We start from the raw sequence: 56,822 nt of genomic DNA, 5'->3' as shown, positions 1-56,822 counted from the left end.
GACCAAAATTCGATCATCAAGTCATCGCACGCCATGGGGGTGGCATGACAATCGTGCAGATCTGGCCAGCGAGCGGGATGTGCCATGGCGTCGATTCGGTGATGGCGGCGTGGGGTGGCGCGCTGTTGGCCCGCAATTATTCCAGAAAATGCAGGAGATTGTGGAATGTCTGCACGCGCTCGCGGCTCTGCCCTTGTTTCCCAATTTAGAATAATTATAGAAAAGGAAGTAGGGCGAAGGAAACGTCAATCGCGGGACTCAAAAGCGCAATAATCAAAGACAAGCGCGCGATTTGTCCCACCATATTTTATTGGCAAGCCACATCGGACAGGTATTGGATTTGTCCCGGCAAGCAACAACAGACGGAGCCACAATGTCCCTGATCAATACTGAAATTAAGCCCTTCAAGGCCGAAGCATTCAAACAAGGCAAGTTCGAGTCAGTCAGCGAAGCCGATGTGAAAGGCAAATGGGCGATCTTCTTCTTCTATCCGGCAGACTTCACGTTCGTCTGTCCGACCGAACTGGAAGACCTGCAGTCCGAATACGCTGCGCTGCAGAGCATGGGCGTTGAAGTCTTTGCCGTGTCGACCGATACGCACTTCAGCCACAAGGCGTGGCACGAGACGTCGCCGGCCATCGGCAAGATCGAATACTACATGCTCGGCGATCCGACGGGCGCAATCACCCGCAACTTTGACAATATGCGCGAGGACATGGGCCTGGCTGACCGGGGCACGTTCGTTGTCGATCCGGACGGTGTGATCCAGGTGATCGAAGTGACTTGCGAAGGCGTCGGCCGCAATGCGGCTGAACTGGTCCGCAAGGTGAAAGCGGCACAATATGTCCGCGCAAACCCAGGCCAGGTCTGCCCGGCAAAATGGGAAGAGGGTGAAGAGACCCTCGCTCCGTCGCTGGAACTGGTCGGCAAGATCTGATTCTCGGCAATATAGGTGCCCGGCTGGCTGCGACGATCGCAGTCGGCCGGTGCACATCTTCCCTTACCCCGCAGGAATACGCGCTGTCTGACGGTGCGAACGCGATCTTCGCAGGAGACGACTCATGTTGGATGCCAACCTGAAAACCCAGCTCAAGGCCTATATGGAAAAAATCCGCCGCCCGGTCGAACTCGTGGCGGCCCTGGATGATTCCAAAGGCGGCCGGGAACTCGAAGAGCTGCTGGGCGAAATTTCCGAACTCTCCGACAAGGTCAGCTGGTCGCGCGGAAACGATGCGCGCACACCCTCCTTTGCGATCACAACTCCCGAGGCCGATATCAGCCTGCGCTTTGCTGGCCTGCCGCTCGGGCATGAATTCACGTCTCTCGTCCTCGCGCTTCTCCAGGTCGGCGGACATCCGCCGAAAGTGGCGCCTGAGGTGATCGAGCAAATCAAATCGCTCGACGGGACGTTCGAGTTCGAAACTTATTTCTCCCTGTCCTGCCAGAACTGTCCGGACGTTGTTCAGGCCCTGAACATGATGGCGGTGCTGAACCCGAACATACGGCACACCGCGATTGATGGTGCCTTGTTCCAGAGCGAAGTCGATGAACGCCAGGTGATGGCCGTGCCGACGGTTTACCTCAATGGAGAGGTCTTCGGATCCGGACGCATGGAAGTCGAACAGATCCTCGCGAAGCTGGATACCGGCGCGCAGGAAAAAATGGCGGCGAAGATTTCGGAGAAAGAGCCTTTTGACGTGCTGGTCATCGGTGGCGGCCCGGCGGGGGTTGCAGGCGCGATCTATGCGGCGCGCAAAGGTATCCGCACCGGTATCGCTGCCGAAAGGCTGGGCGGACAGGTGCTGGACACGATGGGTATCGAAAACCTGATCTCTGTACCGTACACAGAAGGTCCCAAGCTTGCGACCGCAATGGAAACGCACATCAAGGAATACGACATTGATGTGATGAACCTCCAGACCGCCGCGAAACTGGTCCCGGCCAAAGAAGAAGGCGGCCTTCACGAAGTCGTCCTGGAGAATGGTGCGGGTCTGAAGACCCGTAGCCTGATCCTCGCCCCCGGTGCCCGCTGGCGTCAGATGGGCGTGCCGGGCGAAGAGGAATACCGGAACAAGGGCGTGGCTTACTGTCCGCATTGCGATGGGCCGCTGTTCAAGGGCAAGCGCGTTGCCGTGATCGGCGGGGGGAATTCGGGTGTCGAAGCGGCGATCGATCTCGCTGGCCTTGTCGCTCATGTCACGCTGATTGAGTTTGATACCCAGCTTCGTGCCGATGCGGTGCTTCAGAACAAGCTTCGCAGCTTGTCCAATGTCGACATCATCACGTCTGCCATGACCACTGAAGTGCTTGGCGATGGTGCCAAAGTAAAGGGCCTGACCTACAAGAACCGGAACACGGATGACGTGCACGAAGTTGCGCTGGAAGGCATCTTCGTTCAGATCGGACTCGTGCCGAACACCGAATGGCTGCGTGGCAGCATTGAACTGACCGAGCGTGGTGAGATCGTGACCGATATGCGGGGCCAGACTTCGCTTCCGGGTGTGTTTGCGGCCGGTGATGCCACGACGACCCCCTACAAGCAGATCGTGATTTCGATGGGCGAAGGGGCCAAGGCGGCCCTCTCCGCATTCGATTACCTTATCCGTCTGGCGCCGGCCGAAACGCCGGTCCTGGAAGAGGCCTGAGACTGATCAGAGGCCGAGGTCGCTGAGGCCCGGATGATCGTCCGGGCGTCGGCCCTGGGACCAATGAAACAGGCGGTCTGTTTCGCGGATCTGAAGGTTGTTGATGCTGGCATAGCGGTTCTGCATCAGGCCCTGGGCATCGAATACCCAGTTCTCGTTGCCGTAGGCACGGTGCCATTGGCCGTTTGCGTCGTGGAACTCATAGGCGTAGCGGACGGCGATGCGGTTGTCTGTGAATGCGAACAATTCCTTGATCAACCGGTAGGCCTGCTCTTTTTGCCACTTTTCCGTCAGGAACCGGACGATTTCGGCGCGGCCGGTAATGAATGTGTCGCGGTTCCGCCACGCACTGTCTTCGGTGTAGGCGAGAGAAACCTTTTCGGGGTTGCGGCTGTTCCAGCCGTCTTCGGCCAGGCGGACCTTTCCGATGGCAGTTTCATTCGTAAAGGGCGGGAGGGGCGGTCTCATTTCGATTGTCTCTCGTTGATCAGGAAAGAAGGCGTGGGCGGCCGAATTCGTTTCCGGCCGCCCGGCTACAGGAGACCTAGAGGTCGCCCACAGCCTTGTGCTCGATGCGTGGCCAGGTGCGTTCAGCTTTGGCCAGGATGCGCTTGGAGTCCTTCTTGTACTTTTTGAAGATCTCTTCGTTCACGAACAGATACAGCTTGCCGTCGACGATGTCGGCATACCGCGGATCTCCGTCAAACTTCTTGCCAAGTGCGACGGCGTAAGCGCAGAAGCCGCCATACTGAGGCGCGTATTTTGCCGGGTCGGCTTTGAATGTCTTGGCCGAGTCAGCGGACGCAAAGTAGTAGGCAACGCCGTCTTCAACGACCGTGTACTCTGCATTGCCTTCAGAGACAGCATTCAGCGTTGTCAGCGCGACAGCATCGACGCCATGCAGGCCAAGCGGCGCGCCGGCGGTCGTGATGCCGGTCGAAACATTGTGTTCGTCTTCAGCGGCGGCCGGCAGGGCCGTTGCGATGGCAACAGCCATTACCATGGCGGAGAGTGTGATTGTACGGGACATTTCGATTTCCTTTATGGGAGGTTGGAGCCACAGGCTCGGTTGGGAGGGCTCCTGCCGGACGGGGGCGGTGGCCGGCAGGAGTTGAACGTCTGGGACGTCTTGGGCTTTGAGTTCCAGACGGACATGGAAGATCAGGGTGCAGACAACGGGAGCCGGTCTGAAATCTGCCTCGAGGGGCGGGAGGAGTTCTTGTTCGGGCATGTCATCGGTCCTGAGTTCGATTGGGAGGCGGGCATGCTTCTCGGGCGGCCCGGAAGGGCCCGGCTGGCGGGGGAGAGAGGGGGAAGCCGCCAGCCGGGCTGCAGGTCATCCACGCTGGGTGAGGCGTGGATGGGGAGGGACCTATTTGCCGTGAGCGGCCTTGATCGCTTTCACCGTGTTATCGGTGTTGTCGACCGCACTGGCGATCATCCGGAAATTGGTAAGCGACGCGTCGTAGCCGTTGTAGAGCGGGGTGATGGCGCCTGCAGTGGCATCGGTGACAACCATCACTTCGAAGCCCTGTTCGATCAGCTCACGCATGTGGGATTCGGTGCAGAGGTTTGACGACATGCCACCCAGGATCACCTTCGAGATGCCGGCCTTGCGAAGCTGGAGGACGAGGTCGTTGGTTTCGGGGCCGTAGACCTTGTGCGGGCTGGTAACGACCGTCTTGCCGTTGTTGATGTAGGGCTTGTACCGCTCCAGCCAGTCGGCGCCGGACCCTTCGAACCCTTCCAGGGTCAGGGAATGCGGGCGGTCGAACATGCCGATGCTGTGCATCAGAGTTTCGAGCGTGCCTTCGAATTCCCATTTGTGGTCGTGCTCGAAATAGAAGTGCGGCGACACGAACACGGGCATGCCGGTTTGGTCGGCAACTTTGAAGAGGGCTTCCAGGTTTTCCACGGTGCCGTTCTCGGTGATGCTCTGGCCGACAACGCCCCAGGTGACGCCGTCCGGTGAAAGGAAGTCGTTTTGCGGGTCGGTGATGACAATTGCGGTTGTTGCCGGATCGATTTTGAAGCCCGGCATCGGCAGGCCATCATTTACAGGCGGCATTGTCGCGGTAGCGGCACGGGCCGTCTCGGCGGTGGCGTTCTGCTGGGCGACAAGCAGTCCGGCGAGACCGGCCGACGCCAGGGCAAGTTTCAGGGGGAAGCGCGAAATAGACATGTGGGTCTCCTTGAGAATCATTTGAGTGTCCGCCGCTGTTCCAGTGGGGTGAGGGTGGCACCGGGGCGGTGCTGCCTTGATCCTTCGGACTTGAGCTGTGTTCTGACTACGCGTCGGCGCGTTGGCGGTATTGACGGCGGACGACACAGTTTTGACCGGTCGCGTCAAAGCGTCCGGATACGAGCCGGAGCAGTCACGCCAGACGATGCGCGTGGCGGTATCGGATCCCTGAAGGAGGCAGTCGTCGCAGTGGCTATTGCCCCGCAGGCGAGTCTGCCCGCACGGGCAGGGGATGGATCTTCAGTGGGAAGATCCAGTCACGTCGCTGCGTTCAATTGAGAATGGGGGGCTGGATCAGTTCAGCTTGGAGGCCAGGTAGGCATGGCCATCGACCATTCGCCTGATTTCGTCCGCTCTCGGCTCCAGGCTCCAGTCGCCTTTATCGACTGATCCGCCCAGGAGAATCCCCGTCTTCCTGGGGAACGAATAAAGCAGGCCATAGTCATCGGTAGATCCGGCATAGCCATAGTCAATGTCGTTCTGAGGCAGCAAGAAGCTCAGCTGGCCGCGTGCCGGAATGATGCTTTCGTCTCCGAACACCTTGCCGGATCCGAGCCCCATGCAATTGACGATGCTGGATTCACCCAGCGTCTCAAGGTCGCCTTCGGTCTCGAATGTCATTTCCTTCATGCGGCCGCCAGCTGCGAGAAAGTCATTCACCAGCGCACGCAGGTATATGTCGGGATCGATCATCAGCGTGTAGTAGCCGTCATAGTAAGGGAAGCCGAACGGCCCGCCGGCCTGGTTGCGCTTGAGGCCGGGATAAAGCGTGTCGCCCCCCACATAAGGACGAAGTGTGCTCATGGGGCGGTCGCTCAGCGAATACTGGCGGATCCAGTAAACGCCGTATTTCGGGTCGTTTGCGAAACGGATGAACCGGTTGAAAGCGATGCGAGAGGCCAGGTCGAGCATGGCCAGGGTTTCCTGAGATACCTGATCATTTTCGAACAGGGTTACCGGGTGCCACATCGCGCCAGCGACATTGGATGTCGTGTAGGGCGGGAAATCCTTGGCGTAGATCGTCACCTGCATTCCGGCACGCTGGAGAAGAATTGCGGTTGAGAGGCCGATTGCACCCGATCCCAGCACGGCCACCTTGTCCGCATGGGTCTCCTTGGTGAGGGTTGCTGCCAGTTCGGCGACACCCCATGACAGCGATACCCCGCCGCCGCCGTGTCCATAATTGTGCACAACATGCTTGGACCCGACTTTGACGGCTTCGAGCCGGGGGCCGGGTTTGCGAAACGGGCGAAGCCCGACAATCGTGCGGGTAACGCGGCTCATGGAGGATTTGATGGGCCGCATCGGCGCGCCAATCGATTGCACCAGCGCGTCACCGGTCGTTGGAGCAGGTGCAAATCCCGTGGCTGTCGTCGTGCAGCCAGTGAGGGCGGCGACGCCCAGGCCAGTGCCGGTTGCCAGAAAATCTCTACGTTTCATGGTTTCCTCGATGCGAATGCGTTCCCGGACGCGACTGTTGAAGGCCCGAATGGACCGGTCAAGGCGAGAGCGGCACGGCCTCGGCTCCCCGAACGGTCTGCCTGCCGATACGGCGTTTTTGGCGGCGTGGCGTCGAATGCGCCCGGAATTTGGACGGCCTGCGCCTCTGGGTAGACGGGTTTGCGGACGCTTCCTGCCGGGTATTTGGTCAATCGCGGAACAGGAATGATCAGATGCAGGCAAACTGATGCGGCATCTACGATTCGACTGTTTGGACTCGGCACGGTTGTCCGCAAAATTCAAACAGCTTCAACGGTTTGAACGTTTTGTGGAGAGTTCCGAACGACATGGCTGCTGAGAATACCCGCTGTACGGTGTTGCTGTCAGAGGAAAAGCAATCCGAAAGCGCGTCCGAAACGACGAGCTGGGATCGCCAGATTCTGATTCTCGCCAGCGATCGTGTTCGGGCGGGGCGCATTGCGGGTGCGTTGGGCGACCAGCCTCATCAAACGGAAATCACCGGACATGCAGACTGGCAAGCGCGGCGTCTCAAGCTGATTGGCGCGAGCGCAATCATTCTTGCGTCACCAGAGGTGGATCTGGATCTGCTGACGGAATTGCTCGCCATGCGCCGCTTCAGGTCGGTGCCGATTCTTGTGTTCGTTGACCAAGGGTCCCGGGAGGAGATGAGCCGCGCGCTGAAACTTGGCGTCAGTGCCTTCATCGTGGACGGTCTGGAGCCGGATCGCATTCCGGCGATCCTGAACGTGGCAGAAGAACGCCATTCATTGACGCTGGCGCTAAGAGACGAATTGCAAAAATCGCGGGAAGACCTCGCTGCACGCAAGACGATTGAGCGGGCAAAAGGCTTGCTGATGACCAAGAGCGGCCTTTCGGAGCAGGACGTCTATGATTCCATGCGCCGCATGGCGATGACTCAGGGAAAGCCGATGCGGGAAATTGCTGAAAACGTTCTCGCGATCTTCGCAATTTTTCCATAAAGCCCCACAACTCATGTCACCTGGATGGCACCTGCTGAGTGCTGAGACTTTGTGCGTTGTTTGGTGTGCAGTGCACAAAAGCGTGACGGGTTAACGATTCCGCATCATCGGCGACATGTTTCGAATTGGCTCCAGCGACGACCCGGGACAGCTTGTTACAGACGTCAGCAGGGACTGAATGCCAAAGGCGGCATTTTGAGCAACCTGTTGATGGATGTGGCTCAACGGCGGGCCGATTCAACACCTCAGAAATATCAGTGCCTTGGGCGTTCGGTCCAATGGGGGAAGCTGGTGTGTGCTCGACAACAGGGGGCAGACGGAACTTTTTGAAGAGTGATGGTTCCGCTGCGGAAAGGGAATACAAAGTGCGATTTAGTTCTTTCTTGAAATGTGCTGTGTCATCAGCGGTCGTAGGTATGGTGGTCACCGGGGGGGTGGCTTACGCAGAACCAGATGATGAGCCAGCAGCCGACGAAACTTCCGTACAGGAAAAAGTCATCATCACCGGTATGCGGGGCAAATCCCGTTCTGTGATGGATTCGCCTGTCCCGGTAGACGTTCTGAGCTCGGATGAAATCTCCGACGTGCCGTTTACGGATGCCAACGACATCATCAAGACGCTGGTTCCGTCTTACTCACTGGCGCGTCAGCCGATTTCCGATGGTGGTACGTTCATTCGTCCGGCAACGCTGCGCGGCATGCCGACTGACAAGACGCTGGTTCTTGTGAATTCCAAGCGCCGCCACCGCGCCGCTCTGGTTCAGATCGGCGGATCCGGTACCCAGGGTCCGGATATTGCAACCATTCCGGCGATCGCACTGAAAAGTGTTGAAGTCCTGCGCGATGGTGCTGCGGCGCAGTACGGTTCGGACGCCATTGCCGGCGTCATCAACTTCATCCTGAAGGACTCTCCGGAAGGCGGTGCGTTCAGCGCCGACTTCGGCCAGTACTATGAAGGCGACGGTTTCAATACGACCCTGGCTGGCAATTTCGGCCTCGGTCTCGGCGACAATGGGTTCGTCAACGTGTCTGCTGAGTACTCGAAGGCTGATGCGACGCAGCGAGGTGAGCAGTATTGTGAAAGCTGGGTTTGTGTTGACGTGAACAGCCCTGACTTCAATCCAGGCAATACGTCCATCGACGGTTATGATCTGGATTCCTTCATCGCCGGTCTCGATAGCGCTGACTATTCCGGATCTGGTGTGGTTCAGCCCTGGGGGCAGCCGAACGCCAAAGCTTTCCGGAGTTTCGTGAACGCCGGCTACACGATTGGCGATGTTGAGTTGTACGGTTTCGGCAACTATTCGAACTCCGAAGCGGACGGCGGCTTCTTCTATCGCTATCCAGGCAACGGCACGATCGAAAACATTCGCCTTGAGGACGGTTCGCTCTGGTCCTCGCTCAATCTGTTCCCGGGCGGCTTTACCCCGCGCTTCTTCGGCAACGTGATCGACTACTCTGGTGTTGTCGGTGCGCGTGGCGAATGGGACAACGGCATCAGCTATGACTTCAGCGGACGTCTCGGTCACAACGAGATCAAGTACACGCTGAAGAACACGGTCAACCCGTCGCTGGGCGACATGTCGCCAATCAGCTTCCACCCGGGTGATCTGATCAACGAAGAAATGCAGCTTCAGGCAGACTTCTCGAAAGAGTTCGAGACCGGTCTGGCCAGCCCGCTGCTCTTCGCTTTCGGTGCCAGCTATATGGATGAATCCTATGAGCTGGTTGGTGGTAACTTCGAGTCCTACACCGATGGGCCGTACGCGCTTCCGGACCCATATGGCTTTTGTGCCGCTGGTGTGCCGACAGCAGCCGGTGCAGCGGTTATCGCCAATGGCTCCACATTGGACTGCGCCGACGATGACGACCCGGTGTATCAGGCGCTTGGCGTCGGTTCGAACGGTTTCCCGGGCTACTCACCGGAATTCTCCGGCGAATACACCCGTGATTCATACGCCATCTACGGTGATCTGAGTGCTGACGTAACGGATGCCCTGTTCCTGCAAGGCGCCCTGCGCTTCGAAGACTACTCGGACTTCGACTCCGAGCTGGTCTGGAAAGTGGCTGGCCGTTATGAGTTCGCGCCGAACTTTGCGGTCCGTGGTTCTGTCGGTACGGGCTTCCGGGCCCCGACACCGGGTCAGCAAGGCACGACCAATGTGTCGACCCGCCTCCCGAACGGCTTCCCGGTTGCAACCGGTCTGTTCCCGGCAGGTGGTCCGGTTGCGGGCGCGCTTGGCGCAGAACCGCTCAAGCCTGAGAAATCCACCAACTATACGTTGGGCTTCACGTCGTCCTATGATGCCTTCTCGCTGACGGTCGACTTCTACCAGATCGACCTGGAAGATCGCGTCTATGCCATCTCGACCCTGGACGTTTCGACGGATGCTTCTGGTGACGCAGATGCCTATCAAAACTACCTGAACCTGTTGAATGCAGGTGTTGTCGGTGCTGAATCGATTGGTGGTGTGTTCTACTTCACCAACGCCTTCGATACGAGCACGAAGGGTGTGGATGTTGTCGGTACCTACTCCAAGGACTGGGCGAATGGTTCCTCGACCAAGTTCACGGCTTCTGTGAACTATAACGAGACCGAGTTCGACAGCGATGTCGGTTCTCTGCTCAACGACGAAGACCAGTATGACTTCATCAACTACGATCCAAAAGTACGTGGTGTCTTCTCGGTCAGCCACCAAACAGGTCCGTTCGGCTTCCTGGCCCGTGCCAACTACTACGGTGAGTCCACAAACTCTGACGGCTCGAATGCGCCGCTGCGTTATCAGGACTATGGTGCGAAGGTTCAGGTTGACCTTGAGGGATCCTTCCAGGCTTCGGAAGCCGTGAAGATCTCCATCGGTGCCCGTAACGCCTTTGACCAATATCCGGATAAAGCGGAACTCGGCGACAGCTGCTGTGGCCGTATCTACCGCTCCGGTGACGTCATCGACTGGCAGGGTGGCTACTACTACGTCAAACTGATGGCCAATTTCTGATCGAATATAGAGCTCGCCTGCCCCTTTTGGGGGCAGGCGATGATCTGTGAGGAGGGATATGGCTATCCCTCCTTGCTCCATTGGGAAAAGGCGGTTCAACAAGCCTTGAACAGGAAACTCAGAGAAGTATGTCAGGCAACGAAGTGGACTACCTGTACGTCGCCGAGATGATCGGAAGCTTGACGATGATGGCAGGTTTGGCTGCAGGGTATGTCAACTTGATTGCCGTCGTGGCCATTGTGGCAATGCCGCTTCTGATTGCTTCACTGGGCGCCAAAGCTGCTCACAGTCTCACCGCCATCCCCCCGGAAGCGCGTCCTGGGCTCCTGTCTCTTCGCAACATCCGCAATTGTCCTGTACACTGCTTCGACAGGATGACGCTGCTGTTCGCATTCCCGCGAAGCTCAAAAGATTCAGTTTCTTCTCAACTCTAAGGCAACAGGTAAATCAGAATATGGCTTACGATATTTCCAGACGTTTTCTTCTGGCTGGCGCGACCGGTATCGGTGTCGCGGGCGCAACGGCCTGCGCATCGGGCGCATCCGCGATCGCTGAAACCACGGAGGCAGCTTTCCCGCCTGAGAAGGTTGCTGTTGAGAACCCTTACCTCCTCGGTCCGCCGGAAGGTGTCGCGCTTCTTTCCCGGAACGAGAATCCCTATGGTCCGGCGCCGTCCGCTCTCAAGATGATCGAATATGCGGGCTCCAAGGGCGCATATTATGCGTCTCAGGTTGCTGTGAAACAATTGCTCGAAATGATCGCCGAGAAGAACGGTGTGGCGCCTGAGCAAATTGCCCTGACGACAGGCTCGGGCGAGGCCTTGTCTGCTATCGCAATGATCTACGGTCCGAATGGCCCGATTGTTGCGCCGCGGCTTTTCTGGGATACGACCGCGCTTTATGCCGCGCGTCTCGGCATGGCTACGATTGACCGTGTGCCGCTGACCGAAGGCATGGAAATCGATCTGCCAGCCATCGAGGCGAAAGTCACCGAAGGCACCGGCCTTGTTCAGCTGTGTAATCCGAACAACCCGACCGGTCTCGTCTCCGACCCGGCCACGTTGAAGGCGGCCGTGAAGCGTATGGCTGCCAAGACAACGGTTCTCGTTGACGAAGCTTACATGGAACTTGCCGACGATCCGGCAGGGAACACCTGTATTCCTCTGATCAATGAAGGGCACAATGTCATCGTGTCCCGTACCTTCTCCAAGATCTATGGTATGGCCGGCATCCGCATGGGCTACACGATCTCTTCGCCGGAAACGGCCCAGAAGATCCAGGCAACCGCAATGTCCTGGTCGCCGTGCACCTCGTATGCTGCGGCCATCGGCTGCTACAATGATGAGAAGTTCCTCAACTTCTCCAAAGGCAAGGTTGTTGAAGCCCGCCAGATGATCACCACGACGCTGGACACGCTCGGCCTCGAATACCTGCCGTCGCAGACGAACTTCGTCTACTTCAAGTCGGGCAAGCCCGCCAATGACGTCCAGAAGGCTTTTGCGGAAAAGAAAATCTCTATCCGCGGACAATACATGGACTATGTCGATTGGTCCCGCGTCTCGACTGGCAAGATCGAAGACGTGGAACGCTTCTGCAAGGCACTGCCGGAAATCGTCGGCGCATGATCTCAGGCGCCCCGGATTCGGGGCGCCTCCACAATTTTCCGGAATGCCCGGGGAATAAAGAAGGGCGAGGCAGTCAGACTGCCTCGCCCTTTTTTCCGTTCTGTTTGGCGCCTTAACTGCGTCCCCAGCTTTCAAGCCCGGCGACTGCCTGATCATAGATTTTCTCTGACGCAAGGATGACATTGCGGCGCCACTCTGTGGCCTGAGGGTAGAAGCGTTCGATGAGGTCGGCCCGTACCGTATCCACAAGTGCCGGATCTGCACCGCCTGCGCGATGCATCAGCCAATTGTCCATCATCAGGGCCTGCAACATTTTTTCGACATCATAGGTGCCCCACTCGATCGTCAGGTTGACGACTTCGGCCGGATTGAATTTGCCAATCTCGTCGCGCATGCCTTCCAGCAGAAGTCCATTATAGAAAATGGAGACACCCTCGACGACATCATCGCAATGAATAGCGTGACCCGGCCACCAGTCGGATAGCAGGATGTGCGTGTCCGATCCCTTGCCTTCATCCAGAATGAAATGAGGCTGGCCATATTCTCCGATGCCGGTATGCCAGTCGATATGAAGGATCCGCTCGGCTCGGCTCAGATGTTTGCGCGCGATGGCAAACAGGGTCTTGCCTGACCAGCTGAGCGCCTGACCGCCAAAGCTGAGCCCCTCAGGAAAATCGAACTGGCCGGATGTGATACCGGTCAGTGCCGCGTTCATTCCCTTGTTAGCCGTCAGGGTGTGAAAGCCCTTCGCAAACTTGTCGAGCCCCGTTTCGTCGGGTGTGGCAGCGAGCAGGAGCTGGTGGATATCCAAATAGTCCGGGTTGGATGGTTGCGGCTGTGACCGGTCGGGGAAGTTCCGGTTGAGGTCGATACCGTCTTCGTTGATCCGGTGCGACCAGGCCCAGCCATAGGGGTTGATCGCGTGAATGAGCAGAACACTGATATCGTCCGGCAACTGGCCGGGGCCCTCCCTGTCGAGCCATCTCAGCATTGTGGCGGCCCCAGCGGCGGCTTCCAGTCCATGCGTTCCGCAGCTGAACACCAGAACCCTCGCGGCATCCTGCGGCCCATACCATGCCGCATCCATTGAGAGATCTTCGCCGGAGGGGGCTTTCAGGGAAGGGTGCACATGACGCTGAACTTCCAGGTCATGCCGCAGGCAGGCGTCCAGGAATTTCCTGCGGCCTTCTTCGTAGGAGTCAGAAAAATACCGGGAAAGGTCCGCGTCGACAGGGGGCATGCTGCGGATCCTTCCCGGTATGGAGGCAATACGGATGAACTAGAAGTTCACGACCAGTTCGGCACCATAGGTCCGCCCGATATTCGGGTGATTGACCAATGTGCCGAAGAAGTCGCGGAAATCGTCCACCAGACCGTCTTCATCGGTGAGGTTGCGGCCCCACAGATAAACTTCGTACCGGCCATCATTGCTCATCAGGCCGATGCGTCCATTCAGTTGTGTCATGGAGTCGATATATCCAAACGGCACCACCTGCGTGGAAGGCAGTGTTGCTGTCTTGATATTGTCGGCGGTGGTGAAGTAGCCATCCGAATACGTCATGTCGAGCCGCGTCAGGAGCGTCGAGTCGACCGAGGGAATGTCGCGCGTGTACACAGCGCCCAGTGAAGCGCTCCATTCCGGGGCGTTGTTCAGATCATTGCCGGAAACGTCTGCGCCGGCTGTGCCGCCGCCCGGAAACGAGTCGAAGGTCGCATCCAGATAACCGGCAGAGCCCTGCAGGGACAGGTTGTCTGTGGCCTGAAGGTTGAACTCACCTTCGAGACCTTGCGTGATCACCTTCGCCGCATTGGTGATGCGGATCGATGTGCGGCCTTGTCCGAGATCGACGAACTGGTTCACCTGATAGTCGGTATATTCGGAGTAGAAGGCAGCAAGGTTCAGCGTAAAGCGGCCATTCATGAAGGTGTTCTTCAGGCCGAGTTCGTAGGCATCCACTGTTTCCTTGCCGAATTCCAGACCGGAGTTCGCGGCCAGTTCATTCTCGTTGATGTAGTCGAGGTTGAAGCCCCCGCTCTTATAACCGGAGGAGTATTTGGCGTAGAGGTTGCTCTGATCGGTCACAGCGTAGCTGAGGCTGATGGCTGGTGACAGGAAACTGTCGCTACGGTCATTGATCAGCGGCGTCGGGGCCGTCGTGGTGTCACCGGGCGCTACATTGGTCGAGCCGATGGCGAAGACACCGGAGTTCCGGCCATCAAGCAGCCAGTTCACGCTCTTGTCTTCCGTGCTGTAGCGCACGCCGAAGCCGAGGGTCCAGCGTTCGTTGAAGTCGTAGGAGCCGTTGACGTACGCCGCAAAGCTTTCCGTTTCGACACTTCCGCTGTTCGTGACCTTCGAGCCGACCGGGCCGAAGCCGACCATCGAAGAGATGAAAGCAAGTTGTGCCGGCGTCAGGGTCGCCGGATCAAGATTGAGGAGAGGTGCCACTTGGGGCGCCACGACGGGCTGAATGAAGCCCTCAATAAAATCGTTTCCAAGGGTCACGTCGCGGACCGTGTCTGCGTCCTGCTTGTAGTAGTACAGGCCACCCATATAGGTGAAGGCGCTGTCAGACGGGGAGATCAGCTGGAACTCCTGGGTCGTCTGTTTGAACTCGTCGCCATAGTCGACATAGATGATGGAGATCGGCGCATAGTCGGTAGCGTTGGAGTAAGACGCGTCCGTATCGCGGTAGCCCGTGATCGATTTCACGGTGAACCCGTTCTGGAATTCATAGGTCATGTCCATCATCGCGCCGGACACATCGCGCTCTTCAGTCGGGTCGAAATCGAAGGCGACCTTGCGCGGTTCCGGAGCAAACGGTGTGACCATCACGCCATAAGGGTCGGTCAACGGCTCACCGACCAGAATTTTGTTGTCGGCAGAAAGACCGTCATAGGCGAGATTGATCTCGAACTGGTCGGACGGCGTAATGCGCAGCTGCGCGCGATAGGCCAGCACATCCTTGGTGTCGAGTTCGTTCCCCGTCGTGATGTTGTCGATATAGCCGTCGCGGTCAGTCTTGGAGATCGAAACCTTGGCAGCAACTTTCTCGGAGATTGGCACATTCAGCATGCCCTGGAATTCGCGGAGATTGTAGTTGCCGACATTCGCGCTGAGCTTGCCGAAGAAGCGGTCTTCCGGCTTTTTGGTGACAAGGCTGACGGCGCCGGCCACGGTGTTCTTGCCGAACAGCATGCCCTGCGGGCCACGAAGCACCTCGACGCGTTCCAGATCCAGCAGTTCCTGGTTCACAGCCGGTGACTGGCCCATATAGACGCCATCTACATAGACGCCGACGCGGCTGTCGAAACCGATATTGCGGGAGGCAGAGCCCACACCGCGGATCGTGATGACAGAGCGGAAGTCGTTGTGACCCGAGATCGACACGTTGGGGATGTAGCCGGAGATTTCCGACAGCTCGCGAACGCTTGTCTGCTCGATGCTGTCGTCTCCGAAGACGGACATCGCGATCGGCACTTCAGACAGTTTCTCGGTACGGCGTGTCGCGGTGACGACGATGCCCTCATAGACTTTGACTTCGTCTTCCTGACCGGCACTCGCCGTTTCAACCGTATCTGCGGTTTCGTCTCCGGTCTGTGTTTGTGCGGAGGCAGCGGCCCACGGCGCGGCCGCCAGAATCAGGCAGCTTGCGCCCATCAATAGCTTAGACGTCTTCATGTTGATCTTCCCTTTGAATTCGGATGTCAGCCTTGGGGTGACCCTGGCGCCTGCTTGCGCAGGCGCACGTCCCAAGCCTTGCCCGCGCAAGTTAATTGAATTAACATTATTGTGTCAACGCGTCATGATGGTGACGATGTGGGGAGGCGGTAGTGAATGGCAGATGTCCTGAAAACCTCTTCCGGACGGGTACGTAAAAAGACCGGATATCACCATGGCGACCTGCGGAATGCGATCATTGAAGCGGTTGCGAAGCTGATTGCGAAAAGCCACTCGCTGGACTTCCAGCTCAAGGAGGTCGGCAAGATGGTCGGCACTTCCGTCCCGGCGATCTACCGGCACTTCGAGAGCAAGCAGGACCTGCTGGTCGAGACCGCGATCGCCGGCTACGTGTTGCAGGAAAACTATCGTTCCTATGCGCTCGATCAGGCGGGCGACATGGTGCTCTCGCGCCTGTTGGCCGTGGGATACGCTTACGTCCATTTCGCGCGGTCGCATCCCGGCTACTTCCTGCTGATGAAGAGCATGGAAACCGAGGAAATCCTGTCGTCGGAGACCTACCAGGCGCAAAGGTACAAAACGATTCGGCTGATGGACGAGCTGGTGACCGAATGTTCCAGCGAGGGTTACTTCACCGATGTCGAAAAGGATCTGGTGCTCGCTGCCTTGCAGGCGGCCGCATTCGGAATCGCAAACCTCTATACTGCTGACCAGCTTCGCTATGTCGCCCCGGGCCTGATCGGGCAGGAGGACGTGGTCGCGCGGCTTTTCAAGATCAGCCTGCGCGCCGTTCTCAGTGAGGCGGGCAATCGCGCCGTTGAGACAGTGGCCGGCGATCCATTCCAAGACATTCCAAACAAACCTGAGTGAGAGACAGCATGACCACACCCACCCAGCCGGCCATCGGGATCAATGACGTTCTGGCGACTTCCTTTGTGAATCCAAAAGCCCCCCCGGCAGCCACGCTGGACAATACGGCGCTGCTGCTGATCGACATCCAGCACCTGGCGGAGCCGTCCTACCATGTGAAGAACGCCGTCGCGGCCGGTCTGCCGGAAGATGCTGTGCAGGCAGCGCTGAGTGACTACGAAGTCCGGTTTAATGCTGCCGTAGTCCAGGCTGCACGTGTCCTGGACGCGGCAAGGTCTGCCGGGATCCCCCCGATTCACGTGAAAATTCAGGCCTTGTCCTGTCAGGGCCGTGACACCAGCCAGCTGCATAGCCGTCTCGGCTGGAACTTCCCGCCCGGAAGCCCGGCGACAGAATTCCTGGAACCTACCCGGCCCAAAGCGGATGAAATCGTCATTACCAAGACCGCCAGCGGCGCGTTTACGGGGACGAGCCTTGATACGACGCTGCGCAATATGGGGATCGAGCACCTGATCGTTGTTGGCTTCATGACGGATGAATGCGTGGAGACCACAACGCGTGTCGCGCTCGATTACGGATATATTTCCCGCGTCGTGAGTGATGCGACGACGACCTATCACCTTGAATCTTATCAATCGACCATCGGAAAGCTTGCTTCCTATGGCTTCACGCTGACGGCAGATGAGGCCATCGCGGATATGAAAGCCATGGCAGAACAAGCCTAAAGGCAGGCGGTGCCGGGAGGAGGAGAGAAACATGGGGAAAATGACACGGCGCGCCTTGATAGGCGGCGGGCTCGTTGCCGGTGCCGGCGTTGCGTACGGCGCTTACTGGCTGCGTAAGAGGCCAGCTCCGGCGCCGCTTGGTTTTGAAGTGGCGGAAGATGAGCGCGCGGCGGCCATTGCGCTGCTGGACAAGTATCCGGCGATCGACAGCCACGCCCATCCCGGGCGGACATTTGCGCGCGATGCTTCCGGTCTTGCGCCGCTCCTGAAAGTGTACAAGGCGCAGTCCGGTTTCGAGCGCCGCACCATAGGTGACATGCGCGAAGGCCACCTCGCGGCAGCCTGCTTTGCGGCCGTGTCGGATTTCAACGTGTTGAACCTGGCGAAAGGCAAGGGTCTGGAGGCCCAACGCCCCTTCAGGGTAGGAGAGGCGTGGGAGAGCTACAAGGTCCAGATCGGCAATCTCAAACGGCTGGCAAAGCAGAATCTCGTCACTGAAATGCTGACCCCGGAATCGCTGGAGGCTGCGCGCGCGTCCGGGCGGCCGGGGGCCATCTGGACTGTCGAGGGGGGAGACTTCCTGGAAGGATCAATCGAGCGCGTGAATGAGGCTTATCAGGATGGCGTCCGGTCCATCACGCTCGTCCACTATCGCACCAATGGTCTCGCCGACGCGATGACCAATGAGCCGGTCCATGACGGGCTGACCTCAGAAGGCGACGCGATCATTCGCGAGATGAACCGTCTGGGGATGATGATCGACCTGTCCCACATGGCCGAGGCCGGGGCGTTCCGTGCGCTGGAGCTCAGCACCCTGCCGGTGATGTTCACACATACCCATATCAGTTCGGCCCACTCCTATCATCCGCGCTTCATCTCGCTCGAACTTGCCAAGGCGGCGGCCGATGCAGGGGGGATTATCGGGGCGTGGCCGAGCGGTATTGAGATCAGTGATCTGGCGGGTTTTGGGGACCGCATTTTCCAATTGGTGGACCTGGTCGGCATCGATCATGTCTGCCTCGGATCCGATATGGACGCGAACTACAAGCCAGTCTTCGACAATTACCGTCATCTGCCGGATCTGGTGGCATTGCTACGCCGGAAGGGCATGAGCGAGCCGGAACTAGCGGCCTTCCTGGGCGGCAATTTCCAGCGTGTCTGGAAGGCCAATGAGGCTGCCCGCGAAGGCGGGGCCCCCTAGACGCGAGAAGTGCCCACAGGGGATCATCCCTCGTGACAGGGGTTGGCCGCGTCGCAGGTCAGATGCCGAGCACCGGCTGGAACAGCTTCAGCAGGGGATTGGCAAACTTCAGCTTTCCCTCATCGACAATGAGGGAAATGCACGGGCCGTCATCATCGATCCGCAAGTCATGCATACAGCCCTCGTCTTCCTGATGAAGGTCGCCGGCAACGAATTGCTGCGAGCCGGATTTGTAGCCACCTGCCAGAACGAGCGTCCATTCCTGTCCGCTGTGGGAATGCCGTGGGACGGGAAGTCCGGGCTTTGCCCGCAGCAGGTAAAGGCGCTCGCCGCGCCTGTTGCGGCCGAGCCGCGCTCGCTGAACACCGAGGCCGGCACTGCGCCATTTGAGACGGCTGCCTGAGCGGCGGATATAGTCTGCCAGCGGCGCGGGCATCCACTCCGGACGGCCATCTTCATCACGGGTCTCGCCATTGGCCTCTGATTGGACAGGCAGGTCCGCATCCAGACGGGTGTTCAGGCGAGTGAGGAAATCGTCTGACAGTGCTGCAGGTTTTGCGCTTTCGAGCATGGCGCCCGCAACATGGTCGTTTGAGGTGATTGCATCCCGCAGGCGCGGATTGATGTCTGCCTGGCAGGTCAACAGAAGTTGTTTGAACGGCGAGAGCGAACCCGCTGACTGCATGGCCAGCCAGTCGTCATCAACCGTGACCGGCAGGGAATTTGCCGAATTCATGGCGCATCCTTTCGATAGGCTTCAAGTGTCGTTCTGAGTTTCTTCAGGGGAGCTCGGATACGGCTTTTCACCGTACCGATGGCGATCCCTGTCCGTTCGGCGATGGCGCTGTGGGATAGCCCCTCGAAAAAGGCGAGATAGAGCATTTGCTTTTGTTCTGGCGGCAGGGTTGCGAGCGCGTCCCTCACGGCTTGTGCGGCCTGGGCTTCTTCCAGACCAGCGTGGGGGGAATCCTCCAGTTCGTCAGAAAGCTCCATCATGTCTTGCGGGGCCGTCGGTTGCAGCCGGTCATGCTTTCGCTTGTGGTCGATCCAGCGATTGCGGGTCATCCGGTAGACCCAGGTTGAAAAGCTCGCTTTTGAACTGTCAAAACTGGCGGCCTTTTGCCAGACGGCTGTCAGCACATCCTGGACAATGTCCTCTGACGTCGAGTCGCCCTCGCCACGATGTACCAGCCACGCCTTGAGGCGCGGGGCATAATGTAAAGCCAGCGTGTTGAATGCTTCGCGGTCAGCGGAGCTGACCACCCGAGACATCAACTCGCCGTCCAGAGCAGAGCGGCCGGGAAGGGCGCTCACTTTGGCCAGGCTTTTCTGTTTGATGCCATGAATGGCTCCTGACTGAGCGGACGTCACGGATCGCATTATCGCCTCCTTTTCTGCTCTTACGCAAATAAAGCCGGATTGGATCATCCAATCCGGCAGGCAGGCTGCTGCGTATCTCTATGAACAAACCGGAGAACACCTATGCCATTTGATGTCGCCGCACCTGTAATCCGCCGATCTGTGGCCACCTCTGATGGGCGCCGTCCGAAAGTGGCGGTCATCGGAACCGGCATTTCCGGTCTTTCCGCTGCATGGGCGCTGCAGGACGCATGCGATATCACTGTGTTTGAAAAAGCAGACCGGATTGGCGGACATACGGCCACCATGATTGTGGAGGCCCCGGAAGGGCCTGTGCCGGTGGACACAGGGTTCATTGTTTTTAATGAGCCGAATTATCCAAACCTGACGGCGCTGTTCGAACATCTCGGCGTGGCAGCCAATCCCACCCAGATGAACTTTTCTGTCTCGATCCCCGATGCGAGAATGGAATATGCCAGCCATGGCATGGAGGGGCTGTTTGCCTGGCGCAGGAATATGGCCAGCCCGCGCTTTTACCTGATGTTGAAGGACATACTGCGCTTCCATGCCGCTTCCCACGAATTGGCGACCTGTCAGCGCGGCCGTTCGATCGGAGAGTATGTGGCTGAAGAAGGCTACGGACGGGCTTTCGTGGACTATCACTTGTTGCCGATGGCAGCGGCAATCTGGTCCTGTCCGGTCTCGATGATCATGGATTTCCCAGCGGCGAGTCTCGCCCGGTTCTTTGTCAATCATGGCCTGGTGAGCGTTCGCCCTCAATTTCCCTGGCAATCGGTTGATGGCGGCAGCGCGTCATATCTCGGCCCCCTGACGAAAGGGTTTTCGGAGCGGATACGCTGCAATGCCGGAATCCGGTCTGTCACGCGTAACGGGGAGGGCGTGCGGATCCATTTTGTGTCGGGAGCGCATCAGGATTTCGATGAGGTCATCTTCGCTTGCCATGCACCGGAAGCCTTTGCGCTGCTCGAAGACGCAGACGACGTGGAGGCCGGAATCCTGTCCCGCTTCCGTACACAGCCGAACCGTGTGATCCTTCACAGGGATGAGAGCCTGATGCCAGAGCGGCGCAGGGCCTGGGCCGCATGGAACTACCGCGCGAAACGCAATGACTCGCTCAAGCTGTCCGTGACATACTGGATGAATGCGCTCCAGCGGCTGGATACGAAGACCAACTATTTCGTGACGTTGAACCCGGAACAGGAGCCCGCTGAGGACAAAGTGGAACGTGAATTCGTGTACAATCATCCTGTGTTCGATGCCCGGGCGATGGAAGCCCAGCGAGAGATCTGGTCCATTCAGGGGCGCCGCGGCACGTGGTTTTGCGGGGCGTGGCAGGGATATGGCTTCCATGAAGACGGGCTCCAATCCGGTCTGGCCGTCGCGGAGTTGCTGAGCGACTGGAAGCGCCCCTGGGCGTTCGATTTCAGCCAGGAGCGCCTGGCGCGAACTGAAACGGGAAGGGTTCATGCATGAACCAACCGGCACGCTTCTATATCGGTCAGGTAAGCCATAAACGATTTGGCCGCGTATCGCATGCTCTGCGCTACCGGATTGCTTATTTGTTGCTGGACCTGGACCGTCTGGACGAAGCCGGCCGGATCACCCGGTTCCTGAATATCGGAAAACGTGGCCTGATCAGCTTTGATCCGCTGGAACATGGAGACGGCCAGACAAAAGACCTGGCTGCGTGGGTGCGGGCGTTTGCCGATCGGCAGGGCGTTCAGGAAGATGTGGCAACGATTGAACTCCTCACTTTACCTCGCATGTTCGGATATGTGTTTAATCCGGTCTCGGTCTACTTTCTCCGCAATGAGGGAGGCGACCTTCACCATGTGCTCTATGAAGTCGGCAATACGTTTGGGGAACGGCACTATTATCTGTGTGCTGCCGAATTAATTGATGGAGTCTGCCGGCATGAATGCGACAAGGCGTTTTATGTCTCCCCATTCTTCGATCAGCGCGGACACTACGAATTTACCGTCCGGCCGCCTTCTGACAACGTGACGCTGTCCATATCCTATCGCGATGGAGAGACCGAACGGATGACGGCCTATCTGGCCGGGAAGGCCCGTCCTGTCACGGCAAGGGCAACTTTAGCATTGCTTGCCAAATTTCCCTTCATGACACTTGGCGTGATTGCCGGAATTCACTGGGAAGCGCTGAAGCTGGTTTTGAAAGGCGCGCAGTATCATCGGCATGGCCCGAAAAGCGAGACTGCCGGCACTAGCCTCGGGCACGCCGCATCCGGTTCGCAAAAATGGGCGCGCTCACGCGGACCTGCCGCCTGACGCTTTTGAGTTTCTGAAGCTCAGCCGATCCACCTTATCCGGTGCAGGGTTTACAGGCCCGACTTTGACAAATACCCCATCTGGTGACATTCCGAGTGTCATTATATTTGAATCAGGGGTAGATATGCCAGATTGGAAAACGGGCCGTCTTGTTCGTAGAATTTTCGCATGGCTGGGTGGGGGGACCGCCGCAGCCATGGCGTTCATGCTGACCGGCCCGGTCGCCATGGCACAGTCAGACGGAACCCGGCCGAACATCGTCCTCATCCTTGTCGATGATGCGGCATTGATGGATTTCGGCGTTTATGGCGGCGAGGCACGCACACCCAATATTGATGCGCTTGCTGCCCGCGGAGCCATGTTCCGGAAGCACTATTCCTCTCCGCTGTGTTCGCCATCGCGGGCCATGCTCCTGACGGGTATGGACAACCATATGACCGGGATTGCCACCATTCCGGAGGTGCTGCCGAAAGAGCATGTCGGCCAGCCGGGTTACACAATGCATCTTGAGCCGGGTATCCTGACACTTGCAGACCGGTTGAAGTCCGCGGGCTATCGGACGCTCATGTCAGGCAAGTGGCACCTTGGGAGCGGGGCGGGGGACCTGCCCAACGCGCATGGGTTCGATCGGTCGCTGGCCCTTGATGCGTCTGGCGCCGACAATTGGTCGGACAAGCCCTACATGCCCTACTATCAGAAGGCGCCCTGGTATGAGGACGGCAAACCTGCCCAGCTGCCGGACTCATTCTATTCCTCCACCATGATCGTCGACCACATGATCGACTATCTGGACGAAGGCGATCAGACACAGCCCTTCTTCGCCTATGTCGCATTCCAGGCGATCCACATTCCCGTGCAGGCGCCGCCGGAACTGACGGCCGGATACGACGGTGTTTATGACCAGGGGTGGGACGCCCTGAGGGAGGCGCGCTGGCATAAGGCCAGAGACATCGGGCTGATCCCGGAGAGCGCGCCGCTCGCCCCCATGCCGGAGGAAATGCGCCCGTGGAGTGATCTCTCCCCGGACGATCAGGCGCTTTACGCCGCCCGCATGCAGGTGAATGCGGCGATGATGGAGGCAATGGACATGGAGATTGGCCGGCTCGTCGAACATCTCAAGCAGGTTGGCAAGTTCGAGAATACCATTTTCGTCGTCACATCAGACAACGGGCCGGAACCATCGCGCGGCGATGAGGATTTCCGGCTCACGATCTGGATGAAAATGCACGGCTATCACATCGGGATCGAGGGCATTGGCGAACAGGAGAGTTGGGGCTTCATCGGTCCGGAATGGGCGATCGCGGCGGCGTCTCCAAACAACATGTTCAAGTTCCTGGGGTCTGAGGGCGGGATCCGTGTGCCGCTGGTCATGGCGGGCCCCGGCGTGCCGCAGGGCGAGACATACGATGCCCGGACCGTCGTGACGGATATTGCTCCAACTTTGCTGAAATATGCGGGCATCGACACACCAGACACCCCCATGACCGGGCGGAGCCTCGACCCGCTCCTGACCGGCGCACAAGCGGCGGTCTACCAGCCCGGCGATGTGATCGGGATGGAAGTTTCCGGCAACTCGGCGATCCTGAAAGGCCGCTGGAAAATTACCCGCAACCAGAAGCCGCACGGAGACGGCAAATGGCGGCTGTACGATATCGAACAGGATCCGGGGGAGACGACGGACCTCAGCACAGACAAGCCGAATATCTTTGCGGACATGCTGGAAGAGTATCAGGCTTACAGTGACCGTGTCGGAGTGCTGGAAGTGCCCGAGGGCTACAGCTCCCTGAAGGAGATCACACGCAACACGATGGCGCGCCAGTTGAAGGCCTACTGGCCGCAGCTGGTCGTCCTGCTGGCCGGTTTGCTTCTGATCTTCTGGTTCATCCTGCACCTTGTCAGGCGCATCATTCGGCGTTGACCGGGCGTTCTGCTATTGACCAAAAATAAAATGACAGCGAGAGTGCCAAAAAATAAATGATAAGGCCCAGGTCATGGGTAGGGAGGAACCATGAACGTTGCGGATGAAAACCGCCTGAAGCTGATGGGCGCGCCTGGTTCGCCGTACACGCGCAAAATGCTGGCACTGCTGCGGTATCGCCGAATTCCTTATGCGATCCTCTGGGGCGGGCACCAGAACCCGCCGCCGGGCCTGCCACAGCCAAAGGTGAAATTGCTGCCGACCTTCTATTTCTCCGATGCGAACGGAGAGGTTGAGGCTGTTGTCGATTCCACGCCGATTACACGTCGTCTGGAACGAGAATATGCGGGCCGCAGCGTCATTCCGGAAACCCCGGCATTGGCGTTCCTGAACGAGTTAATCGAGGATTATGCGGATGAATGGCTGACCAAGGCCATGTTCCACTATCGCTGGTATTTCGAAGCGGATCGCGACAATGCCGGGCCGCTCCTGGTTTACTGGTCTTTGCCCACGCTGGCTGCGCCGGATGCGCAGAAGATGGCTGACATGTTCAGTAAACGGCAGACGGAGCGACTCTATGTCGTGGGGTCAAACGATGTCACCGCGTCGACGATTGAAGCGAGCTACCTCCGCTTCATCGACCTTCTGGACGGGCTGTTGCAACGCGCGGGCTATGTGCTCGGGGCACGGCCGTCGTCCGCGGATTTCGCCATTTTCGGGCAGTTGACCCAATTGGCCATCGTGGAACCCACATCTGCCGCTTTGACCCGCGCGCGCTCCGCCCGGGTGCGGGCATGGCTGGATCGTATGGAGGACCTGTCCGGCGTGGAGCCCGCAAGTGGCGACTGGTTCACACAGGAGCAGGCGACCGAGAGCTTGAAACCGCTGCTGACCGAAATCGGCCGCGTCTACTTGCCTTTCCTGAAAGCAAATGCTGCGGCGGTCGTGGCGGGCAAGCCGGACTTCGAGACCGAGATCGACGGACAGGTCTGGAAACAGCCCACCTTTCCTTATCAGGCAAAATGCCTGCAGCATCTGCGGGAAACGGCCAGCGCACTCCCTGATGATGTCCGCGCCGAAGTCAGGCAGATCTTGTCCGGCACCGGCTGCGAAGAACTCCTGAACTAGGCGGCGGAAGATGCTGAAGAAAATTCTCATTGGACTGGCGGCGTTGCTCGTCGTTCTTGGAACATTGGCCTGGTTTAACAAGCCGTCGATAATCCTGTTCCTGGTGGCGCACTCGGGCGGGACTGATGTCGCGCCCAACCAGGAGATTGCCTGGAGCCCGGGCCCGGAAGATCCGCAGACGAACAGGGCCGACGGCCCGCCGAATATCATCTTCATCGTTGCTGACGATTTAGGCATCAACGACATCTCCACCTTTGGCGGCGGTGTGGCGGGCGGCCTCGTGCCGACCCCCAACATCGACAGGCTGGCTGCGCGGGGCGCAATCTTCAATCAGGCCTATGCCGGAACGGGGACGTGCGCGCCTTCCCGGGCGATGTTGATGACCGGGCGCTATCCAACGCGCACAGGGTTTGAATTTACCCCCACGCCGGGAGGCATGGGCGGTATCGTCTCCATGATAGGAAACGACATGCACACCGGATTGCCTCCAATCCTCTGGAACAAGCAGGCGGATGAGGGCGGCGTGCCGTTCGATCAGCAGGGATTGCCCGGTGAAGAGGTGACGGTCGCAGAACTGTTGAAACAGGCCGGGTACCACACGGTGCACATCGGCAAATGGCACCTGGGGCGCAGCGAGGAGTCCCGCCCAACGGCGCAGGGGTTTGACGAGAGCCTGCTCATGGCCAGCGGCTTGTATCTTCCCGGCGATGATCCGGATGTCGTGAATGCCAAACTCGACTTCGACCCGATCGACAAATTCCTGTGGGCACGGATGCAATATGCTGCATCGTTCAACAACAGCGACTGGTTTGAGCCTGGCGGGTATCTGACTGACTATTGGACGGACGAAGCCAGCAAGGTCATTGAGGCCAACCGCAACCGGCCGTTCTTTCTCTACCTGGCCCATTGGGGCGTCCATACACCCCTGCAGGCGACGCGGGAGGACTACGAAGCTGTCGGAGACATCCAGCCAGAGCGTTTGCGCGTTTATGCAGCAATGGTCCGGGCGCTTGACCGAAGTGTCGGGCGCATCATGGACAAACTCGAAGAAGAAGGGCTGGCCGATAACACGGTGATCGTTTTCACCTCGGACAATGGTGGCGCAGGATATATTGGCCTGCCGGAGGTCAACGCCCCGTATCGCGGCTGGAAGATCACTTTGTTCGAGGGTGGAATCCGGGTGCCGATGTTCGTTTCGTGGCCCGGTAATATTCCTTCTGGCGCAATCATCGACACGCCGGTGGCGCATGTCGATGTGATGCCGACCCTCGCGGCCATTGCAGGCGCCCTGCTGCCAGCCGGTCTGGAGATCGATGGAGAGAATATTCTGCCCGAAGCGACCGGTACGGGACATATCGCGCGGGCGGACGATGCGATCTTCTGGTCCAGCGGGTATTACCGTGTCGTACGTGCGGGTGACTGGAAGTTGCAGGTAAATGGCCGGCAAAAGAAGTCATGGCTGTTCAATCTGGCTGAAGACCCGACGGAGCAGGAAAATCTCGCGGACCAATTGCCGGACAAAGTGGCAGAGCTTCAGTCTCTGATCGATGCCCATTGGGCGGATGCGCGTGAGCCGCTTTATCCGTACACAATAGAAAGCCCGATCATGGTCGACAAAACGGCCGCCGATAATTTTGAACCGGGGGATGAGTATATTTACTGGCCGAACTGACCGGTCAGCGCTCTACATCCCGGACAATTCGGAAACCGATATGGTTCGATGAGAAGTCTGTCTCTTCAGGCTGCCGTGCGGCAGGGCGGTAACGCCGGCAGAAATTTTCTGCACACAGATAGGACCCGCCCTTGATTGTGTTTGTGCCGGGGCCGTAGGGCGTGTCGGTCCATTCCCAGACATTGCCGATCATGTCGAAGGCACCGGACTTGTCCGGCCCGAAGCAGCCAACAGGCGATGTGCCCGTGAAACCGTCGGCGGCGGTATTGCTGACCGGGAAAATGCCCTGCCAGGTATTTGCGACAGGCTGGCCCGTCTCGTCATAGGCACCGGACCTGGCGCGGTTCAGGTCAGGCAAGCCGCGGGACGCGGCGTATTCCCATTCCGCCTCCGTTGGCAGCCGGCCCCCGGCCCAAGCCGCGTAAGCCTGGGCGTCGGCCAGGGACACATGAACGACGGGGTGCAGTGCGCGGCCGGCGATGTCCGATCCTGGCCCTTCCGGTGATGACCAAGTGGCGCCCGGAACCAGCTTCCACGGATATTTGCCTACGGAGCCCTCTGCGGATTGGAACACCGCGGATCCAGCGGCTTCTCCGCCCGCTTCGGCACTTTTCTCCGCATCCGTGACATAGCCGGTCTCGTCGACGAAGCGGGCAAATTCCGCATTCGTCACTTCATGGGAGAGCAGCTCGAATGCATCGATGTGCAGCGTCAGGGTCGGGGATTCTTCGCGGTAGACCGGGTCTTTCCCTTTTTCGTAGGACCCGGACGCAAATGGAATGAACTGATCGAGGGCGTCGGAGGCGAGCCCGCAGGATTCCGACAGGCTGGTCTGCTCAGCCGGGCCGTCGCAGGCCGCAGCCAGAAAGGGGGCCAACAAAGCCGACAGGAAGAGCAGGCGCGTCAGGTTCATTCCGCTGCTGCGATAAGGGCATCCAGCATGGCTTCGAGCGTAGCGGTGGCTTTGGTCCGGGAGAATTCCTGATCCTGGCGAAGGCGGCGCCAGGTGTCGAAGCTCAGCGCCACGTCGAACGCCAGTTTCAGCGGTTCGTTGTCCAGCACTTCCTTGGGAAGCGCGAGGGAAAGGGCGGCCGTCTCATGCGCGACAAACCTCTTGTGGTTAGCCATGAGGAAGTCTGACCGGAAGCGTCTGACCCGCGCGCAGATCCGGAGGGGCATGATGTCTTCGAAGATGCGGATGCGGCGCTCCATCATCTCCTTGACCTGGGCTTGCCAGGTTTCCTCGGTCAGCGGCTTCGCGATCTCGGGCAGGATGCGGGCTTCCATCTGGCCGGACATCTCGCGGTAGAGCGTGTCGACATCGTCGAAATGGCGGAACACGGTCCGCAGGCCCACGCCGGCCCGTTCTGCAATGCTGGCTACACTCGGGTCGTAGTCTCCCTCGCGCACCAGTTCCATCATCGCGGTGACGATCTTCTGCTTGTTGCGTTCAGATCTGAGCCTGCGGCCATCCGGGGTGTGGGTTTCGTCCTGCGTGGTCTCGTCTGTCGCCATTTCAAATTCCTGCCAATATTGTCGGGCTCTGAATGCAAGCCGAATCCCGTCAGATGTCGCTATCAACAGTTTGTCAGAATAAGCACGATGGGCCGTGAGGAAAGGTTCCTGCTGCTGAGGCGGCTGCGTGAATTGTCTTTTTCTATTCCTGGAGCAGGTTTTTCGCCCAAGGGGAGGCCTGCTGCGCGGCTGGAAGGACCGTTTCAATATTCAATTGCCCTTTCAGGCCCGCCGAACGGTGAATCGCGGCGTCACGCCATTCTTCAGAGAGTGACATGCGCACCATGTCGGCCCGGCTCGGATACATGGCGATCGCGACTTCGTCCCATAGCTCTTCGACGTCTCCAAGCGCCAGGAAGGTGACATCTGCGGCGAAAACGGCCCGGCCACCGAATTTCGGCAGGATATCGGCAACCGCACGGCCGTAGATCATATAGGCGTCGCGACCGGACAGATCCGTCTCGCGGCCGTCGTCATACTCTGCCTTGTCCTTGAATTTCAGCAGGTTGACCATGAAGATCGGGCCATCCGGACCTTTCTCCATCATCTGGGCCATCCGGGCGGGATCGGATGGGAAGACTTCGTTCCTGACATCCATGGCTGTTGCCTCCGATAGGGTCTATCGAAAAGCCTAGTTAATTGACACGATGACTGTCAATAATATTCCGGGCGGTCAGTATCCTCCGCCGAGGGCCACATACAGGTTCAGAGCGGAGGTCAGCCGAATCAGACGGCCCTGAACATACGTGTCGGACGCGGTGAAATAAGACTGCTGCGCCGTCAGCAGGCTGGTCAGGTCGTCCGTCCCCGCGCGGTAACGCAGCTCTGCGGCCTCCAGCGCATCCTGAGAGGCGTCGCGGGCGACCAGCAGCTGCGCCTCTCTTTGCGCGTTGGTCTCGATCGAATTCAGGCTGACATCGACATCACGCAGGGCGCTGAGGATCGCCCCTCGATAGCTCGCGAGCTGGGCTTTCTGGCGAGCCTGTGCGCTTTCCAGCTGTCCTTCAAGACGGCCGCCGGAAAAGATCGTCTGAGCAAGAGATGCAGAAATTGAGCCCGTCAGGTCAGCGCCTCCGCTGAGGATGCTGGACAGTGCGGCGCCGACATCGATACCCGGCAGGAAGGCGGCGCGGGCAACCGTCACATTTGCGTCGGCGCCACGAAGGTTGGCTTCCTCCTGCAAAAGATCGGGCCGCCGCAGCAGGAGGTCTGATGGCAAGCTTGGGTCTGCGAGGGGGAGGTCAAGGTCGAGGATGGGTTCGTCCGGCGCCACATATCCCTGCGGTTTCTGTCCCAGCAGGATTGCGAGAGAGGTTTCCAGGCTGACGATCTGGGCTTTGAGTTGCGGTATGCGTGCGCGTGCATTGGCAAGCTGAGCGCGTTGGCTGGAAACATCAAAGCCGGAGATGGCGCCGGCCTTGTAACGCACTTCCACGATCTCGAAGATACGCTCGGATATTTCGAGATTCCGGCGCGCGACTTCCAGCTGCTCCCGCGTGGCGAGCAGGTTGAAATAGGTGGACGCGACATCCGATTGTACAGTCAGTTCCAGCGCGCGTTGGGAATAAATCGTGGCGTCGAGGTTCGCTTGGGAGGCGGCTCGACTCGCTGCATTGGCGCCGAACAGATCCACCTCGTAAGAGGCGGACAGGCGGCCGGATGAACTGACATCCTCAAGCCCGCGCTCCGTGTCGCTGGAAGCGGACAGACTGGCACTGGCTTGCGGCAGCAGGGAAGCATTGGATACTTTCAATGCGGCACGGGCCGCTGCAACATTTTCGATACCGCCGGCCAGTGTCTGGTTGGCAGCAAGGCCTTCCGCCACCAGGGCGTTGAGGTTTTCCGATCCGAAGGCAGCCCACCAGTCCATTTCGACAGACCGGGCACCCGTTAGTTCGGCGGCGTTGTCATAAGCGCCAGGGAGGGCCATGCCATGCGTGCTCGCATCCGTCTGCGGTGCAAGTGAGGCGCAGGCAGGCAGCGCGAGCATAAAGGCGGACAGGGTGATCTTTCTGATCATTGTTTACTCCGAAGCGAGCGCTGTGACCGGGTCAAGGTGGGCCGCCTTGCGGGCGGGCAGCAAACCGAAGACGAGACCGGTGACCATGGCGGATGTGAAAGCGAGTGCAGCGGGCGTGAGCGTGACCGCAATAGGCATGCCGTTCGCGCCCAAAAGGAAGCAAACACCGAATCCGATCAGTACGCCTGCCACACCGCCGAGGCCGCCGACAACGAGGGATTCGATCAGGAACTGGCTCATGATGTCAGACCGACGGGCACCTGTGGCCATGCGCACGCCGATCTCCCGCGTTCGTTCAGAGACGCTGACCAGCATGATGTTCATGACACCGATCCCGCCGACAAGCAGGGAGATGGATGCGACGGAGCCGAGCAGGATGGAGAAGGAATTCTGTGTCTGCTGGACAGACTCGAGGATGGACGCGGTGTTGCGCAGCTGGAAGTCCTCTGTCCCGTGACGAGCCAGAAGGAGAGCGGTGGCTTCGGTCTCCGTCTCGCTGATCCGGTCTGTGTCGTCGACCGCAATGGTGATGGAAGACAAATAGTTCTGTCCGAACAATCGCATCATCCCGGTGGTGATCGGGACGAGCGCCACATCATCCTGATCCTGTCCCCAGGATGATGCCCCTTTTTCTTCGAGGACGCCCGCGACCTCAAACGGAGCGCCGCCAAGGAAAATGTACTGTCCGACAGCGTCCTGAACATTGTCGAAAAGATTGCCCGCGCTTGTCGTGCCGAGAACGACCACACCGATACGCCTGTCCACGTCTTCTTCGGTGAAGAAGCTGCCATAGAGCATGCCGCGGTTCTGAGCGATGGGCCATCCGGCTGACACGCCTTCAATGGAGGTGCTGTAGTCGTTGTTGCCGACGCGCAGGGTTGCTGACCCGGTCCGCGAAGGGACGGCGGCGCGCACATTGTCCAACTCGTTCAATGCATCCGCATCCGCCAGTGTCAGCGTTGCGATAGCATCGCCCCGCATACGTGTGCCTGGGGCGCCGGGCCGGACGAACAAAAGGTTCGATCCCATGGATTCAAACCGGGCCATGACCTGGCGTTGGCTGCCTTGTCCGATTGCCAGCATGGCGACGACAGCCGCCACGCCGATGACGACGCCCAGCAGGGTCAATGCCGTCCGGAAGAGGTTCGCCCGCAGGGACCGGAAGGCCATTTTCACGGACTCGACCACCTGCGATACAGGAGACGGGCCCTTGCCGGTATGGCGGTAGGAGTCCGCCGCCGGCGTGACGATGTCGGCGGATCCGATATCGGAAACCACACGTCCGTCCTTCAATTCAATCACTCGCTTTGCGCGTTCAGCGACTTTTGGGTCGTGCGTGATCAGGATGATCGTACGTCCGGCTTCGTGCAGCTCCTCCAGCAGGCCGAGCAGTTCGTCGCTCGATCCGGAGTCCAGGGCGCCGGTCGGTTCATCTGCGAGGATGACTTCTGCGTCGTTGATCAAAGCGCGCGCCACAGCGACACGTTGTTGCTGGCCACCGGAAAGCTGGTTCGGTTTGTGGTCGAGGCGGTCGCCCAGCCCCAGCCGGGACAGAAGCGTGTCTGCTTTTTCCTGGCGCTCCGCGTGGCTGAGGCCAGCGTAAACCGCCGGGATCTCGACGTTTTCAGACGCCGAAACGGATGCAAGAAGATTGTAGCGCTGGAAGATGAAGCCGAAAGTTTCGCGCCGCATGCCTGCGAGTTCGTCAGCATCCAGATCGGCGACATCCTGCCCACGCACCCGATAGGTGCCGTCTGTCGGCCGGTCGAGGCAGCCCAGGATGTTCATCAGGGTCGATTTGCCGGATCCCGACTGGCCGATAATGGCGACGAACTCGCCGGTGTGAATATCGAGCGTGACGCCATCCAGGGCGCGCACTTCGGTATCGCCAGATCCGAAATAGCGCTTCACACGCTCGAGGCTGATGAGAGGGGAGTCCATCGGGCGGCTCCTAGCGGCCCATCATGGGGGGCGGTCCCATCCTGCGGGTTTGATTGCTGGTAACCTGCTTCGGGAAAACGTTGCCGGACACAACCGTGTCGCCGGGTTCGAGACCGTAGATCACTTCAGCCTGCGTGCGGGTGCGTAGACCGGTGAGGATCGGGCGAGGTTGAGCGTTTCCGTCGCTCCCCAGTACCATGACCAGTGCCTTGTCCGCATCGGGATTGGCTTCCAGCGCCGCTTTGAAAGCCGCCGGCATTGGCGCCGGCCCCGCGGTCGCGTCTGCATCCGAACCGGCCCGCCGCGCCGGCGCGGATTGAAGCGCCGTGATCGGGACGAGAATGGCATCCTTTGCCGATCCGAGAACGAAGAAGACCTGAGCCGTCATTTCCGTGCGTAGCCGGCCTTCCGGATTGTCTACATCCAGCAGCGCCTTGTAGAGCACCACATCGTTGAGCACTTCAGGCGTTGGCAGGACCTGGCGGACCTTGGTCTCCCAACGGTATTCGGAATCGCCGAGTGTCGTGAACCAGGCGGGCTGATCCTTGGTGATCCGCAACACATCGGCTTCCGACACGTCGGTCTCGACCGTCATCGTGGTGAGGTCCGCGATCGTAAGGATGGTCGGCGCCGTCTGGTTGGCGTTCAGCGTCTGGCCCTCGACGGCCTCGAGAGACACAACTGTACCTGAGATCGGGGCGTAGATTTTCGTGAACGCGAGCGAGGCGAGATCGGCCTGAAGGCTGGAGCTCTGCCGTTCGATCTGCGCGTCGATCGCTTCAAGTCTGCCCTGAGCGATCTGATAGTCCGCTATCGCCGCCTCATAATCCGCCTTGGCCATGGCGTCGGCCTCGTAGAGCATGGTGGCGCGCTCGGACTGGGACTTCACGAGTTCAAGCGTCGCCTGCTGCTGCTTGCGGCTGGCGCGCAGCTCTTTCAGCTGGGCGCGGTTGGCTTCGACGCTTGTCGTGGCGATCGTGGCGTCGATCTGGGCGAGCAGGTCACCAGCCTCTACCGTATCGCCGACATCGACGTACAGCGTCTCCAGTTGTCCGGACACCTGCGCGCCGACGGCGACTTCTTCCTTCGGCGCGATCTTGCCCGCAGCCGAGATCGTGACTTCGATATCGCCTCGCGTGACCTTTTCAGTCTGGAGCGTCTGTTCTTCGCCGTTCGATGACGCGGAGACGAAGACGTACACGCCGATGGCGGCAGCTGCTGCAACAAAAGCGAGGAGACCCCACCGCGAGGACGATTTTTTTCGTGCCATCTAAATTCACACAATCAATGAGCCAGTTTTTCCATTGAACGGCAGAGGGGCCGGATTCCGTCGCGGTGGGCTGCATTTCGTGTGCCGCAACGGGCGCTGCAGCTGCAAAGCGCCTGCGACGATTGTTGCTCGTGACAACCAAAGCGATTATGAGAATGATTATCATTATAGATTGCATAGTGCGGAAAAGAGAAAGAATTGCCGGTCATGTCCCTGACGAAGATCAAATCGCCATCGCAGGCCGGGAAGCTTCGCGCTGCGCTGCTGGCTATGGGCTGCCTGCTGGCGATATCCTGCAAGGGCGCTGAGGTTCCGCAACCGGCCGCGGAGCCGGATCTCGGATGTGGACCGCAAATCTGTGCTGAAGGGGCAACTTTGCGAGAGGTCTATGCCGGGCCTGTTGAAACCTGGCCAGCCGTCGAGACCACGAACGATACGCCTTTCGAGGAGATGGCGCTGCTGGACCGTCCTGTGCCGGCTGAAAGGTCCGCCATGGCCAGGCTCGGCGAAGCGCTGTTCTTCGATCCGATCCTCAGCGCTTCCGGTCAGATCGCCTGCGCCTCCTGCCACCATCCTGATCTGGCCTTCACCGACGGCATTCGTTCTTCCATCGGGCACGACCGCCAGCAGGGGAAACGCAACGCCCCGACACTGTTGGACAAGGCCGACCAACCGGTTTTCATGTGGGACGGTGCAGCCATGAGTCTGGAACATCAGGCCATGATGCCGATCTCCAACCCCATCGAAATGGCTGAGACGCAAGCCGCACTCGTCGAGACCATGAATGCCGATCCGGACTATGCCGCCCGGTTCAACGAGGTGACGGGCCAAGACACAATAGAAATGCAGGACATCACCGCTGCGCTCGCCGCCTATGAGCGGACGCTGACACGGCGCACGAAGTTTGATCTTTTCCTCGAGGGCGACAGGGACCGTTTCACGGATCAGGAACTGTTCGGCCTGCACCTGTTCCGGACCAAGGCACGGTGTATGACCTGCCATTCCGGTCCGCGCCTGACGGATGATGAGTTCCACAATATCGGCCTGACTTATTACGGCCGGAAGTATGAAGACCTCGGCCGCTACGCGCTGACGGAAGCCCCGGAGGCTGTCGGCCAGTTCAAGACCCCCAGCCTCCGCCATGTCGGGCGCACGGGGCCCTACATGCACAATGGCCTTTTCTCGAGCCTGAGAGGCATCGTGAACCTCTACAATGCCGGCGGCGCCCGGCCGCGTCCGCGCCCTGGCATGGAGAACGATCCGCTATTCCCGGAAACCAGCGAGCTGCTGCCAGAGCTGAACCTGACGCCCGACGAGCGGGACGCGCTCGTGGCTTATCTCGAAACCCTGTGATCCCGCCCCATGTCTGACTTCCTGACCGTCCTCATGCAGCCTGCCGGCATCGTGCTGGTGCCGCTCTTTGCCTGCTCCGTTATCGCGCTCGCCCTGATTGCTGACCGGGCCGTGGCTCTGGCGAGCCTGAAAGGGCTCGGCCAGCAGGCCGAACAGGCTGTCCGGCGCACCGCGACGGAAAAGGGAGCCGCAGCCGCACTGGCTGAAGTGCAAGCCGCGCACCCGTTCTACGAAGCTGCTGCCGAAGTTCTGAAAGACAATCTGCATGCAGACAAACACCTGCGCGAAGAGGCTGCGAGCCTCGAACTGCAGGCCGCCGGGCGGGGACTGTCTCGCCGCCTGACCGGCCTGACAACAATTGCCGGACTGGCCCCGTTGCTGGGCCTGCTCGGTACGGTGATCGGCCTTATGGTCGCCTTCCAGGCACTGGAAGGCACGAGCGGACCGGTTGAGCCGGGTATCGTGGCGGGCGGCCTGTGGCAGGCAATGATCACAACGGTGATCGGGCTGGTGATCGCTGTGCCGTGCCTCGTCTGTCATGCCTGGTTCCGCTCCCGCATCCGCTATCGGATGGCCGATGCCGTGGCCTTGCTGACCACCTTGTCGCTTGCTGCGGACATGCAGGAAGACCGCCCATGATCAACGCGGCGCCAAATGAAAGCGTGGATGAAGAAAACATCCAGCCGAATCTGACACCACTGATCGATGTCGTGTTCATGCTGATTGTCTTCCTGTTGCTGACGGCGAATGCGGCGCAGTACGTGGTGACCGTAGATCTGCCTGAAGCGAATTCGGCCACGTCCAGCGAAGGGGAAGCGCTGTTGTTGCAGCCGCCTGAATCAGAGGGCGGTGCCTGGGTGCTGGATGGCGAGCCGTATGACGACTCAGCAGCCGTCCGTCAGGCGCTCGTGCGGGCACTCGATGGTAACGAAGACAAGGCGCTCGTCATCGCGATCGATGCGGCCGCCAGTTCGCAGCGCCTTATAGATGCGATGGAGCTGGCGACCGAGGCCGGTGCGAATGCTGTCGATATATCGACGGAGAAGCGCGCCGAATGAACCGGGTGTCCCCCTTCGTCCTGCTTGTCGCTGCCTCGGGAGTCATGCATCTCGCCGGGGCAGGCGGGGCGCTTGTGTATCTGTCAGGTGCAGAGCCTGCCGTCATCGAGAAGACCTCGCTTCGCGTCGCGCTCGGATCCCGTGGCGCATCCGCTGGGCAACCTGTTGAGGCCGTTCCACAGGAAGCGCCGGACACACAGCCGGAACCGCCGCCGGAAAAACGACCGGAGCCCAAACCAAAGCCGAAAGTCCCCTCGCCGGAACCCGTCGCCGAACCTGTTCAGGAGCCTGAACCGGAGACGCTGATCGAGACAACGGAAACACCAGAGCCTGAGCCTGAAAAGGCAACGAGCCAGCCAGCGGCCGTCGCCGGTAATGCCGGACAGACTGGAACCGTATCGGACACTGAGATGGACACGGACGGTGAGAAGGATGACGCAGGCTATCAAGCCATGCTGGTCAGTTATGACGGCATCGTGCTGGGCCATCTCGCGAGGTTTAAAACTTTCCCGCCAGCGGCGCGGATGCGGGGCGAGGAGGGCTATGTCGGCGTCGAATTCGTCATTGGGCGGGACGGCCAGATGGTGAAATGCCGTCTGCTTGAAACGTCCGGCAGCCGCCGGCTCGACAAGGCGGCCCTCAGCCAGCTTCGCTCTGCCGCGCCTTATCCCGCGCCGCCCGATCAGGCAGACTGGACAACCCGAACCTACCGGACAGAAATGCGCTACTCGCTGAACTGAAAACACCCGGCCAGTTTACAGCTGGCCGGGTGGTTCATGGCAGAAGGGCCTGGCCTCTAGTAGACGTAATTGATGCCCAGCCACACGGCGCGGCCGAGTTGGTAGGGGTCCCTGTCTGTCACGTCCGTATGCGGCAGGCTGCTGAACAGGTTTGAGACCCGCGCTTCGAGTTGCACCCGGCCCTTGCTGAATTCCGGAATGGTATAGGTGGCATTGAGATCGACACGCAGGGAGGCGTCGCGGACAAGGGTGTCATAGACGTCGTAATCAAGGCCACCGACCTCGATGTCTTCCCGGGTGTCGCCGATCGTCTCGTACTCATCCTTCCAGTAGAGCCAGAGCGTGGTGTCGAGCGCCTCGTCGAGCCAGGTCGAGCGGATCGCCGCATTCGCCGTGAAGGGTGCCGCAAAATTCTCGCGATACGCTTCATCCTGAAGCTGGGATTTCGGCATCACCTGGCCTTGATAGTAGATGAGGTCCTCCAGAAGTTCTTCCGGATCGTATTCGTCGAAATACTCGCCCTCGTCGTCGGCATTATTGTAGGTCTCCGACCATGCCGCGTTGAGCGTGAAGGACGTGTTCTTCCATGTGCCGACCCACTCCGCAGACAGGCCGAGATAGTCGGTCTTGCCGTTGTTGGAGGGGTAACGGACGCGGCGGGTGTAGGGTACGCCGTCTTCATCGATTTGGTTCACGTTCTCCATGGGGCGGGCGACGATCTGGTCGCGGTGCCAGCGCTGGACGGCTTTCAGTCGTCCAATGCCGTTCAGCTTCCTGAAGGCCGGGAAGGTCAACGCCAGTGTCGCTTCGTCGGAATACGGCGTGTCGAGTTTCGCATCATGATAGCTGGTCAGGATGCTCCAGCGGTAAAGGCTCCAATCGTCCGGGCTGAAGACAAGATCAGTTCCGTCCGAAGTGCCTGTCCGGCGGTACAGATAGGAGTCTGGCTCGTCTTCGCTGATCGCATAGGCGAGCAGGTTCCGCGTGTAGTAGCGGTTGGCACCCGCCGTCAGCTGCACATCGTCCCGGATATTCCAGACAGCGCTGAGGCGTGGTGCGAAGTTTGTGTTTTTCAGGTAGTCGTCCGCCGACACGCGCAGACCCGCGCGGACATCCACAGGCCCGAAGCTGTTTGCCTGCTCTGCCCAAAGCGAGCCCTGCAGGATTTCTGCATCTGAAGAGAACCCCGGATACAGGTTGTACTGGGTTGCTGCAATCTCACCATCAATACACGACTCTTCGGACGGGTCTGCACAGACCGTATCCGGATCATAGACGCCGCGTGAGTAGAGGCGCTGTTCCTGTTCGCGGCCCTTGTGAGCATCGACATGGGAAACCGTTCCGCCGAAATCGAACGTGCCGCCAAACAACGGATGGCTCGCTTCGCCTTCCAGCGCATAGTCACGTTGGGTCTGATCGAGATTTCCGATGCCGCCGATGGTGCAGTTTCTGCCGGTGCAGAAGTCGATACTCGGTGCGGCAGAGCTCCAACTGTACTGGACCGGCGGCGCTTCCCGGCTGGAGTCGGAATCGACATAAGACGCGCGGATCAGCCAGTCCAACGCGCCGTTCTGCCCGTCGAGTTCCGTCTTGAACGTCAAGCCGCCACCCTTGCTGGTGACGAGGTTCTGGATACCCGCCGCCGCTGCAGATTCGCTCTCGTACGGGCTGTAGACCAGGCTGCTTGTCAGGCGCAGCGTGTCGGAGAAATCATAGATGCCTTTGACGAGGTAGTTGTCCGAGGTCGACTGGAAGCCGCGGAAATTGTCGCCATAGCTGGCGCTGACCGGATAGGTCACGTCTGCCACGGTGCGGCCAAAGCCGAACAGGAAGCGGAGCTGGTCATTCACCGGCGCATCGACCGTGCCATGCACGCGCCACTTGGTGAATTCCGGCGGCGGGTCAGCGAGGTCGAGGTCCGCGTCGTCATCCGTGATGTAATCCAGCAACTCATCGCTCTCATAGCCGTAGCGCAGGCTCACGCCGAACGCATCGTCCGGATCGCGAATACCGACATCGACAACACCGCCGGAGAACTCGCCATAGCGGGCCGAGATGTTGGAGTCGCGCAGCTCGATGCTCCCGATCAGCGACGGATCGAGGAAGATCGATTGCGCCGAGGCGCCCGCGACATCGAAGATGCTCTGCGGGTTGTCGTTGGTGACATCCATCACACTGTTCACGCCGACACCATCAATGCGGAACGCGTTGTCATAGGTCTGGCCGCCGGAGATGGAGATATCGGCCGGCCGCAGGTCCAGCAGGTCGTCCCGGTCGGCACTGGAGTGGTTCACGTCGAAATTGACGTTCGGCATCAGGCGCAGGGCATCCATGGCATCGCCGGAGCCGTCTTCCAGACCGGTCAGGGACTCCTTGTCGATGATGGAGAGGCCGCTGTCTTCGGCGATGAAGCCGCGATATGCCGGCAAGGGGGCGCGGGTGTCTTCGATATCGATTGCGTCCAGTTCGACCGCTTCGGACTGTGCAGCATCTGTTTCAGTTTCCTGCGCGATGGCTGGGAGTGCCCCGAACAGGAGGGCGACGCCTATGGCAGTCTGTGTTGTCAGTTTCATACCCGTCTCCGATTTTGCAACTCATTCGCAATATCGATCTCACCCAGTTATGTAAATGAGAATTATTCGCAAAAACCGTTTCGAAATGTCGCACCTGTTCTAGGCCGCACGGATGAGTGGACCTGCTACCCAAACGAGCAGGTCCGGGGGGGTGGCTAGTGAAAGTCGCGGCTTGGCGGAATGACCCTGACATTGCGCGGATGACGCCCCCCGGAAGGGCGTCCGGCGGGGCCCTTGCGCGGTGCGACAGGCCGGCGAACCTCGTCCGGCCGGGCCAGCACCCCGTTCAGCGGATCGCGCAGGGCATCTTCCGACAACAGGGACAGGTCGTCCGTGCAGTCGATCAATCGCTCCGCCACGATATGGGTGACATTGTCGGCTGACTGGACCCGGCCGATCACGTGCAGGATCCGCGCGCGCATCACGACGGGGCGGAACCGTTCCAGCACACGCGGCCAGACGACCAGATTGGCGATCCCGGTCTCATCCTCCAGCGTAATGAAGACGACCCCACTGGCGGATCCGGGCCGCTGGCGCACCAGCACCAGGCCGGACGTCTCCACCCGCTGGCCGTTGCCCCGCCCGGTGGCCTCAGCGGTGGAGACAATGCCGCGCCGCGTATGGGCATTTCGCAGGAAGTGCATCGGGTGGCCTTTCAGCGACAGGCGATGCGTCTGGTAGTCCTGCAACACATGCTCAGAAGGCGGAACTTGTGGGAGGTCCACATCCTCCTCCGTGCCTTGTTCGGCAAGGTCGGCGGCCGCGAACAGCGGCAGGGCGTGTCCCGGCGCCTCACCGCGGATCTTCCACAGGGCATCGCGCCGTGACAGACCCATGGAGCGGAAGGCATCCGCCGCCGCCAGCCGTTCCAGCACGGCGCGGGTCAGCCGCGCCCGGCGGGTCAGGGCGTCCGGGCTGTCATAACCACCCGCCCTGTGCACCATCAGCTGTTCCATGTCGGCCTGTTTCAGCCCATCGACCTGCCGGAAGCCGAGGCGCACAGCGAACAGGCCGGAGTCTCCCTCCACCGGCTCCAGCGTATTGTCCCAGTCGGAATGGTTCACATCCACCGGGCGGATCTCGACGCCATGCTCCTGCGCATCCCGCGCCAGTTGGGCAGGGGCGTAGAACCCCATGGGCTGGCTGTTCAGGATGGCGGCGCAGAAAATGTCCGGATGGTGACATTTCAGCCAGGAGGACACGTAAACGAGCAGGGCGAAGGAGGCCGCATGGCTTTCGGGGAATCCATATTCGCCAAAGCCCTTGATCTGCTCATAGCACGACCGGGCAAACACCGGATCATACCCCCGTTCGATCAGGCGCGAGACCAGCATCTCCTCATAATTATGGATCGTGCCGAGGTGGCGGAAGGTCGCCATGGCGCGCCGCAGGCCGTTGGCTTCGTCGGGTGTGAACTTTGCGGCATCAATGGCGATCTGCATCGCCTGTTCCTGGAACAGGGGCACGCCTTTGGTACGCTCCAGGATCCGTTCCAGTTCGTCCGGTGGGCCATGTTCCGGGGCGGGGCTGGGAAAGCGCACGGGTTCCGTGCCGTTCCGGCGGCGCAGATAGGGGTGCACCATATTGCCCTGGATCGGGCCGGGGCGAACGATGGCGACCTCAATCACGAGATCGTAGAAGACGCGCGGGCGCAGGCGCGGCAGCATCGCCATCTGCGCGCGGCTTTCCACCTGGAACACGCCGATACTGTCGGCCCGGCACAGCATGTCATAGGTCGGTTGGTCGTCCGGCGGGATGCTGGCCAACGTGTGGTGGATGCCCTTGTGGCTCTCCAGCATGTCGAAGGCCTTGCGAATGCAGGTCAGCATGCCCAGCGCCAGCACATCCACTTTCATGATGCCCAGCGCGTTGATGTCGTCCTTGTCCCATTCGATGAAGGTGCGCTTGTCCATGGCGGCATTGCCGATGGGCACGGTCTCGGTGAGGGGGCCCTGTGTCAGCACGAAGCCGCCGACATGCTGGGACAGGTGACGCGGGAATCCGATCAGCTGCCGGGTCAGCAGGATGGCCCGGCGGATCAGCGGGCTGCGCGGGTCCAGCCCTGCCTCGACGATGCGCTTGTCCGGCATGGCATCGTTCCAGCTGCCCCAGACGCCATTGGCCAGTGCGCTTGAAATATCCTCGCTGAGGCCAAGCACCTTGCAGACTTCCCGGACGGCGGAGCGGGACCGGTAGGAAATCACCGTTGCCGTCAGGGCGGCGCGATGGCGGCCATACCGTCCGTAGACATACTGGATGACTTCCTCGCGGCGTTCATGCTCGAAATCGACGTCGATGTCCGGCGGCTCCCGGCGCTCGCGTGACAGGAAACGGGCGAACAACAGCTTGGTCAGGGTCGGGTCGACGCTGGTAATGCCGAGGCAGTAGCAGACGGCGGAGTTCGCCGCAGACCCGCGCCCCTGGCACAGGATGCCCTTGCTGCGCGCCCAGGCGACGATGTCATGCACGGTCAGAAAATAGGGCGCGTAGGAAAGCTCCTCGATCAGGGCGAGTTCCTCTTTCAGCTGCCGGGAGACCTGTTCCGGAATGCCGTCCGGATAGCGGTTTTCCGCGCCCCTCCATGTCAGCTTCGTCAGGTGGCTTTGCGGCGTTGCGCCATGCGGGACCGGTTCGTCCGGATATTCATAGGCCAGTTCATCCAGGTTGAACTGGCAGCGTGCGGCGATGGCCTCTGTCTGGGCCACCGCCTCTTCGAAGCCCTGGAACAGGCGCGCCATTTCAGCCGGGCTTTTCAGGTGCCGCTCGGCATTTGCTTCCAGACGGTAGCCCGCCGTCTCAAGGGTGCAGTGCTCGCGGATACAGGTCAGTACATCCTGAAGGGGGCGGCGTTCCGGTGTGTGGTAGAGCACGTCATTGGTTGCCACCAGCGGCACGCCTGCAGAGGCGGCGAGTTCCTCCAGCCGGGCGATGCGTTCCCGGTTGCGGCCGGAATAGGTGTAGCGCGCGGCAAGCCAGGTGCGGCCCGGCGCGGCGGCGGCGATGTCGCGCAGCGTGTCCGCGAACCCGGTGGGCGGAACGGCTGGCGGCATGACGATCAGCACCTGGCCCTCGCTGGCGGCGAGGATGCTCTCCAGCGTCAAATGGCATTCGCCTTTCGGCACGTCCGGCTTCATCTTGCCATCCGACAGGAGGCGCGACAGGCGGCCATAGGCGGCGCGGTCCATCGGGTAAGCGAGGATCTCCGGCCCCTCCAGCGGCACCAGCCGTGCCCCGACCAGCAGTTTCAGACCAGCCTCCTTTGCCGCGGTGTGCGCCCGGACGACCCCGGCCAGCGTGTTGCGGTCGGCGACGCCAATGGCAGAGAGGCCCAGCTCCGCCGCCCGCTGCACCAGTTCGGCGCCATGGCTCGCCCCCCGCAGGAAGGAGAAGTTCGTCGTCACGGCGAGTTCGGCAAAACCGGTCATGCCAACAGTCCCTGCAGGAACCATTCAGGCTGGCTGCCGCGCCCGTCATCATAAAGCCCCTCACGGAAGATCCAGTAGCGGTGGCCGTGCTCGTCCTCGACACGGTAATAGTCCCGCGCGCGGGGCATGGCCTGCGCCGCGCCATTTGCCGGGGGCAGATAGGTCCACCATTCCGGCGCGATCCGCTCCGGGCCGTCGGCTTTCACCACGCGCCGCACCACCCGGCGCCAGACGAAGCGCAGGGGCGGCCCGTCCGGCACTTCGGCGACCGCGTCGATCGGCTCCGGCCGGTCCAGCATGCGGAGGGGGCGCAGACCCGGCAGGGTATCGGGTGGCGGCGGGGTGTCCTCGGGCAGCTGGCCGGTGAAGGGCACGTGCCGCTCGGCCTTGTCCGGGGGGTGTCGGGCCTCCGGCTGGATGATCATGGCCCGGCCCTCGCCTAATCGTGCCTGGATCCGGTCTGCGAGCGCGGAAAGCAGCCCCAAGTCCGTTATGGTCATGGCAAGATCAGTGGATAATGGCTGGCTTCCGGCCTCCATGGGAGCCGTTCGCACGGCCTCAAGCAGCAGGAGATCAATGCCGAAACCGGGGTCGATCCGGTCCAGCCGTTCCCGGAAAAGGCGCAGGATATGGGCCGGTTGGCGCACGGGCCGGGCCATGTTGACGGTCAGGCTGCGCGTCTCGCCATCGGAACGAAACACATGAAAAACAAAGCCTTGCGCGCCCAGGCCATGCGCCGACAGGCGCGCGCACAACTCCTCGGTCAGGCAGCTTAGGCCTTCGCTGATCCCGGCGCTGTCGCTCAGCGGCTCCGGGCAGGGCAGGCGGGCGGCATAGTCCGGCGGCGGGCGCAGCGGCGCAAACGGCTCGGCCCGCACCCCTAGCGCCTGATCCAGCCGCAGCATCACCGCATCCACCGCCTCGCGGGACTGGAAGCGCCGGGAAAGTGCTTTGCGATCAATGTTGTAAAGCTGTCCGATCCGCGTCAGGCCGAAGCGGCGCAGCAGGGTCTGCACAGGCCCCGACAGCCGCAACGCCCGCACCGGCAGCGCCGCCAGACCCTGCCGCTCGGCCCCCGGCGGCAGGATTACCGGCGCCCCGTCCTCCGCCACGGTCCGCGCCAGAGCCCAGGCTGCGCCGGGTGTTCCGGCAAAGGCGAGGCGGTGGCCATATCCCGCCTGCGAGACCTGCGCCGACAGGGCCGTCGCCATGCCGGCCTCCCCGCCGAAGAGGTGGTCGCAGCCCGTCGTTTCCAGCAACAGCCCGTCGATGCCATCCGTGCACACGAGGGGGGAGAAGCGCACCATCCAGTCGGCAAGGGCCAGCAGGGCTGTTGCATCGCTCTCCCGGTCGATCTGTTCGGTCATGAGGCCCGGCAGGGCGCCGCGGGCATCCTTCAGGCTGAGCCCGGCATGAATACCGACTTCCATGGCAGGTGCGTTCGCCGCCGCCACGGCCAGCCCATGAGTGGATTTCTCATGGAGAACAAAGGGGTGCGGCTCAGCCGGCCTTGCGGCGCTGTCCGGCCCGTGTGACGAAGGACGCCGCCGGGCGCGGCGCAGCCGGTCCAGCGGCCATTCCGGAAACCATATGGAGAGATAGCGTCTCATCGTTCCACTCAAGATCAAAAGCCCGCCCCACCGCTGCAGGTGCGGTACGGCAGCGTTCCAGGACGGCGCGATAGCGCGGCTGGCCGGGCGCGCGGGGGTCGTGACGGTTCATCGCCGAAACTTGCGTCCCGACGCGCCAGCGGGTGCTGGCGGCCGTTGCCCCGCTGCAGGTGTGCGGCAACAGGAGCGTGACCGGGACACCATGCTTTTCAGACGCCAGCGCAAGGCGCCGCGTGGCGGTGAAATCCGCCTCTTCAAGCTCGACCACGACATGATTGACGGCGCCCGACATGATGCCTTCTTCGGCGCTCCAGAGGGCCTCAGCGGACTTGCGGGCGATGACACAGAGGCGAGGGGCCTGTCCGCCCGTCATCTGCCGCAGCGATCCGGCGGGTATATGCCCGGCATCCCGGGAAGCACTTGCCTGGCAGACCCACAGACAGGCGCCCTTGCGGGAAGGCTGCGTCATCGCCAGGGTGAAGCCCGTGACCGCCGCCCAATGGCCATACGCCGTTTCTGCCACCTCATGAACGCCATGGACGCCCAGCCCGAAGGGAAAGGCGGCCGGCTGTGCCGGAGCAGCCGTGACGGGGCGGATGAGCCCTTTTGATCTGAGGGTTGCAAGGTTCATTTGTTCTTATTTTGTTCTCAATGCGCAAACGAGTCAATCGTGCGTCCTGAGAACAGGCAAAGCAGCAGCCGAACCTGTCGTGAAATCAGGCGATCGAGCGGGCTCCGTCGATCACCAGCTCTGTGCCGGTGACATAGCTGCTCTCGTCACTGGCCAGCCAGAGAATGCCGGCGGCGATCTCTTCGGGAAGGCCCGGCCGGCCGAGCGGGACGGCGTTCGAGGTGAAGGCGGCGAGCGTCGCGCCGCGCGGGCGGCTGCCTGTTTCCTCGGGCGCGGTGCCGATGAGCGTGTCCCAGATTGCCGTTTCCACGATACCGGGATGGACCGAGTTCACGCGGATGCCGTCGTTTGCCGCCGCGCATTCCAGCGCCACAGACTTGGTGAACAGCCGCACCGCTCCCTTGGAGGCGCAATAGGCCGATGCATTGGCGGAGGCCTTGATCCCCGCGATGGAGGAGACGTTGATGATGCTGCCGCCGCCATGCTCCCGCATCAGGGGCAGGGCGTGCTTCACGCCAAGAAACGGACCGTCCACGTTCACGGCCATCAGACGTTTCCAATCGTCCAGGCCGACTCTGGTCACCGGGCTACTGGGCAGGCCAATCCCGGCATTGTTCACCAGCACATCCAGCCGGCCGAACACATCCCGGATTGTTGCGATGACGGTGTCCCAGTCGGCCTCTGCCGTCACATCATGCTGGATGAACATGGCGTTGCCGCCTGCGGCTTCGATCTCCGCGGCCAGTGATACGCCAGCCTCCCTCTGCAGGTCCGTTGCGATGACGGTCGCGCCCTCCTTCGCCAGGGTGAGCGCCACGCAGCGGCCGATACCGTTTGCGGCGCCCGTGATGCAGGCGATCTTTCCCTCCACCCGTCCGGTCATGTCAGGCAAGATCCAACGCCTTGGCGATCTGGGTCGGGTCGTAATAGGGACGTTCGCAGATGATCTTGTCGCCCCCCGGCGGGAATTCGAACGTCGCGGCCATACGGACGCGGAAGCTCTTGCCGGTCGGCTCAATGGTGCGACCGCCCATGTTAAGCGGTCCCTTGTGAGTGCCGGTGAGCCAGAACTCGACGAGGACAGTGTTGTCGACATGGGCCAGCGCGATGATCTCATTGCCCTGGTCAGGGAAAGGCGTCCGCGAGGCGTGGAAGTAGCCGCGTACTTCCTCCTCGCCGTCGAACACCGTGCCGGAGCCATACATTTCGTAACGGGGGTGTTCGAATGTGGCGATCACGGCATCCCAGTCGCAATCGCATTCCAGCGCCATATGGTCCCGTACGGTCTGCAGCCGGCGCTCTGCCAGATCTGTCATGGTGTTCCTCCCTTGATGCCCTGCGGGCGTGTGCATGATGTGAAGCTAGCCGAGGCGGACAGGCGCCTGCGGGATGGTTTTCCAGAAATCAGGATCGTGGCCGAACATGATCTGAGCGCCGCGGGCCTGCATGTCGCGGAACCGGCGGAACACGGCAAGGGCCGCTTCCCGGTCGGCGATGATGCCCGGTGTGCGCATCTGCTCAAGCGAGTCCTTCAGGTAGCAGGCGTCGCCGCAGAGAATGTACTCGCCACCCTTTTCAGTCTGCACGCGCAGCGACTGGTGCCCCGGCGTATGGCCATAGGTTGGCAGGCAGACGACCGTGCCGTCGTCGAAGACATCATGCTCGCCATCCACGGCGCGGACTTTCTGCCCGGTGTCCCAATCCGTGAGGAGGTAACCATTCGTGCTGCCCGTCGTGCGGGCGTGCGTCAGTTCCCGCGTCTGGATCAGGATGTCGGCGTTGGGCAGCTGTGCATTGCCGCCACAATGATCGAAGTGGAGGTGGGAGTTGATGACGATGTTGATACTGTCCGGATCGGTACCGATGGAGCGCAACCTTTCGCTGATCTCTTCGCCCTTGTGGAAATGAAAGGTGTGATACTTCGCAATCACATCGCCGACATAACTGGCCGGGTCTTCCACCGTGTCCTCGTGGAGGCCCGTGTCAAACAGGACGCGGCCTTTCGGGTGCACGATCAGGTAAGAGGGCACAGGCACAGTGATGACGCCCTTCTCTCCCTTCATCAGGAAGGTGCGGGGCAGGGTCAGGAAACCGCAGGTGAAGGCGTAAAGCTCGACCGTCACCGCCTCAGTCTCCCCGCAGTGTAAGGGCCAGGAAGTTGGCGGTGACGCGGTCCATTGCCGCCCGGAGCGTGTCCCGGCTGGCTGGTTTGTCAGCCCAGAAGATGTGCTGCATGCGGACAAAGGTCAGACCGCCCATGAACAGGCGGGCGCATTCGACCGGGTCCGGTGCGTGCAACCGGCGTGCCTCTGCGAAGCGCCGGAAGTGCGCAGCGACAGCGTTGATCTCCCGGTCGAACAGGGCCTGATTGAAATGGGCCCGGTGGGCCTGCAGGCGCTTGGGCTCGGAATGGAGCAGTTTCATGAATTTGCGCTCGTCCGGATCGCACCATTGATCCAGAAGGTCAGCGGTGTACTTGCGGCAGAAATCTGCCGGATCGTCGATGGTGGTATAGTCCTGAGCGGCGAGGCGGCTTGCATTGCTGGCCGGGCCGTAGGCATCGATCAGCGCGCTCAGGATTTCCTCCTTGCCCTCGAAGTGGCTGTAGAGGCTGCTGGGCTTCAGGCCGACATGTAACGCGATCTGGCGAACGGATGTGCCCGCGAAGCCGTTCTGTGAGAACAGGTCGAGCGAAGCCTGCAGGATTCGCTCGCGCGGATGAGTTTCGGTTGCGGTGTCCATGCGATGTTGCTAACGAACGATCGTTCGTAAGGCAAGAGCTTCGCAGGTCTCAGGACGGTCATGCCGAAGCCATGGAGGTACAGGTATGAGCCGCATTTTCGGCCCGGTCCGGCAGAACGGCTATGTCGTTCGCGACATTGAGAAGGCGATGACCCACTGGGTTGAGGTGATGGGCGTCGGCCCGTGGTATTATATCGACCGCGTGCAAACCGACTGGTTCCGACACCGCGGCGTGGACTCAGCCGTCGAGATGAGCATCGCCCTCGCCAATTCGGGCGACCTGCAGATCGAGCTGATCCAGCAACGCAACGATGCGCCGTCCATGTACAAGGAGTTTCTGGAGGCTGGGCATGAAGGCCTGCAGCATCTGGCCTTCTGGTCGAAGAACTATCAGGCGCTTTATGACGAGGCGCTCCGCCTTGGCTATCAGGTCGGCCATGAAGGGCAGATCGGAGGGGACCAGGGCCGGTTCGCCTATTTCGACAGCGCAGGCCACCCAGGCACCGTGATCGAGATTTCAGACATCTCGGGCGCCAAGGGCGCTTTCTTTGAGCATATCCGCAATGTCTCCGCAGATTGGGACGGAGCAGACCCGATCCGTCCGGTCAGTCGCTGATAAGCCCCATAAAAAATGCCGGCCTTTGGGGCCGGCATTTCGCTGTTTCCAGTCTGTGGCGCCTTAGTCTTTCGCGCGTTCCAGATATGTGTTGTCTTCGGTGTTCACGATGATGCGGGTGCCGACATCAATGTGCGGTGGCACCATGACGCGCACGCCGTTGTCGAGAATGGCTGGCTTGTAGCTACTGGAGGCCGTCTGGCCTTTCACGACCGGTTCGGTTTCGGAAATTGTCGCGGTGATGCGTGCTGGCAGCGTGGCTGAGACGGGGACGTCATTGAAGATCTGCAGGTTCACTTCCATGTTTTCCTGGAGGAAAGCGGCATTGTCGCCCAGCATCGTGCCGGCCACGTGGACCTGTTCAAACGTTTCCGGGTGCATGAACACGTAATTGTCACCGTCCTGGTAAAGGTAGGTGTAGCCGATGTCTTCGACGAAGGCCTTTTCCAGCTTGTCGGTCGTCTTGTAGGTGTTGACGATCTTGATCCCGTCGGAAATGCGGCGCATTTCAATCGTGGTGGTCGGTGTTCCCTTGCCGGGACGGAAGGAATCCGCCTTGAGGACGGAATAGAGCTGACCGTCGGTGTACTCGATGATATTGCCCCGGCGGATGTTTGCTGCGATTTCGACGGCCATGATGTGTTCCCGAATTGCCCGGACTGGCTCCGGTGCTATAGAGCGCTCCGCTCCGGAGCGCCTGATCGGGGTTCGCAATACCGGCACTTGCGTGTTTCGCCAAGCGCCGGTTCACATATTTCCACGTTTCCGGACATTGGGCAGGACAGATGACTGACAGGAAATGGTGGCATCCGGCGCGGCACAGGGACCGTCGTCCGTTCCTGTTGCAGCGAGGGCGGGTGCGCCGGGCGCTGTCGGACTGGTTCGGCCGGGAGGGATTTCTGGAGGTCGAGTGCGCGGCCCTGCAGGTCTCGCCGGGGAACGAGACCCATCTCCATGCTTTTGAAACGGAATTCCGGACGGATGACCGGCAGGCCAGCCCGCTTTACCTGCACACGTCGCCTGAATTCTCGTGCAAGAAGCTGTTGGCGGCCGGCGAAGAGAAAATCGTAGATTTTTCAAGGGTATTCCGGAACCGGGAGAGTGGCCCGTTGCATTCGCCCGAATTCACCATGGTGGAGTGGTACCGCACCGGCGCGGACCTACAGGCCGTGATGCAGGATACCGTGGATCTTTGCCGCGAAGCCCTCAAAACCACCGGCCAGCCTGCGCTCGTCTGGAAGGGGCGGACCTGCGATCCGGGCCTGACTCCGGACTACCTGACGCTGACTGAGGCGTTCCAACGGCATGCTAAAACGGACTTAAACGGACTACTGGATGACCGGGACGGATTTCTGGATGCTGCCCGCCGGGCCGGAGTGGGCGTGCCGGATGATGCCTCCTGGTCGGATATTTTCTCCGCCGTGCTGGTGACCCTGATCGAGCCCGCCCTGGGAGACGACCGCCTGACGGTCCTGCACCGCTATCCGGTCTGCGAGGCGGCGTTGGCCCGGGCCTGTCCGGATGATCCGCGGTTTGCCGAACGGTTTGAGCTGTATGCCTGCGGGGTAGAGCTGGCGAACGGGTTCCATGAACTGACCGATGCGGCCGAACAGCGGGCGCGTTTCGAGGCCGACATGGACCTGAAGCAGGAATTATACGGCGAGCGCTATCCGATTGATGAGGACTTCCTGGAGGCGCTGGGCAGCATGCCGGATGCAAGCGGCGTGGCCCTCGGGTTCGACCGGCTCGTGGTGCTGGCCTCCGGGGCGCGCTCGATCAAGGATGTCCAGTGGACGCCGGTGGAGACATGAGCCGGCCGCTGAGCACCCTTCAGGCGCTGGAAGCCGCCAGCCTGATTTCCCCTGAGGATGCCGCGGCGCTCGCGCCGGTTGCGGATCGCTACGCCATTGCTGTGACACCCTTCCTGGCTGACCGGATCGACCGGACGGACCCTGATGACCCGATCGCACGCATGTTTGTCCCCCAACCGGATGAGATGATCCGGACACCGGAAGAGCTGAACGATCCCATCGGCGATGAGGCGCATACGCCTGTGCGCGGCGTCGTGCATCGCTATCCGGACCGGGTGCTTCTGAAACCCGTGGCTGTTTGCCCGGTTTATTGCCGGTTCTGCTTCCGGCGCGAAATGGTCGGGCCCGGGATCGGCGAGACATTGTCACCTGCCGAACTGGAGGCCGCGTTCGATTATATCCGTGCACAGCCCGGTGTCCGGGAAGTGATCCTGACCGGAGGGGATCCGTTCATGCTGTCCGCGGCGCGGGCGAAGGCACTGACGCAGGCGATCGCCGCCATTCCCCATGTCGACGTCATTCGCTGGCATACAAGGATGCCGGTGGCCGACCCCGAGCGGATCACGGCGGAGTTTGCCGAGGCGCTGGAGGCGGACGGCAAGGCCGTTTATGTTTCGATCCATATCAATCATGTGAAAGAGCTGACGCCCGAAACGCAGGCCGCTGCGGCAAGGCTTGCCGATGCCGGCTTCCCGCTCGTGTCCCAGTCCGTGCTGCTGCGCGGTGTGAACGACAATGTGGCGGCGCTTGCTGAGCTGATGCAGGCCCTCGTGGCAGCGCGCATCCGCCCCTATTATCTGCACCACCCGGATATGGCACCCGGAACCGGGCACTTCCGTGTCAGCGTGGAGGAGGGGCAGGCGCTGTACTCGGCCCTGAGAGACTGCGTGTCAGGCCTCGCCCTGCCGCACTATGTGATCGACATCCCGGGCGGGGTGTCCAAGGCCAATGCGGCGCTGTCCGATGTGGTGGAAACGCCTGAAGGCCGGGCGCTGCGCGGCCGGGACGGGAATCTTCATCCGTACAAAGGATAATATGCCGGGCTAGTCGAGTGTGCGCCGATAGCGCAACATGGCAATGGAGACCGCCACAGCGGTGAAGATGCACAAGGCGATGATCGGGCTCTGAAGCTGCGCCAGGCTGGTGTCTTTCAGCATGACGCCGCGCACGATGCGCAGGAAATGCGTCAGCGGCAGGCCTTCCCCGATGATCTGGGCCCATTCCGGCATGCCGCGGAACGGGAACATGAAGCCGGAGAGCAGGATCGACGGCAGGAAGAAGAAGAAGGTCAGCTGCATGGCCTGCATCTGAGTGCGGGCGATGGTCGAGAAGGTGAAGCCAAGCGCAAGGTTTGCCAGCACGAACACGGAGACACCGAGGAACAGAATCCACGGGTTTCCGATGAAGGGCACATCGAACAGGAGCCGTGCCGCCAGCAGGATCAGAAGGGTCTGCCCGGCGCCGACCACGACATAGGGCAGGATCTTGCCCAGCATGACTTCAATCGGTTTCACCGGCATGGCGAGCAGGTTCTCGATCGTGCCCTGTTCGGACTCGCGCGTCATCGCAATGGCCGTGATCATCACCAGCGTCATGGTCAGAATCACGCCCAGCAGGCCGGGCACGATATTGTAGCTGGTCTTGGCTTCGGGGTTGTACATCTGGTGGACAACCAGATCGAAAGGCGGTTGCCCGCCGCCAAGACTGGCGAGCGGCCCTTTCAGGTCATGCCGGAGGGCATCGGTCAGGATGGTCTGGGCGAAGGCAACGGCGCCGGATGCGGCGGCGGGGTCAGTCGCGTCTGCTTCGATCAGGATCTGAGGGTGTTCGCCCCGTACCAGTTTGCGGGTGAAGCCCGCCGGGACGGAGACGACGAAGGCAACTTCACCCCGGGCGAGCAGATCACCTGTCTCGCGTGGGTCGTCTGTCTGCATCACGAAGTCATAATAATCGGACGTCCTGAGCGACTGGACCATCGTGCGGACGATGGGAGTCTGTTCCTCCACCAGAAGCGCGGCGGGCAGGTGCTTCGGGTTCATGTTGATGGCATAGCCGAACAGGATCAGCTGCATGATCGGTATGCCGACCATGACGGCGAAGGTCAGACGGTCACGCCGGACCTGGACCATCTCTTTCATGAATACAGCCCAGATGCGGCCGAAGGAGCGCAGCAGGGCGTTCATGCGTGCACCCGCTTGTCTTCGCCAGCTTCCGCGCTGAGGGCGATGAAGGCGTCTTCAAGGCTGGTGCGGACTTCGCTCCAACTGACATCCGGGGTCTTGTGCTTGTCGAGGGCCGACTGGATGGCGGCGCGGTCTTTCCCGCTGACATGAAGCGCAGACCCGAAATAGGCGACGTGTTCGACGCCCGGTTCATTCTTGATATCGTCTGCGAGACGCCGCACGCCGTCGCCTTCGCCGCGGAAGGTGAGGAGGCCGGACCGGTCGATGACGTCCGGCACCCTGCCTTCGACGATCTTTTCCCCATGGGCGAGGTAGACGATGCGGTCGCACCGTTCGGCTTCGTCCATGTAGTGCGTGGATACCAGCACTGTCATGCCCTGCAGGGAGAGGTGATGGATTTCGTCCCAGAAATCGCGCCGGGCCTGAGGGTCCACACCCGCGGTCGGTTCGTCCAGCAGAAGGAGTTGCGGGTGGTGCATGGTGACGGCCGCGAGGGCGAGGCGTTGCTTCCAGCCGCCGGACAAAGCGCCAGACAGCTGGTGCTGGCGGTGGCTCAGTCCAAGCGTTTCCAGCGTCTCGTCGACGGTCTGCCGGGTGTGGGGCAGGCGGTAAAGGCGCGCGACGAATTCCAGGTTTTCCCGGATTGTCATGTCGGTCCAGAAGGAGAATTTCTGGGTCATGTACCCTGTCAATTCGCGGATCCGGGCTGCGTCCCGTTGAATGTCATAGCCCAGGCACTCGCCTGTCCCTTCGGTCACTTTGAGAAGGCCGCAGATCATCCGGATGGTCGTCGTCTTGCCGGACCCGTTGGGGCCGAGGAATCCCCAGACCTCACCGCGTGGCATCTGGATGTCGACGCCCGCAACCGCCGTTTTGCGGCCAAAGCGTTTGACCAGGCCGTGGACGTCGATGGCGTAGTCGCCGGGCATTACCAGTTCACCTCCACCGGCAGGCCCGGGTGCAGGCCAATATCTGGCGGGACTCTGGCCTCAACCATGAAGACAAGCTTTTCGCGGGAATGACGGGCATAGATCACAGGCGGCGCGAACTCCGCCTCGTGCGCGATAAACGTGATTTCCGCTTTGACTGGCGACGCCATGCCATCTGCGCTCACGGAAACGGTTTCCCCCACTTTCAGTCTGGAAAGGTCCGTCTCCGGAACATAGAACCGGGCCTTGAGGCCATTATCCGGCAGAATGGCGATGATCGGCGTCCCCGGATTCACGAACTCTCCCTTGCGGAAAAAGACTTCTTCGATCCTGCCGCTGTCAGGCGCGATGGTGCGCCGTTCATGAAGACGGTACTCAGCTGCAGCCTTGGCCGCTTCTGCAGACTGTGTTGCAGCCTGCGCTGCATCGCGGGTGGCATTCCGGGCGGGCAGGGCAGCGACTTTCAGGTCCTGCTCGGCGGCATGAACTGCAGCGGTCGCGGCATCGAATTCCGCTTCGACGGTATCGCGCTGGGATTTGGGGGCGTAGCCCTGTTCAACGAGGGGGATGATCCGGTTGCGCTCGCTCGTGGCTTTTGCGAGGCGGGCTTTCGCGGAAGACAGTTGCGCTTCGAGGCGCTTCATCTCTGGCGGCCGTGCGCCGGTGCTGAGGTCATCTGCCTGCGCCATTGCCTGGGTCAGCCTGGAGTTGGCCTCCGAGACAGCGGCTTCTTCGGCGGTGCTGTCCAGACGGAACAGGAAGTCGCCCTGTTCGACGCGGTCGCCCTCCCTGACGGGCTGTTCGACAACGCGCCCGGCGGCCGGGGCTGCGACATAGGTCCAGTCCGCTTCAATATAGCCGAGGTGGACGGGCTCGTCCTGCTGGGTACAGCCGGCGATCCCTGTCAGCAGGAAACCGGCGATGAGGGCGCGGATCTCAAAAGCATGTTTCATGGAGTGGTTCCGATCTGAAGGGCGTTGAGCATCATTTGCTCGTGGATCGCGAAAAGCTGGTCGAGATCGACTTCCGCCTCGGATGTCTGGTTGAACACAGCCTGCCACAGTGCACTGAAGATGACGGGAGCCATGATCAGGCGTGCGGTCAGTTGCGGGTTTTCGATTTTTGCTTCACCGGTTTCATCCGCCCGCTGCAGAAGGTCGGCGATCATGGATAGAACCCGCTCAATCAGTTCCTGCCGGTAGGTCTGCACGATTTCCGGGAACAGCTGGCTGTCTCCGACCAGGACTTTCATCAGGCGGGGCAGGTCTGTTTGACGGATCAGAAAAGGCGCGAACTCGCGAATGCCGTGAAGGGCTTCTTTCAGGGAGGCGGCATGCTCCGTAATCTGTTCGATGATCTCCAGATTGGGCGAAGCGAGGGATTCAATGAGCGCCTGAAACATCGCCTCTTTTGAATCGAAATAGAGATAGAGCGCCCCCTTGGACAAGCTGGCACGCCTGGCAATGTCGTCCATTCGTGTCGCGGCGAACCCTTTTTCGAAGAATTCATCGAGCGCGGCTGCAAGGAGCGCCTGACGGCGTTCGTCTTTCGCCTCGTCGGTTCTTGCCCTCGCCATCGGGATCTCACAAATAACTGACCGGTCAGTTAGCTAAGGTTTGCGCCTGCGTCTGTCAATCCTGTTACGCATTTGTAATTGCCTGATATTCTGCGCAGAGCGGGACGGTCCCTGAGCGCGGTGCGGTCTGGCGATGGCAGAACGTGACCGGGCTGGGGCGACAGGATGAAGGCCCGCCCCGCCGTCTTGGAACATTCATACATCTGACACGAAACTTTCGGCGTGGGACTCTAGGTGTGCCAGCATAATGCTGGGAAGAACCAATGCCGAGTGATGACCAATTCGTATATTCGCTGGAACTCAAGATCCTTGATCTCGAAAACCTGGTGAAGACTCTCGAGAAGCGGATTGACGAACTTGAGGCGAAGCAGGCCTCTGCCGCGCAAATGGCCCAGCCAGACGTTCCTGAAGATGTGCTCAGGCAGATCGAAATGGGCGACCATCCCATCCGTGCCCTGCGCCAATACCGGCTCATGACTCAGAAGGAACTGAGTGCCAAGTGCGGTATTCGAGCAAACCATATTTCGGCCATGGAGCGTGGTATGCCGTTCGGTTTGAAAACTGCCAAACGATTGGCAGAAGCACTGGAAGTTCCTGTCGGATTGCTGACCAGGTAGCAGGCGTCTGCACTTGGTTCCGTGTTCTTCCTCGTGAAAATAATCCAATAAAAACAGAATTAAACCCAGCCAAATCTCATGCGATTTGCGGGCGCGGCGCCGGCCAGGGCGGGGCGTTACATAAAGTTTACAAATCAGTTTCGAAAGCGTCTTGAAGCGCTGCAATAAGGCCCGTGGGAGATCGCGGGGCCGAGTCACGGATAACCGTCCGCTCGCATGGATCTTGCCGAAAATGCGTCTGTTCTGGAGCACACAGGGGAAGATGACGGTAATGAGTTTCAAAAATAAGTTCAAAAGCGCGATGGCGCGGAGCGTGGCGGTTGCTGCGATTGTTCTTGCGGCGGCTTGCTCGCAAGGCAGCAGCATTTCATCGCCCGGCGCGACTGATGCGGGCACGCCTCCCGGAGGCAGCACCGGTGGTTCCAGTGGCGGCTCGGGGTCGGGTGCGACTTGCCCGTCCGGCTTTACGGAAGGCACGCCGGTTGGTGGCCTCACAACGTGTGATCTTTCGGGCGCGTACCTGACCAATATCACGCTGGAGAATATCGACGGGATTGCCTACCGCCTGAGCGGCCGTGTCGATATCGGTACCGATGTCGGTGCTGAAGGCAACATTGCAGGTAGCCAGCCTGCTGTTCTGACGATCAAACCGGGTGTGACCGTATTTGGTGAATCCGGTTCCGATTATCTCGTCATCAATCGCGGGTCCCAGATTGTCGCGGACGGCACTGCAGCGCAGCCGATCATTTTCACCAGCGCCGACGATCTTGAGCGCCAGGCTGACAGTGACTCGTCGAACGACCTTGGCGGAGATGCCAATTCCGAGTGGGGCGGTCTTGTCCTTCTGGGTCAGGCGCCGATCAACCGCTGTAAGGATAAAGTGACGCCGGCCACGGCCCAGTGTGAAAACATTGTCGAAGGGGTGACCACTCCGGAAGCCGTTTATGGCGGCGCCGACACGACCGATAACAGCGGTGTTCTTGACTATGTGCAGGTTCGCTTTGCGGGCTATGCAATCAACACGGCGGGTAATGAGCTGAATGGCATCACGTTTGCCGGTATCGGCAGCGGAACACGCGTTGAAAACATCCAGGTTCACAACAATTCGGACGACGGTGTGGAGTTCTTTGGCGGAACCGTCAACATCAGTCACCTCGTCCTGACTGGCAATGCCGATGACTCGATCGACACGGACAATGGCTATGCCGGCCATATCCAATACGTGGTCGTCGTTCAGAACGAGAATTTCGGCGACAACATCACCGAAGCGTCGAGTGTTTCGTCAGATGTCGCGCCTCAGTCCAACCCGATTATTTCCAACTTCACATTTGTTGGTAATCAGACGAATGCATTCCGCTTTAATACCGGAACGCTGGGACATTACCTCAACGGCGTGGTCA

General features: G+C 60.5%; 49 protein-coding genes and 1 pseudogene. 23 read left to right on the top strand and 27 right to left on the bottom strand.

The annotated features are described in order from the left end of the window. Positions 1 to 373: 373 nt before the first annotated feature. Positions 374 to 937: an alkyl hydroperoxide reductase subunit C gene (gene ahpC / locus HAD_RS17480; protein ID WP_035574116.1), complete on the top strand. Its 564-nt coding sequence runs from the start codon at positions 374 to 376 to the stop codon at positions 935 to 937. A 124-nt stretch (positions 938 to 1,061) separates the two neighbouring features. Then, positions 1,062 to 2,645: an alkyl hydroperoxide reductase subunit F gene (gene ahpF / locus HAD_RS17475; protein ID WP_035574112.1), complete on the top strand. Its 1,584-nt coding sequence runs from the start codon at positions 1,062 to 1,064 to the stop codon at positions 2,643 to 2,645. 6 nt (positions 2,646 to 2,651) lie between these two features. Here the strand turns inward: ahpF and HAD_RS17470 are convergent, their stop codons facing one another. The 4 genes from HAD_RS17470 to HAD_RS17455 form a co-directional block, all read right to left on the bottom strand. After that, positions 2,652 to 3,113, bottom strand: a complete 462-nt coding sequence (locus HAD_RS17470; protein ID WP_035574101.1) for a nuclear transport factor 2 family protein — start codon at positions 3,111 to 3,113, stop codon at positions 2,652 to 2,654. 76 nt (positions 3,114 to 3,189) lie between these two features. Next, the gene (locus HAD_RS17465) at positions 3,190 to 3,675 is read right to left on the bottom strand and encodes a YHS domain-containing (seleno)protein (RefSeq protein WP_035574183.1); all 486 of its coding nucleotides are present in this window, start codon (positions 3,673 to 3,675) and stop codon (positions 3,190 to 3,192) included. A 342-nt stretch (positions 3,676 to 4,017) separates the two neighbouring features. Next, entirely contained in the window at positions 4,018 to 4,827 is an 810-nt protein-coding gene (locus HAD_RS17460; RefSeq protein WP_084332060.1) for an isochorismatase family protein, read from the bottom strand. Between the two features lie 354 nt (positions 4,828 to 5,181). Beyond that, positions 5,182 to 6,327, bottom strand: a complete 1,146-nt coding sequence (locus HAD_RS17455; RefSeq protein ID WP_035574100.1) for an FAD-dependent oxidoreductase — start codon at positions 6,325 to 6,327, stop codon at positions 5,182 to 5,184. Positions 6,328 to 6,674: 347 nt separating this feature from the next. Between HAD_RS17455 and HAD_RS18280 the strand changes: the two genes are divergently transcribed. The 4 genes from HAD_RS18280 (at position 6,675) to HAD_RS17435 (ending at position 11,948) form a co-directional block, all read left to right on the top strand. Beyond that, positions 6,675 to 7,328, top strand: coding sequence for an ANTAR domain-containing response regulator (locus tag HAD_RS18280; RefSeq protein WP_051596461.1), 654 nt, complete (start codon positions 6,675 to 6,677; stop codon positions 7,326 to 7,328). A gap of 416 nt (positions 7,329 to 7,744) precedes the next feature. Next, positions 7,745 to 10,324 carry a TonB-dependent receptor plug domain-containing protein gene (locus HAD_RS17445; RefSeq protein ID WP_051596460.1) on the top strand — a complete coding sequence of 860 codons (2,580 nt, stop codon included), beginning with the start codon at positions 7,745 to 7,747 and terminating at the stop codon, positions 10,322 to 10,324. A gap of 128 nt (positions 10,325 to 10,452) precedes the next feature. Then, positions 10,453 to 10,758, top strand: a complete 306-nt coding sequence (locus HAD_RS17440; protein WP_035574096.1) for a hypothetical protein — start codon at positions 10,453 to 10,455, stop codon at positions 10,756 to 10,758. A 20-nt stretch (positions 10,759 to 10,778) separates the two neighbouring features. After that, positions 10,779 to 11,948 (top strand): pyridoxal phosphate-dependent aminotransferase, encoded by a 1,170-nt coding sequence (locus HAD_RS17435; protein ID WP_035574093.1) that lies wholly within the window; start codon positions 10,779 to 10,781, stop codon positions 11,946 to 11,948. Between the two features lie 112 nt (positions 11,949 to 12,060). On the opposite strand, the gene HAD_RS17430 is transcribed toward HAD_RS17435, so the two are convergent. Both HAD_RS17430 and HAD_RS17425 read right to left on the bottom strand, forming a co-directional pair. After that, the gene (locus HAD_RS17430; protein ID WP_051596459.1) at positions 12,061 to 13,188 is read right to left on the bottom strand and encodes a DUF2817 domain-containing protein; all 1,128 of its coding nucleotides are present in this window, start codon (positions 13,186 to 13,188) and stop codon (positions 12,061 to 12,063) included. A gap of 39 nt (positions 13,189 to 13,227) precedes the next feature. Beyond that, a complete protein-coding gene (locus HAD_RS17425) occupies positions 13,228 to 15,630 on the bottom strand; it encodes a TonB-dependent receptor (RefSeq protein WP_084332050.1) in 2,403 nt (800 codons plus the stop codon). Between the two features lie 156 nt (positions 15,631 to 15,786). Between HAD_RS17425 and HAD_RS18275 the strand changes: the two genes are divergently transcribed. From HAD_RS18275 to HAD_RS18270, 3 genes are read left to right on the top strand one after another with little or no spacing between them, the layout of a single operon-like run. Next, the gene (locus tag HAD_RS18275; RefSeq protein WP_051596457.1) at positions 15,787 to 16,500 is read left to right on the top strand and encodes a TetR/AcrR family transcriptional regulator; all 714 of its coding nucleotides are present in this window, start codon (positions 15,787 to 15,789) and stop codon (positions 16,498 to 16,500) included. Positions 16,501 to 16,508: 8 nt separating this feature from the next. Further along, entirely contained in the window at positions 16,509 to 17,225 is a 717-nt protein-coding gene (locus tag HAD_RS17415; protein WP_051596456.1) for an isochorismatase family protein, read from the top strand. A 31-nt stretch (positions 17,226 to 17,256) separates the two neighbouring features. Next, a complete protein-coding gene (locus tag HAD_RS18270) occupies positions 17,257 to 18,426 on the top strand; it encodes a dipeptidase (protein WP_051596455.1) in 1,170 nt (389 codons plus the stop codon). A gap of 58 nt (positions 18,427 to 18,484) precedes the next feature. Here the strand turns inward: HAD_RS18270 and HAD_RS18265 are convergent, their stop codons facing one another. Both HAD_RS18265 and HAD_RS17400 read right to left on the bottom strand, forming a co-directional pair. Continuing rightward, on the bottom strand, positions 18,485 to 19,162 hold the full coding sequence (locus HAD_RS18265; protein ID WP_051596454.1) for a cupin domain-containing protein: 678 nt from the start codon (positions 19,160 to 19,162) through the stop codon (positions 18,485 to 18,487). Beyond that, positions 19,159 to 19,854: a sigma-70 family RNA polymerase sigma factor gene (locus HAD_RS17400; protein WP_206741296.1), complete on the bottom strand. Its 696-nt coding sequence runs from the start codon at positions 19,852 to 19,854 to the stop codon at positions 19,159 to 19,161. The genes HAD_RS18265 and HAD_RS17400 overlap by 4 nt, the downstream gene beginning before the upstream one ends. Positions 19,855 to 19,908: 54 nt before the next feature. Here HAD_RS17400 and HAD_RS17395 point away from each other — a divergent pair, with 54 nt between their 5' ends. The 5 genes from HAD_RS17395 (at position 19,909) to HAD_RS17375 (ending at position 26,812) form a co-directional block, all read left to right on the top strand. Beyond that, positions 19,909 to 21,279: an NAD(P)/FAD-dependent oxidoreductase gene (locus HAD_RS17395; protein ID WP_156942327.1), complete on the top strand. Its 1,371-nt coding sequence runs from the start codon at positions 19,909 to 19,911 to the stop codon at positions 21,277 to 21,279. After that, entirely contained in the window at positions 21,276 to 22,094 is an 819-nt protein-coding gene (locus HAD_RS17390; RefSeq protein WP_051596452.1) for a DUF1365 domain-containing protein, read from the top strand. The genes HAD_RS17395 and HAD_RS17390 overlap by 4 nt, the downstream gene beginning before the upstream one ends. A 124-nt stretch (positions 22,095 to 22,218) precedes the next feature. Continuing rightward, entirely contained in the window at positions 22,219 to 24,012 is a 1,794-nt protein-coding gene (locus tag HAD_RS17385) for an arylsulfatase (RefSeq protein WP_241765404.1), read from the top strand. Between the two features lie 90 nt (positions 24,013 to 24,102). Next, a complete protein-coding gene (locus HAD_RS17380) occupies positions 24,103 to 25,140 on the top strand; it encodes a glutathione S-transferase family protein (RefSeq protein WP_035574088.1) in 1,038 nt (345 codons plus the stop codon). A 10-nt stretch (positions 25,141 to 25,150) separates the two neighbouring features. Beyond that, positions 25,151 to 26,812 carry a sulfatase gene (locus HAD_RS17375; RefSeq protein WP_199285859.1) on the top strand — a complete coding sequence of 554 codons (1,662 nt, stop codon included), beginning with the start codon at positions 25,151 to 25,153 and terminating at the stop codon, positions 26,810 to 26,812. Between the two features lie 4 nt (positions 26,813 to 26,816). On the opposite strand, the gene HAD_RS17370 is transcribed toward HAD_RS17375, so the two are convergent. From HAD_RS17370 to HAD_RS17345, 6 genes are all read right to left on the bottom strand, one after another. Continuing rightward, complete coding sequence (locus HAD_RS17370) at positions 26,817 to 27,725, bottom strand: SUMF1/EgtB/PvdO family nonheme iron enzyme (RefSeq protein WP_084332049.1); 909 nt, start codon at positions 27,723 to 27,725, stop codon at positions 26,817 to 26,819. Continuing rightward, complete coding sequence (locus tag HAD_RS17365) at positions 27,722 to 28,327, bottom strand: TetR/AcrR family transcriptional regulator (protein WP_051596451.1); 606 nt, start codon at positions 28,325 to 28,327, stop codon at positions 27,722 to 27,724. The genes HAD_RS17370 and HAD_RS17365 overlap by 4 nt, the downstream gene beginning before the upstream one ends. Positions 28,328 to 28,469: 142 nt before the next feature. Beyond that, the gene (locus HAD_RS17360; RefSeq protein ID WP_035574085.1) at positions 28,470 to 28,925 is read right to left on the bottom strand and encodes a DUF1330 domain-containing protein; all 456 of its coding nucleotides are present in this window, start codon (positions 28,923 to 28,925) and stop codon (positions 28,470 to 28,472) included. A 75-nt stretch (positions 28,926 to 29,000) separates the two neighbouring features. Beyond that, positions 29,001 to 30,347 (bottom strand): efflux transporter outer membrane subunit, encoded by a 1,347-nt coding sequence (locus HAD_RS17355; protein WP_035574083.1) that lies wholly within the window; start codon positions 30,345 to 30,347, stop codon positions 29,001 to 29,003. A 3-nt stretch (positions 30,348 to 30,350) separates the two neighbouring features. Beyond that, a complete protein-coding gene (locus tag HAD_RS17350) occupies positions 30,351 to 32,288 on the bottom strand; it encodes a MacB family efflux pump subunit (protein ID WP_035574079.1) in 1,938 nt (645 codons plus the stop codon). Positions 32,289 to 32,298: 10 nt separating this feature from the next. Next, positions 32,299 to 33,558: an efflux RND transporter periplasmic adaptor subunit gene (locus tag HAD_RS17345; protein ID WP_035574077.1), complete on the bottom strand. Its 1,260-nt coding sequence runs from the start codon at positions 33,556 to 33,558 to the stop codon at positions 32,299 to 32,301. 207 nt (positions 33,559 to 33,765) lie between these two features. On the opposite strand from HAD_RS17345, the gene HAD_RS17340 reads away from it, so the two are divergent. From HAD_RS17340 to HAD_RS17325, 4 genes are read left to right on the top strand one after another with little or no spacing between them, the layout of a single operon-like run. Next, a complete protein-coding gene (locus tag HAD_RS17340; RefSeq protein ID WP_051596450.1) occupies positions 33,766 to 34,911 on the top strand; it encodes a cytochrome-c peroxidase in 1,146 nt (381 codons plus the stop codon). 9 nt (positions 34,912 to 34,920) lie between these two features. Next, entirely contained in the window at positions 34,921 to 35,550 is a 630-nt protein-coding gene (locus HAD_RS18260; protein ID WP_051596449.1) for a MotA/TolQ/ExbB proton channel family protein, read from the top strand. Continuing rightward, on the top strand, positions 35,547 to 35,969 hold the full coding sequence (locus HAD_RS17330; RefSeq protein ID WP_035574075.1) for an ExbD/TolR family protein: 423 nt from the start codon (positions 35,547 to 35,549) through the stop codon (positions 35,967 to 35,969). The genes HAD_RS18260 and HAD_RS17330 overlap by 4 nt, the downstream gene beginning before the upstream one ends. Next, entirely contained in the window at positions 35,966 to 36,709 is a 744-nt protein-coding gene (locus HAD_RS17325) for an energy transducer TonB (RefSeq protein WP_051596448.1), read from the top strand. Before HAD_RS17330 ends, HAD_RS17325 begins: the two co-directional genes overlap by 4 nt. Before the next feature lie 56 nt (positions 36,710 to 36,765). Here HAD_RS17325 and HAD_RS17320 read toward each other — a convergent pair whose 3' ends face one another. The 8 genes from HAD_RS17320 to HAD_RS17285 form a co-directional block, all read right to left on the bottom strand. Then, on the bottom strand, positions 36,766 to 39,282 hold the full coding sequence (locus HAD_RS17320) for a TonB-dependent receptor plug domain-containing protein (protein ID WP_035574069.1): 2,517 nt from the start codon (positions 39,280 to 39,282) through the stop codon (positions 36,766 to 36,768). Between the two features lie 155 nt (positions 39,283 to 39,437). Continuing rightward, positions 39,438 to 42,707, bottom strand: coding sequence for an error-prone DNA polymerase (locus HAD_RS17315; RefSeq protein WP_035574067.1), 3,270 nt, complete (start codon positions 42,705 to 42,707; stop codon positions 39,438 to 39,440). After that, a complete protein-coding gene (locus HAD_RS17310; RefSeq protein WP_035574062.1) occupies positions 42,704 to 44,317 on the bottom strand; it encodes a Y-family DNA polymerase in 1,614 nt (537 codons plus the stop codon). Before HAD_RS17310 ends, HAD_RS17315 begins: the two co-directional genes overlap by 4 nt. Beyond that, positions 44,208 to 44,948 (bottom strand): hypothetical protein, encoded by a 741-nt coding sequence (locus HAD_RS17305; protein WP_035574059.1) that lies wholly within the window; start codon positions 44,946 to 44,948, stop codon positions 44,208 to 44,210. The genes HAD_RS17310 and HAD_RS17305 overlap by 110 nt, the downstream gene beginning before the upstream one ends. Before the next feature lie 85 nt (positions 44,949 to 45,033). Beyond that, positions 45,034 to 45,831 carry an SDR family NAD(P)-dependent oxidoreductase gene (locus HAD_RS17300; RefSeq protein WP_035574058.1) on the bottom strand — a complete coding sequence of 266 codons (798 nt, stop codon included), beginning with the start codon at positions 45,829 to 45,831 and terminating at the stop codon, positions 45,034 to 45,036. A 1-nt stretch (position 45,832) separates the two neighbouring features. Next, positions 45,833 to 46,264, bottom strand: coding sequence for an ester cyclase (locus HAD_RS17295; protein ID WP_035574056.1), 432 nt, complete (start codon positions 46,262 to 46,264; stop codon positions 45,833 to 45,835). 45 nt (positions 46,265 to 46,309) lie between these two features. Continuing rightward, the gene (locus HAD_RS17290; RefSeq protein WP_035574054.1) at positions 46,310 to 47,071 is read right to left on the bottom strand and encodes an N-acyl homoserine lactonase family protein; all 762 of its coding nucleotides are present in this window, start codon (positions 47,069 to 47,071) and stop codon (positions 46,310 to 46,312) included. A 4-nt stretch (positions 47,072 to 47,075) separates the two neighbouring features. After that, on the bottom strand, positions 47,076 to 47,690 hold the full coding sequence (locus HAD_RS17285; RefSeq protein WP_035574160.1) for a TetR/AcrR family transcriptional regulator: 615 nt from the start codon (positions 47,688 to 47,690) through the stop codon (positions 47,076 to 47,078). An 85-nt stretch (positions 47,691 to 47,775) separates the two neighbouring features. Between HAD_RS17285 and HAD_RS17280 the strand changes: the two genes are divergently transcribed. After that, positions 47,776 to 48,306: a VOC family protein gene (locus tag HAD_RS17280; protein ID WP_035574050.1), complete on the top strand. Its 531-nt coding sequence runs from the start codon at positions 47,776 to 47,778 to the stop codon at positions 48,304 to 48,306. Positions 48,307 to 48,369: 63 nt separating this feature from the next. On the opposite strand, the gene efp is transcribed toward HAD_RS17280, so the two are convergent. Then, the gene (gene efp / locus HAD_RS17275) at positions 48,370 to 48,942 is read right to left on the bottom strand and encodes an elongation factor P (RefSeq protein ID WP_035574047.1); all 573 of its coding nucleotides are present in this window, start codon (positions 48,940 to 48,942) and stop codon (positions 48,370 to 48,372) included. A 149-nt stretch (positions 48,943 to 49,091) separates the two neighbouring features. On the opposite strand from efp, the gene epmA reads away from it, so the two are divergent. Further along, on the top strand, positions 49,092 to 50,117 hold the full coding sequence (gene epmA / locus HAD_RS17270; RefSeq protein ID WP_035574046.1) for an EF-P lysine aminoacylase EpmA: 1,026 nt from the start codon (positions 49,092 to 49,094) through the stop codon (positions 50,115 to 50,117). Continuing rightward, complete coding sequence (locus HAD_RS17265) at positions 50,114 to 51,151, top strand: lysine-2,3-aminomutase-like protein (protein WP_035574045.1); 1,038 nt, start codon at positions 50,114 to 50,116, stop codon at positions 51,149 to 51,151. The genes epmA and HAD_RS17265 overlap by 4 nt, the downstream gene beginning before the upstream one ends. A 9-nt stretch (positions 51,152 to 51,160) precedes the next feature. Here the strand turns inward: HAD_RS17265 and HAD_RS17260 are convergent, their stop codons facing one another. The 4 genes from HAD_RS17260 to HAD_RS17245 are packed head-to-tail and all read right to left on the bottom strand — an operon-like array spanning position 51,161 to position 54,805. Then, on the bottom strand, positions 51,161 to 52,300 hold the full coding sequence (locus tag HAD_RS17260) for an ABC transporter permease (protein WP_084332048.1): 1,140 nt from the start codon (positions 52,298 to 52,300) through the stop codon (positions 51,161 to 51,163). Beyond that, entirely contained in the window at positions 52,297 to 53,229 is a 933-nt protein-coding gene (locus tag HAD_RS17255) for an ABC transporter ATP-binding protein (RefSeq protein WP_035574043.1), read from the bottom strand. Before HAD_RS17255 ends, HAD_RS17260 begins: the two co-directional genes overlap by 4 nt. Further along, positions 53,229 to 54,182 carry an HlyD family secretion protein gene (locus HAD_RS17250; protein WP_035574042.1) on the bottom strand — a complete coding sequence of 318 codons (954 nt, stop codon included), beginning with the start codon at positions 54,180 to 54,182 and terminating at the stop codon, positions 53,229 to 53,231. The genes HAD_RS17255 and HAD_RS17250 overlap by 1 nt, the downstream gene beginning before the upstream one ends. Further along, the gene (locus HAD_RS17245; RefSeq protein WP_035574041.1) at positions 54,179 to 54,805 is read right to left on the bottom strand and encodes a TetR/AcrR family transcriptional regulator; all 627 of its coding nucleotides are present in this window, start codon (positions 54,803 to 54,805) and stop codon (positions 54,179 to 54,181) included. The genes HAD_RS17250 and HAD_RS17245 overlap by 4 nt, the downstream gene beginning before the upstream one ends. Before the next feature lie 263 nt (positions 54,806 to 55,068). Here HAD_RS17245 and HAD_RS17240 point away from each other — a divergent pair, with 263 nt between their 5' ends. Together HAD_RS17240 and HAD_RS17235 are read left to right on the top strand one after the other, a co-directional pair. Continuing rightward, positions 55,069 to 55,422 (top strand): helix-turn-helix domain-containing protein, encoded by a 354-nt coding sequence (locus HAD_RS17240; RefSeq protein ID WP_035574040.1) that lies wholly within the window; start codon positions 55,069 to 55,071, stop codon positions 55,420 to 55,422. 271 nt (positions 55,423 to 55,693) lie between these two features. Next, positions 55,694 to 56,822, top strand: a pseudogene (locus HAD_RS17235) (hypothetical protein); the annotation flags it as partial.

The sequence above is a fragment of the Hyphomonas adhaerens MHS-3 genome (assembly GCF_000685235.1).
Lineage (GTDB): Bacteria > Pseudomonadota > Alphaproteobacteria > Caulobacterales > Hyphomonadaceae > Hyphomonas > Hyphomonas adhaerens.
Note: the sequence above shows the minus strand (reverse complement) of the source record. Positions and strands in the feature narration are given on the sequence as shown.

Excerpts from the sequence above, each read along its gene's own strand:
- HAD_RS17470 (WP_035574101.1), bottom strand. The coding sequence starts at position 3,113 with ATGAGACCGCCCCTCCCGCCCTTTACGAATGAAACTGCCATCGGAAAG.
- HAD_RS17345 (WP_035574077.1), bottom strand. The coding sequence starts at position 33,558 with ATGGCACGAAAAAAATCGTCCTCGCGGTGGGGTCTCCTCGCTTTTGTT.
- HAD_RS17295 (WP_035574056.1), bottom strand. The coding sequence starts at position 46,264 with ATGACAGATCTGGCAGAGCGCCGGCTGCAGACCGTACGGGACCATATG.
- HAD_RS17340 (WP_051596450.1), top strand. The coding sequence starts at position 33,766 with ATGTCCCTGACGAAGATCAAATCGCCATCGCAGGCCGGGAAGCTTCGC.
- efp (WP_035574047.1), bottom strand. The coding sequence starts at position 48,942 with ATGGCCGTCGAAATCGCAGCAAACATCCGCCGGGGCAATATCATCGAG.
- HAD_RS17245 (WP_035574041.1), bottom strand. The coding sequence starts at position 54,805 with ATGGCGAGGGCAAGAACCGACGAGGCGAAAGACGAACGCCGTCAGGCG.
- HAD_RS17355 (WP_035574083.1), bottom strand. The coding sequence starts at position 30,347 with ATGATCAGAAAGATCACCCTGTCCGCCTTTATGCTCGCGCTGCCTGCC.
- HAD_RS17320 (WP_035574069.1), bottom strand. The coding sequence starts at position 39,282 with ATGAAACTGACAACACAGACTGCCATAGGCGTCGCCCTCCTGTTCGGG.
- HAD_RS17370 (WP_084332049.1), bottom strand. The coding sequence starts at position 27,725 with ATGAACCTGACGCGCCTGCTCTTCCTGTCGGCTTTGTTGGCCCCCTTT.
- HAD_RS17365 (WP_051596451.1), bottom strand. The coding sequence starts at position 28,327 with ATGGCGACAGACGAGACCACGCAGGACGAAACCCACACCCCGGATGGC.
- HAD_RS17465 (WP_035574183.1), bottom strand. The coding sequence starts at position 3,675 with ATGTCCCGTACAATCACACTCTCCGCCATGGTAATGGCTGTTGCCATC.
- HAD_RS17390 (WP_051596452.1), top strand. The coding sequence starts at position 21,276 with ATGAACCAACCGGCACGCTTCTATATCGGTCAGGTAAGCCATAAACGA.
- HAD_RS17360 (WP_035574085.1), bottom strand. The coding sequence starts at position 28,925 with ATGGATGTCAGGAACGAAGTCTTCCCATCCGATCCCGCCCGGATGGCC.
- HAD_RS17285 (WP_035574160.1), bottom strand. The coding sequence starts at position 47,690 with ATGGACACCGCAACCGAAACTCATCCGCGCGAGCGAATCCTGCAGGCT.
- HAD_RS17385 (WP_241765404.1), top strand. The coding sequence starts at position 22,219 with ATGCCAGATTGGAAAACGGGCCGTCTTGTTCGTAGAATTTTCGCATGG.
- HAD_RS17325 (WP_051596448.1), top strand. The coding sequence starts at position 35,966 with ATGAACCGGGTGTCCCCCTTCGTCCTGCTTGTCGCTGCCTCGGGAGTC.
- HAD_RS17265 (WP_035574045.1), top strand. The coding sequence starts at position 50,114 with ATGAGCCGGCCGCTGAGCACCCTTCAGGCGCTGGAAGCCGCCAGCCTG.
- HAD_RS17250 (WP_035574042.1), bottom strand. The coding sequence starts at position 54,182 with ATGAAACATGCTTTTGAGATCCGCGCCCTCATCGCCGGTTTCCTGCTG.
- ahpF (WP_035574112.1), top strand. The coding sequence starts at position 1,062 with ATGTTGGATGCCAACCTGAAAACCCAGCTCAAGGCCTATATGGAAAAA.
- ahpC (WP_035574116.1), top strand. The coding sequence starts at position 374 with ATGTCCCTGATCAATACTGAAATTAAGCCCTTCAAGGCCGAAGCATTC.
- HAD_RS17380 (WP_035574088.1), top strand. The coding sequence starts at position 24,103 with ATGAACGTTGCGGATGAAAACCGCCTGAAGCTGATGGGCGCGCCTGGT.
- HAD_RS18260 (WP_051596449.1), top strand. The coding sequence starts at position 34,921 with ATGTCTGACTTCCTGACCGTCCTCATGCAGCCTGCCGGCATCGTGCTG.
- HAD_RS18270 (WP_051596455.1), top strand. The coding sequence starts at position 17,257 with ATGGGGAAAATGACACGGCGCGCCTTGATAGGCGGCGGGCTCGTTGCC.
- HAD_RS17300 (WP_035574058.1), bottom strand. The coding sequence starts at position 45,831 with ATGACCGGACGGGTGGAGGGAAAGATCGCCTGCATCACGGGCGCCGCA.
- HAD_RS17460 (WP_084332060.1), bottom strand. The coding sequence starts at position 4,827 with ATGTCTATTTCGCGCTTCCCCCTGAAACTTGCCCTGGCGTCGGCCGGT.
- HAD_RS17455 (WP_035574100.1), bottom strand. The coding sequence starts at position 6,327 with ATGAAACGTAGAGATTTTCTGGCAACCGGCACTGGCCTGGGCGTCGCC.
- HAD_RS17350 (WP_035574079.1), bottom strand. The coding sequence starts at position 32,288 with ATGGACTCCCCTCTCATCAGCCTCGAGCGTGTGAAGCGCTATTTCGGA.
- HAD_RS17445 (WP_051596460.1), top strand. The coding sequence starts at position 7,745 with ATGGTGGTCACCGGGGGGGTGGCTTACGCAGAACCAGATGATGAGCCA.
- epmA (WP_035574046.1), top strand. The coding sequence starts at position 49,092 with ATGACTGACAGGAAATGGTGGCATCCGGCGCGGCACAGGGACCGTCGT.
- HAD_RS18265 (WP_051596454.1), bottom strand. The coding sequence starts at position 19,162 with ATGAATTCGGCAAATTCCCTGCCGGTCACGGTTGATGACGACTGGCTG.
- HAD_RS17435 (WP_035574093.1), top strand. The coding sequence starts at position 10,779 with ATGGCTTACGATATTTCCAGACGTTTTCTTCTGGCTGGCGCGACCGGT.
- HAD_RS17440 (WP_035574096.1), top strand. The coding sequence starts at position 10,453 with ATGTCAGGCAACGAAGTGGACTACCTGTACGTCGCCGAGATGATCGGA.
- HAD_RS17375 (WP_199285859.1), top strand. The coding sequence starts at position 25,151 with ATGCTGAAGAAAATTCTCATTGGACTGGCGGCGTTGCTCGTCGTTCTT.
- HAD_RS17260 (WP_084332048.1), bottom strand. The coding sequence starts at position 52,300 with ATGAACGCCCTGCTGCGCTCCTTCGGCCGCATCTGGGCTGTATTCATG.
- HAD_RS17330 (WP_035574075.1), top strand. The coding sequence starts at position 35,547 with ATGATCAACGCGGCGCCAAATGAAAGCGTGGATGAAGAAAACATCCAG.
- HAD_RS17240 (WP_035574040.1), top strand. The coding sequence starts at position 55,069 with ATGCCGAGTGATGACCAATTCGTATATTCGCTGGAACTCAAGATCCTT.
- HAD_RS17430 (WP_051596459.1), bottom strand. The coding sequence starts at position 13,188 with ATGCCCCCTGTCGACGCGGACCTTTCCCGGTATTTTTCTGACTCCTAC.
- HAD_RS17395 (WP_156942327.1), top strand. The coding sequence starts at position 19,909 with ATGCCATTTGATGTCGCCGCACCTGTAATCCGCCGATCTGTGGCCACC.
- HAD_RS18280 (WP_051596461.1), top strand. The coding sequence starts at position 6,675 with ATGGCTGCTGAGAATACCCGCTGTACGGTGTTGCTGTCAGAGGAAAAG.
- HAD_RS17280 (WP_035574050.1), top strand. The coding sequence starts at position 47,776 with ATGAGCCGCATTTTCGGCCCGGTCCGGCAGAACGGCTATGTCGTTCGC.
- HAD_RS17315 (WP_035574067.1), bottom strand. The coding sequence starts at position 42,707 with ATGACCGGTTTTGCCGAACTCGCCGTGACGACGAACTTCTCCTTCCTG.
- HAD_RS17305 (WP_035574059.1), bottom strand. The coding sequence starts at position 44,948 with ATGAACCTTGCAACCCTCAGATCAAAAGGGCTCATCCGCCCCGTCACG.
- HAD_RS17310 (WP_035574062.1), bottom strand. The coding sequence starts at position 44,317 with ATGAGACGCTATCTCTCCATATGGTTTCCGGAATGGCCGCTGGACCGG.
- HAD_RS17425 (WP_084332050.1), bottom strand. The coding sequence starts at position 15,630 with ATGAAGACGTCTAAGCTATTGATGGGCGCAAGCTGCCTGATTCTGGCG.
- HAD_RS17415 (WP_051596456.1), top strand. The coding sequence starts at position 16,509 with ATGACCACACCCACCCAGCCGGCCATCGGGATCAATGACGTTCTGGCG.
- HAD_RS17255 (WP_035574043.1), bottom strand. The coding sequence starts at position 53,229 with ATGCCCGGCGACTACGCCATCGACGTCCACGGCCTGGTCAAACGCTTT.
- HAD_RS18275 (WP_051596457.1), top strand. The coding sequence starts at position 15,787 with ATGGCAGATGTCCTGAAAACCTCTTCCGGACGGGTACGTAAAAAGACC.
- HAD_RS17400 (WP_206741296.1), bottom strand. The coding sequence starts at position 19,854 with ATGATCCAATCCGGCTTTATTTGCGTAAGAGCAGAAAAGGAGGCGATA.